Raw genomic sequence first — 56,535 nt, 5'->3', positions numbered from 1 at the left:
TGTCCAATTTCAATGGAAATTGCGGTCCAACCTGGCGGATCGGACGGATCCGGCATCCGGTGTCGTGTTCGCGGCGTGGCTGTGCGTGATGTTGTCAGGTGCGTCGGCCATCATTTGAGCTGCCACGGCCACTACCGGACGGAGCTCGTGTTGGGTACCGGCGTCCTGATCACCATCGTCGTCGTGCTGACGCTGCTGTTCGCGGCTGCGCTGATGCTGATCTGGCGACTGTACGCGGACAGCGCACGTCGCACCGACGAAGCGCTGCGCATGGTCGAGACCGAACGCTCCCGCACCGCTGAGCAGCAGGCGGCTCTGCGGCGCTACGAAGTGGCGTTCGCCTCCATCACCGGTCGCGGCGAGCTCGGCGAGCAGGTCCTCGTGGAGACCGCGCGGTCGCTGGGGCTGCGCGAAGGCATCCACTTCACGCTGCAGACCGACCTCGCCGGCGGCGGCTCCGCGCGCCCGGACATGGTGCTGGCCGTCGGCGGCGGCCGGCAGGTCCCGGTGGACGCCAAGGCGAGCCTCGCCGTGTGGGCCGAGGCGATGGAGACCGACGACCCGGACGAACGCACCGACGCGCTGCGGGTGCACGTCCGAAACATCCGCTCCCGCGCCACCGAGCTCGCGGGCAAGGGCTACCAGAAGTGGGCCGACGCGATCTACGGGTCGATCATGTTCGTGCCGTCCGACGCCGCCGTGATCGCCGCCCTGGACACCGACCCGCAGCTGCTCACCTGGCTGCTCGGCAAGCGGGTTTTCCTTTGCGGACCAACGGGATTCGCCGTTCTTGCGTCGGCGTCGATGTTCGCCGCGACGGAACGCACGATCGCCGAGGACATCGAGCAGGTGCGCTCTCAGGCGGTCCGCGCCCAGCGCGCCGCGTCCAACGCGGTGGAAGCGGTGAACCTCTCCAGCACACACCTGCAGCGCTTCGTCTCGGCCCGCCGCCGCGAACTCGACGCGCTGGAGTCCTTCCGGAGCACGGTGCAGCCGCTGGCCGAGGCCGCGGGCTCGGGCGACGTCGGCGCCATCCGGCACGACGAAGAAGGGCTGGTCAACGGCGTCCCCGAACACACTCCCAACGGGGCGTGACGGACCGCCGCTGGTGGTTCAGACGTGGGTTTCGACGAAGGCCGCGACGGTGTCGACTATCAGGGTGTTGTGCGGGCCCTTGCCGAAGCCGTGGTCCAGGCCCTCGTAGGGGTGCAGTTCCGCCGGCACCCCCAGCCTGCGCAGGTCCCGGGCCAGGTCGAGGCTCTGGTCGATCGGGACCAGCGAGTCCGCCGTGCCCTGCTGGATGAGGAACGGCGGCTCGTCACCGGAGATGTTCTTGATCGGACTCGCCGACTCGGCCTTCCCCGGGCACTCCACCGGCATGCACCCGAGCAGTTGCCGGACGACCTTGCTCGCGTACTCCTGCATCTGCGGGTGCGCCACCTGCGCCTCGGCGCTCATGTCAACCGGCCCGAACCAATCCACCACCGCCCGGATCCCGGTCAGCCCGCCGCCCGGCTTCTCCGGATCTCCGGCCTCCGCGCCCAGCTGCGACACCAGGTGACCGCCCGCCGAGGCGCCCCACAGCCCGATCCGGTCGGCGTCCAACCGCCACCGCCCGGCGCGCTGCTGCAGCCAGCGCACGGCGTCGGCGACGTCGACCACCTGCGCCGGGTACTGCGCCACACCGGTCAGCCGGTAGTCCACTGTGGCCACTGCGTAGCCGCGTTCCAAGAGGCGCTGGGCGGTCAACGATTCCGGCGCGCCGGAGTCGGCGTCCAGCGTGCGAACCCCGGCGTCCCAGCCGCCGCCGTGCACGTACACGATCAGCGGGGTCGGCGTCTCGCGCTGCTCGGGGAGGTACAGGTCGAGCTTCAGCGCGCCGGTATCGTGCTCCGCGTAGACCAGGTCACGCTGCACGCTGGCCGCGCCGAGATCGCGGGTGGCGACATCGGACGGTCGCGCTTCGTCGGCATCCGATTCGCGCGAGCACCCGGCCGCGACCACCGCCACCAGGGCGAGACAGACCGCTAAGACACGCCGAGTCACCGCCATCGGCCCCGCGCCTCCCCGATCTCGTTACGGCTCACCCGAATGCCTGAGCTTAACAAGGTCAGTGGCACTGCATTCAGTGATCAGTCGCGGTCCGCGGCGCGCTGCTCACCTGCCAGGAAGTGCGCGATCCGCACCGTGGAGTCGTAGAGGTCCCGGTAGTGCCGGAAGAACTCGTCGTAACGCTCCGTGTGCTCGGGGTTCGGCCGGACGGTCCGCGTCACCGGGTTCCAGGCCTCCGGCTCGACGGCCGTGCCGGTGCCGAGGCCCGCAAGCAGCGCGTTGCCGTACGCCGCACCGACCGTCTCGGCCGGGATCTGCTGCTCCTGACCGGTGATGTCGGAGACGATCTGGGTCCACAGCCCGCCCTGGGTGCCGCCGCCGACGGCGACCAGCCGCCGGGCCGTGCCGCCCGCTTCGGCCATCGCCGCGAGGTTGTGGCGGACCCCGAAGCCGATGCCCTCCAGCGCGGCCCGGTACAGCTCGGCCCGGCCGTGGCTGGTGGTGAGCCCGGCGAGGACGCCGCGCGCGTCCGGGTCGAAGATCGGCGTCCGCTCGCCCGCGAAGTACGGCAGCAGCAACAACCCGCGGCTGCCCGCCGGCACCTTGCTCGCCTCCTCGACGAGCTGGGCGAAATCTCCGTCGACGAGGCCCCGCAGCCACTGGGTGACCGCGCCCGACGTCGCCATCCCGGCGGCCAGCGTGTACGTGTCCGGGAACGCCCCGCAGGTGCCCCAGAGCGCCGGGTGCGGTCGCACGTCCGTCAGCACCTGGACGAAGAACATCGTGCTGCCGTACATCAACATCACGTCGCCCGGCTCCCGCACGCCGACGCTGGTCGCCTCGGCCCACGCGTCCACGGTGCCCGCGGTGACGGGGAGACCTTCCGGCAGCCCGGTTTCGGCCGCTGCCTGCGTGGTGACCCGCCCGACGACCTCGGTCGGCCAGGCCAGCTCCGGCAGCGGCAGCCCCGGCGCGACCCGCTGCGCCCAGTCCGCCGACCAGTCGCGGGCCTGCAGGTCGTAGAGCGGATCGCATTGGCTGGCCGAGTGGTGGTCGAGCACGTACCGGCCGGTCAGCCGGTGCACCAGGTAGGAGCTGCACATCAGCAGCATCTCGGTGCGCTGGTAGACCTCCGGCTCGTGCTTGGCCAGCCAGCGGATCTTCGGCCCGACGGCCTGGCTGGACAGCGCCGAGCCGCCCCGGCGCAGGATCTCGTCCGCCCCGAACTCCCCGGTGAGCTCCGCGATCTCCTCGGTCGCGCGGGTGTCCACGCCGTAGAGGATGGCCGGCCGGAGGGGTTTGCCATCGCCGTCGGCGGGCAGCAGCACGGGGCCGATGCCGCTGACACCGAGCCCGGCGATCTCCCGGCCCTCGGCGGCGGGCACCAACTCCCGGGTCAGTTCCACGAAGTCCGCCCACCATACCGATTCCGCGTCGTGCTCCACCCAGCCAGGATGCGGGTAGGAGGTCTCGTGCGGCCGGCTGGCGCGGGCGAGGATCCGCCCGTCGGTGCTGACCAGCACCCCCTTCGAACTCGCCGTGCCGATGTCGATCCCGAGCAACACCTTCTCGGCCACCTGCGCGATCCTCCTCACCAACTCGAAACCCGGAACACCAGCGATCGCCGACCGCACCACGCCCGAGGTGTCCCGACGCGGTCGGGTATGCGATTTCAATGGAAATCGAAGGTCCGATTTCCATTGAAATTGCGGAAGTTGTCCACAACCTCCGGCGTGTCGTGGTCAGACACGCCGGAGATCCGCAACTTCCATTGAAATCGCACTGGACCGGACCGGGATGCTGTCAGCCCCTGGTCCACTCGTCGAGGCGGACGTTCAGCTGGTCCGCCACGGCGCGCAGGGCGGCGCGGTGGTCTCCCGGGACCGCGTGGATGTGGTTAGCGCCGAACTTCGACAGGAACAGCTCTCCCGGCGCATCCAGCCGTGCGAAGGCGTGCGGCCACTCCGGCGTGGACTGGTCAATCAGCTTCTGGTTGGTCGCGTCGTCGTAGCTCTCGAACTCGCCGAGCATCAGCTGCAGCCGGTACTCGCCGTCCTCGCGGGTCAACCGGCCCAGCGTCATCTTCCCCGGCGCCGCGATGTGCTGCACCGACGCGCCCCCGGCCGGGAAGAAGAACACCTCCGGGTAGAAGTTGACCTTCGCCAGGTTCTCCGCCGGGTCGTCGCTGCGGGCGGCGTACCAGGTGGCGTGCTGGCCGGAGTTGCACAGGTCCCAGATGTCCCGGTCACCGTGGTAGTGCCGCACGTCGGCGAACAGCACCGGGGTGCCGGCCACCGCCTTGAACAGCTGCATGGTGAGCGCGCCGTCCATGTCCGCCTCGGTGGCGCAGACGTGCGTTTCCTTCGGCCCGTTCCAGTCGTACGGGTCGTTCAGGAACGCCTCGGTGACGTCCATCGTCGCGAAGTTCTCGGTCAGCTCCGGCTGCGCCTTGATGCCGGAGAAGTCCAGGTTGCGTTCCGCGATGATGTCCCGGATCGCCAGATAGGACCGGATCTGCCGCTCCAGCAGCTCCGGCGTCAGCTTCTTGCCGTCGTAGTGCACCCCGGCGGCGTGCTGCTCGATCCACTCGCGCGCTTTCTTGGCCTCGGCGGCGTCCGCCTTCTCGGCGCGCAGGACCAGCTCGTACTGGTCGATCTCCTCAACGTCGATGCCGAACTTGCGCATCCACTGATCGGTGTTAGCGACTGCGGTGTTCATGCCCATCGGCCGCCCGCCGAACCGGCCGAACGTCGAACCGTGCAGCGACTGCACCGCGGCGGCGGCCTTGGCGTGCACGCCGATCTTCCCGACCAGTTCGGCGTCGTCCGGGGCCCCCCAGGCCCGCGTGTGGCGGCGGCCGATCTGGTCCAGCGCACCGCCTGCGGCGAGCATGCCGACGAGCCCCGGTTCGGTCGGGTCGGTGCTGGCCACCAGTACCAGCGGGCTGCGGGTGGCGTCGGCGGCGAGCATGGTGAAGTGCGGGAACGCCCACACCGAGTAGTAGAAGACGGTGACGTCCACGTCCGCCGCGGCCACCCTTCGGGAGACCGAGGTGGCGAGCACGTTGGTGGCGACCAGGTCGTCACCGACCACCACGTCGTGCCCGGCCGCGCGCAGCGACCGGACCAGCGAGTCCTGTTTGGACTGGATGAAGTCCGCGTTCCGGGCGTGGACGTGGTCACGACCGTCGGAAATGCTGACGACACCGATGCGAGCCACAGTTCCTCCCAAGTTCACTGACAGGCGGTGTTGACTGCTGCGGAACCGGTGGTGGGGGGCGCGTCGGTGGCGCCGTCCGGTGCGCCACCGGTGAACTCCCTGCGGATCGCCTGACCGGGAAAGCTCGTCACCCAGTTGCCGATGAGACCGGTGAGCAATCGTTTACCCGGACGCTATTCTGGCGGGACGCGGACTGTCAAGGCAGGTGGACCGCCATCACTCGGGTAGAGGGCACGAGGAGGAAACCGTGGCGACGATCAGCGATGTGGCGACCCGCGCCGGGGTGTCCACTGCGACGGTTTCGCGTGCGCTCAACGGCAAGAGCACCGTCGATCCGGCGCTGGCCGCGCGGGTGCTCGCCGCCGCGGCCGCGCTCGGGTACCGGCCCAACGGCCCGGCCCGCAACCTGCGCAAACAGAAGACCGCGGTGCTGGCCTTGATCATCTCCGACGTGGAGAACCCGTTCTTCACCGCGATCGCCCGCGGCGTCGAGGACGTGGCGCACGCCGCGGGCTACTCGGTGGTTCTGTGCAACTCCGACGACGAGCCGGACAAGGAGCGCGAGTACATCGACGTCGCCCTGCAGGAACGGGTGGCCGGGGTGCTGCTGTCGCCGACCGGCCGCGGAGACAGCGCCGAACTGCTCAGCCGCAACAGCACGCCGGTGGTGGCGGTGGACCGTCCGCTGCCGAACTCCCCCGGCGACACGGTGCTGGTCGACAGCAGGCTCGCCGCCAAGGAAGCGACGCTGCACCTGGCCGCGCAGGGCTACCAGCGGATCGGCTGCCTCACCGGCCCCAGCGGCGTGCTGACCGCGGACGACCGCCTCACCGGATACCGCGACGGCCTGCGCGCGGCGAAGCTCCCGGCACCGGCGGGGCTGGCGCGGCGCTCGGAGTTCAAGGCCGCCGGGGCGAAGCAAGCCGCGCGACCGCTGCTGACCCAGGACGACCCGCCGGACGCGGTCCTGGTCGCCAACAGCATGATGGCGGTCGGCGTGCTGGAGACGTGCGCCGAGCTGGGCCTGCGGCCCGGCCGGGACATCGGCGTGGTGGCCTTCGACGACGCGCCCTGGGCGACGCTGCTCGACCCGCCGCTGACGGTCGTCGCCCAGCCCGCCTACGACATGGGCGCGGTGGCCGCCCAACTGCTGCTGGACCGGATCAGCGGGGAACACACCGATACGACCATCACCACGCTGTCGGCCCACCTCGTCATCCGAGGCAGCAGCACCCGCCCCTGACGGCGCGAAGCGGACGGCCCGTTCACCTCACTAGACGGCACGAACAGGCCGTTCGCCTCGACCAGACGGAGGGGTGAATGGTCCGTTCGCTCACGTGGTCGGGATCAGTCGTTGCGCTGGTGCTGGCGGATGACGCCGTCTACCACCTGCTGGATGTCCGACGGCTGCTCGCCGTCGTCCTGCCCGGTGGTGTCCGGGGTGCCCGCCTCCGACGTGCCGGACTCCGACGGGGCGGTCGAGGCCGGCGGGGCGCTGGGTCGGGTTTCCGGCGCCGACGGCGGGGCGCTGGGTCGGGTTTCCGGCACCGACGGCGGGGCGCTGGGTCGGGTTTCCGGTGGCTGCGTCGGCAGCGGCGAGGCGGTGGGCAGCTGACGTCCCTGGACGCGCCCGCCGTACCAGTACGTCGTCGAACTGTAGATGCCCGGCTCGTCGTTGACCGGCCCGTGTTCGATCCCCGCGCGCAAGCCGGTGCGGAACGGCACCGCGTCGTTGACCATGATCCGGTACGCACCGGTGCAGTCGTACTGGCAGCCGTCGTTGCCGATCTCGTGCGACGGGTTGCCGTTCTGCGGCATCGAGAACGTCGTGCCGTCCCGGAAGTACCACCCTGACTCGTAGAAGTCCTCGGTGCCGGTCCCGTGCCACGCCGGTTCCGCGGACCCGTCGACGTAGAACCGCTCGTCGCCCTCCAGGTAGTTGCGCTGGTTGACCGCAAGGGTCTGGAGGGAGTGCGGCTGGTTGTTGCGCGGCGCCGCGCCCGGTGGGATCAGGCCGCGCATGGTGTGCGTGACCCCGTAGAAGGTGCCCGCGCCCTGGGCGTCCAGGAACGTCCAGTCCTGGCCCGGCACGGTTTGCGCCTGGCGGTGGGTGGCGTGGAAGTACCCGGTGTTGCCGTCCACCTGCGCCGGCGCGCTGGTCACCTCGGCGATCGCCCCGGTGATCGGCACACCGCCGCTGTTGACCACCTCGACCACGGCGTTCTTCGCGAACGGCATCGGCCACCAGGACGTGTACCAGCCGTCGAGCCCGGGGTCGACCGAGCTCATCAGGGTGCGCACGTCGTACTCGCCGAGGCCGGTGCCGAAGAACTCGCCGATCGGGGCGTCCACAGTGGTCTGTCCGTCGAAGCTGATGCGGAGCCGGGCGGTGGCCAGCAGCTTGTCGGAGGCCGCGACCCGGCCGGGGTCGCTGGGGTAGCGGCCGGTGAGCTTGGACCGGGCGAAGACCTGGTTGTCGATGCGGTAGCCGTGCGCGCGCTGTTCGCCGGGGTGCGCCGGACCGAGGTCGAGCACGTCGGTGCGCACCCACTCGCCGCCCACCCGGCTGTGCACGTCGTAGCGGAACTCGTTGACGTCCAGCGAGGACGACACGAAGCGGTTGGCGATCTCCACCTGCGACTTCCCGGCGGTCACCGCGGCAGGCACCTCGATGATCTCCACGCCCCACTGGCCGGGGCGGGCCGGCCCGCTGCGCCACTGGCCGACCGGCCGGCCGTCCACGAAGACGTCGGCGACCTGGTCGGCGATCTGCGCGTCGTGCCGCCGGATCAGCCGGATGCCCTGGTTGTTCGGGTCGACCCGCATGGTGAACCGGCTGCCGCCGGCCTGCCCGTACGCGTAGCCGTCGTCGACCACCTGCGGGCTGGCCGCCACCTGGGGCAGCCGCACCCGGAGCTGGGAGATCTGCTGCGGCCCGGCGAGTTCGGCGATCGTGGTCGAGGCGCCGGGTGCGAGGTCGAACTCCCGGCGGGTCGGGGTGGCACCGGCGGCGGCGGGCTTCGGGTCGGCGACGCCGAAGCGGTGCAGCCGGTCGAGCACGTCGGTGGCGGGGTCGTTGCGCTTGAAGGTCTGCACGCCGTCCGCGTTGGGGAAGACGCGGTAGTCGACGTGGTAGAAGTACGGGTTGTGCTGCACCGTCACCCGCATCCCCTTGCGGTACGGCATCGGCACCTTGATGGAAACCCCGCCGGACGCGTCGTCGGCGTTGGCCACCAGCGGCCATGAGAACGGTGCGCCGATCCGCCCGCTGACCACGTCGATCAGCGGCGCGTCCAGCACCACCCGGCCGTCGAGTTCGACCACGATGTTGCCCGTCGCGGTCACATCGCCCCAGGGTTCGCGGGTGGACCAGATGGACGAGATCTCACCGGCACCGTCGTGTTCGGCGATCACGCAACCGCGGTCGCTGATCCGGATGCACGAGTAGGTGCCATGGAACCCGTCGTTGTTCCCGCCGGTCCGGTCGTAGCTGGAGAACTGGAACGACTGCTCGGCCCCGCGTAGTTGCGCCATCGCGCCGAGGTTGCGGTAGGTGTCCCAACCGACCGGTCCCCTGGATGCCGTCGGCGGCTGCGCGCTCGCGCGAACGGAACTGAAACCGGCGTCCGCGACGACGGCGGCGGCCGCCAGCGAAGCGATTCCGAGGTAGGCACCGAGCCGGCGGGCGCGCCAACGACCATTTCCCGGCGGCGTTGCAGAGCGGTCTCTCATCGTGCTCGCCCCTCTCCGCACACCACTGTCCGTTGTGGACTGTGGTGGCGCTGTATCCGATGGTGATGCGCGATTGGATGGTTTCGTCCGGCTCCGGGTGAAAGATCACTCGCGCAACGAGCGGAGCGTAAGAAAGAGCTCCCCGGGAAGCCAACCAATAGGAGTGGTGTCTAAGAATCCGCGACGTGAATTCACTCAATAAGATGGTTGCCGGGCCAGCGGGCTCCGACAACCACCATCCAGGTGTATTGGGTCTTTTCGGCCAAACGAGGCGACAGCAACAGAAACGGTCCGGGAACGCAACTATCCACAATAGATGCGAAAACTCATCATTATTTGCATGCATGGGACAGCGAGTGGTCGTGGCCGCTCGAAGCGACCACGACCACTCGCTAAGTGCCGGCGAATTCGGTTCAGCCCTGGTTCAACCGGGCGTAGACCTCCGCGGCGTTGTCCTTGGTGACCAGCGCGGTCTCCAGGGTCTGCGTCTTGGGCACCGGCTGGCAGTCGATCAGCAGCTTCTTGGCCGCCTCGACCGCTTCCGCACCGCCGGTCGGGTAGAGGTTGGTGGCCTGCAACCGGCCGTCTTCGACCGCCTTGATGCCGCCGGACGGGATGGGCAGCCCGTCGATGCCGACGAACTTCAGGTCGTTGCGGCCCGCCGCCTGGGCGGCCAGGTAAGCGCCCTCGGCCATCGGGTCGTTCTGCGCGTAGACCGCCTTGATGTCGGGGTTCGCCTTGAGCAGCGCGTCCATCTTCTGCTGGCCGACCGACCGCTCCCACTCGCCGTCGGCGGTGGCCGCGATCTCGATCTTCGAGCCTTGGATGCCTTCCTTGAAGCCCTGTTCCCGCTCCGCGGCCGGGGTCGAGCCGGACAGGCCCTTGATCTGCACGATCTTTCCGCCATCCGGCAGCAGCGCGTTCTTGAAGTACTCGCCCGCCTGCCGACCGATCTGCACGTTGTCCGCGCCGACGTAGGTGGTGAAGGCCTCCCCGTCGACCTTCCGGTCCAGCACCACGACCGGGATTCCCTTGTTGTAAGCCTTCTTCACCACGTCGGTCAGCGGCGCCGCCTCGTTCGGCGAGATCATCAGCAGGTCGACCTGCTTGGTCAGGAAGTTCTCCACGTCGCTGATCTGCTTGGAATTGTCCTTGGCCGCGTCCGAGAACTGGACGTCGAACTGCGGCACCTTCGCCGCGGCCTTGCGGATGTCGTCGTCCATCCGGACCCGGTACGGCTCGGCGAGGTTGGCCTGGCTCATGCCGATGGCGTACTTCTCGTTCGGGCCCTTGCAGTTCTTGGTCGGGTCCTGGTTCTGCACCTGCCCGGTGTTCTCGCTGGTCGTACCGCAACCGGCGGCTGCGAAGGCGGCCGTGGCGCACGTGACCGCGATCAAGGACTTCGTCGTCTTGCGCATCGTGCTTCCTCCTGACTGAAGGTTTCAGGACGTGGGACGCAGGCGCTGCAACGCCGCCGCGGCGACGATGACCAGGCCCTTGATCAGGAGTTGCAGGTCGGTGTTGACGCTGTTAAGGCTGAGGATGTTGTTGAGGATGCCGAGCAGCAGGGCGCCGGCGATGGTGCCGATCACCGAGCCCCGGCCCCCGGCCAGGCTGGTGCCGCCGACCACCACCGCGGCGATTCCGTCGAGCTCGTAGGCGATTCCGTCGTTCGGGCTCCCCGCGTTCAGCTGACCGGCGTGCACGATGCCCGCCAGCGCGGCGCAGAACCCGGCGATGCCGAAGGCGATGATCTTGACCCGGTTCACCGGCACGCCGGACAACCGCGCGGCCTTCTCGTTGCCTCCGATGGCGTAGAGATGCCGGGAATAGGCGCTCCCGCGCAGGAACAGGATCGCGACGATCGCGACCACGGCGAAGATCAGGGCCGGAATCGGCACCACACCACCGAAAGTCCGCTCCCCGAGCAGGGAGAACAGCATCGGCGCCTGGCCGGGCCCGTCGCCGTAGGAGATCTGCACCGTCTCGCCGCCGGACCACATGCGCGCCAGGCCGCGCGCGATCTGCAACCCCGCCAAGGTGACGATGAAGGCCTGCACGCCGAGCAGCGCGACGGCGGTGCCCTGCAGCAGGCCGAAGGCGATGCCCGCGAGCAGCACCAGCGCGACCGTGGTCCACACGCCGAAGCCGTCCTCGACCATCAGCACGGCCGACCCCACCGCGGCCAACCCGAGCACCGAGCCGACCGACAGGTCGATGCCGCCGATCAGGATCACGAAGGTCAGACCGACCGCGATGATCCCGATCTCCGACACCGCGCGCACGATGTTGAACAGGTTGTCGCTGGTGAGGAACAGGATCTGGCCGTCGTTGCGGGGCGAGAAGATCACCGCCGCCATGAACACCGTGACCAGCCCGAAGAAGCTCTGGAACCGGAACAGCGTCTCGACGACGTTCGCCCGCTTCGCCGGAGCCGCCACTCCCCCACCGGATTCCGCGGGCCGTTGCTCCGTCTGGTTGCTCACCGCGCACCTCCCCCAGTGCTCTGCCGCCCGGTACCGACCACTGGCCCGGACCCGCCGGCCGCCACGCTCTCGCCCATGGCTGCCGCCAGCAATTCCGCTTCACCGACCTCGGTGGTGTCGAATTCGGCCACGCTGCGCCCGGCGCGCAGCACCACCACGCGGTGGCACACGCCGACCAGCTCGGGCAGTTCCGAGGACGCCAGCAGCACCCCGATGCCGCGCCCGGCGATCTCGCCGAGCAGCTGGTAGATCTCGGACTTCGCGCCGATGTCCACGCCTCGGGTTGGATCGTCCAGCAGCAGCAAACGCGGCTCCGTCAACAACATCCGGCCGAAGACGACCTTCTGCTGGTTGCCGCCGGAGAGGGTGCCCACCGGGTCGAGGATCCGGCCGAGCTTGACCTTGAGCTGCTGCACGCTGCGCTCGGTGGCGGATACCTCGGCGCGGCGGCGCACCAGCCCGGCCACGCCGAGCCGGTCCAGCACCGAGAGAACCGTGTTGGCCAGCACCGAATGGTCGAGCACCAGCCCCGAACTCCTGCGGTCCTCCGGCACGAAGGCGATGCCCGCTCGCAGCGCCCGGTGCGGACCCCTCGGCCGCACCGGATGCCCGCCCAGCGACACCTCCCCCTCCCACGTGCCGGAGGACCCCGCCCCGAACAGCGATTCCAGCAGTTCGGTGCGACCTGAGCCGAGCAACCCGCACAGCCCGACGATCTCCCCGCTGCGCACGGTCAGATCGATCCCATCGGGTTCCCGGCGCCCCACCCGCGGCCGGCGCGGGCGGACAGCGAATCCGGACACGGTCAGCAGCTCGTCGCCGACGGCACCTCGCTCGGCCCGGAACATCGTCTGCACCGACCGGCCCACCATCGCCTCCGCGGCCTGCTCCGCGGTCAGCTTCCGGGCGTCGAACTCGGCAGCCTTGCGGCCATTGCGCAGCACGGTGGCGCGGTCGGCGACCTGGCCGATCTCGTCCATCCGGTGCGAGATGTAGACGATCCCGGTGCCGCCACGGCGCAACTCGGTGATCACCGCGAACAACCGCTCCACCTCGGTGCTGGACAGCGCCGACGTCGGCTCGTCCATGATCAGCACCTTCGCGTCCAACGAAAGGGCGCGGGCGATGGTCACCAGCTGCTGCTCGCCGATGCGCAGCTCGCCGACCGGCCGCAGCGGATCCAGGTCGATTCCGGTGCGCCGCAGCAGTTCCCGGGTGCGCGAGGCCATCTTCCGGCGGTCCACCACGCCGAACCGGTTGCGCAGCTCGCGACCCAGGTAGAGGTTCTCGGCGACGCTCAGCCCGGGCACGAGGTCCAGCTCCTGGTGGATCATCGCGATCCCGGCGTGCTGCGCGTCGGCCGGCTTGCCGAACTGCACCGGACGACCCTCGATCGAGATCGACCCGGAGTGATCGACGACGTCCCCGGAGAGCACCTTCATCAGCGTGCTCTTGCCCGCGCCGTTCTCCCCGAGCAACGCGTGCACCTCACCGGCGCGGATCGTCAGGTCCACGCCGTCGCACGCCAGCACACCCCCGTAACGCTTCGTGACGCCGGTCATCTCGACCAGCGGTGGCGCCGTGCTCATAGGACCCCCGTCACGCCGCTTCGAGAATCGTGAGAAAACGATTGCCCGGACGCTAAAATGGTCACGCTACTTGTGTCAAGGTTCACACCCCTGGCCAAGTGACAGGGCATCCATTCGGCTGCAGGAACGTCACACAGCGATCACGCCTTCCGGCCGCAGCGGTAACCCAACGTGCAGTAACCGGCAAGTTCCGGAAGAGGCTCTCGGCCCGGGGTACTGGACCGTTACCGTTGGGACTCGTGACCGCGATCCGCGATAGCCAGAGCGCCCCACCCCCCAGCAACGGCGCCTCCCAGTGGTCGACACGCTCCGCCTTCGGAGGCAACGGCATGCCGCTCTGGGGAGCCGTGCTGCTGGCTGCCGTCCCGACCGCGATCGGAACAGTCGTCGACATCCTGATCTGGACGCAGCCCGACATCCTGTTCAAGGCCTGCTTCTTCGTCGGGTGCGTGCTGGCCGTGCTGCTGGTGAAACGTCGGAGCGTGTTCGGGCCGATGGTCCAACCGCCGCTCGTGCTCACGATCGTCATGCCGCTGCTGGTGCTGATCACCGGCAGCGGGGTGGCCGCCGGTGGTGGGATCACCGCCAAGGCGCTCGCCATCGCCCGACCGCTGATCAGCAGCTTCCCGATTATGGCGGGTGCAACCATCGTCGCCCTGGGCATCGGCCTGGTCCGCATGTTCGTTATCCAGAAGGCCCGGCCCCGCCCCGAGATCTCCGACAGCGACGAGGCCGCCAAGAAGCGCCGCCGCCCCACCCCGCCCCGCAAGACGCCGGCGGAGGACGCCGCCAAAAAGCGGCGACCGGAGGAGCGGGATCGGGAGCGCGGTAGGAAACCCCGCGTCGAACCCGCAGGACGCCCGCAGCGAGCCCAAGCGGAGCGCGGGCGGGCCCAAGCTCCCGGGAGGGCGCGCAGCGGCGACACGCCCAACAAGGCGAGGGGCGACGCGCCCGGCAGGGCGCGCGGAGCAGCCGAGCCGCGGCCGGAGCGAGACGGCCGCGCGGTGCCGCCGCGGCGGGGCTCAGCCCCGCGGCAGGCGCCCGGGCGGCCGCGAGCGGCGGAGCCGCCGCAGGGAGAGCCGCCCCGGCGACCCCGTCGGCCGCGACGGGACGAGCGGTTCGGGTAGGCGCAGCCTGGCGCGACGGGCGGGCCGTGAGCGTTTTCAGGCGTTATCGCACCCAGAAGCACTCACGGCTTTTCCGTCAGTCGCTCAGCGGACGCCCTTGGGCTTGTCCGGGTTGTCGTCGAGGTCCTTGCGGAGCTCTCGCGGCAGCGCGAAAGAGATCTTCTCGTTGGCCGTGGTGACCTCGTCCACCTGGTTCCAGCCGCGCTCGGCGAGGTGGTCCAGCACCTGCAGCACCAGCACGTCCGGCACCGACGCGCCGCTGGTCACGCCCACGGTCGTGACTCCGTCCAGCCAGACCTCATCGATCTGGTTCGCGTAGTCCACGAGGTGCGCGTCGGACGCGCCCGCCTGCAGCGCGACCTCGACCAGCCGCTTGGAGTTCGAGGAGTTCTGCGAGCCGACGACGATCACCAGATCGCATTCCGGTGCCATCGCCTTCACCGCGTACTGCCGGTTGGAGGTCGCGTAGCAGATGTCGTCGCTCGGCGGCGCCTGCAGATCCGGGAAGCGCTCCTTGAGCTGGTCCACCCGCTCCATCGTCTCGTCCACGCTGAGCGTGGTCTGCGACAGCCACACGACCTTGCTCGGGTCGCGGACCTCGACCTTGCCGACGTCCTCCGCCTTGTCGACCAGCTGCACCCGGTCCGGGGCCTCCCCGGCCGTGCCCTCGACCTCCTCGTGGCCCTCGTGGCCGATCAGCAGGATGTCGTAGTCCTCGCGGGCGAACCGGTTGACCTCCTTGTGCACCTTGGTGACCAGGGGGCAGGTCGCGTCGATGGTGCGCAGGTTCCGCTGCGCCGCCTCCTCGTGCACCGCCGGGGACACGCCGTGCGCGGAGAACACCACGAGCGCGCCCTCCGGCACCTCGTCGGTCTCGTCCACGAAGATCACGCCGCGCTCGGACAGCGTGTCCACCACGTGCCGGTTGTGCACGATCTCCTTGCGCACGTAGATCGGCGGACCGTAGGTCTCCAGGGCCTTCTCGACGGTGATGACCGCGCGGTCGACACCTGCGCAGTACCCACGCGGCTTGGCCAGCAGGACCCGCTTGGTCGGCCCGGCGTCCTGGTCAACGAGGTCAGTGGCCTCGGGCGAGGTCGTCATGCCACCAAGGGTACGGACCCGGCCACGCACGCTCAGAACCTGTCGTCGGACTCCACCTCGCGCAGCGATGCGACTGGCGGACCTGCGCGAGTTAGAGCCTGTTGGTGAATGGTCTGGGTGGGTGGTCGCTTAGCGGAACCTGAGAGGTCTCCTGGACTGCGGGTGCCCCTCCTGATGTATGTCCAATACGCGCGGAGGGGCCGTCCTCGCCAGAAAACCCCTCAGAACCCGCCGATGGTCGTCTTGGCAAGGTGAATGCAAGCGGCTACGCCGCTTCCAAAGGCGCGGACGGCATTCGCCGACAGGCTCTTACAGACTCCGTCCGGATTTCGGCTGCTTCGGATCACAGTCGTGTGGCGGGGCGATGGCTTCGACGGCCGGAGTGCGGCAGGCTGGGGCCATGTCATCGTTTCCCCTGCCGGTGCGGGTCGCCGCCGGACTCGCGGCCACCGCCATCGAGCAGGCGCGCCAGCTCCCGGCCACCCTGCTCGGCCTGCCGGTCACCGTCGCCAGCCAGGCGTTGCAGGCGTCGATGCGGATCCAGCAGCAGATCACCGAGTTGGCGATCAAGGGCGACGAGGCCCTCGCGGGGCTGCGCACCCCGGAGGAGCAGCCCGCCTGGGCGACCTTTGACGAGGACGAGCCGACCGAGCCCGAGGTGCTGCCCGAGGTGCTGTCCGAGGACCTAACGGTGCTGTCGGACTACGATCATCTGACGCTGCCGCAGCTGCGGGGCAGGCTCCGCTCGTTCACCGAGGCCGAACTGGCCGAACTGCTCGCCCACGAGCAGCAGCACGGTCGGCGCCCGGAGTTCCTCCGGATGCTGCAGAACCGCCTGGACCGCCTGCGGCACCAGTGACCCCAGACGACATCCGCAGTTTCAATTGAGACTGCCGTCCCGAGATCCTCGGTGAGCAGTTTCAATTGAGACTGCGGACCGGACCGGGGCCGTGAAGCACCGAGGAGTGACCGCTGAGTTCTCCGACCAGCCCCGAGGAGCCCTGGCCGGTACGGACCGTCGCACGCAAGATCGCCGACTGGATCAACCGGCTGGGCACGATCTGGGTGGAAGGGCAGATCACCCAGATCTCCCTGCGCCCCGGCGCGGCCACCGCGTTCCTGACGCTGCGCGACCCGTCCGCCGACGTATCACTGACGCTCACCTGCGCGGCTGCGATGCTGCGCAAGATGGAGCCGCCGCTGACCGACGGCAGCCGGGTCGTGGTGCACGGCAAGCCGACGTTCTTCGTCGGCCGGGGCACGCTGAGCCTGCGGGTCGACGAGATCCGCGCGGTCGGCATCGGCGAGCTGCTGGCGCGCATCGAACGGCTCCGCCAGCTGCTGAAGGCCGAGGGCCTGTTCGACCCGGCGCGCAAGCGGCCGCTGCCGTTCCTGCCGAACCGGGTCGGACTGATCACCGGCCGTGCCTCGGCCGCCGAGCACGACGTGCTGACCAACGCGCAGCTGCGCTGGCCCGCGGTGCAGTTCGAGGTCCGCAACGTCGCCGTGCAGGGTTCGACCGCGGTGCCGCAGATCCTGACGGCCCTGCAGGAACTGGACCGGATGCCCGAGGTCGACGTGATCGTGCTGGCGCGCGGCGGCGGCAGCGTCGAGGACCTGCTGCCGTTCTCCGACGAGGCGTTGTGCCGCGCGGTCTCCGCCTGCCGGACACCGGTGGTCAGCGCCATCGGGCACGAGCCGGACTCACCGCTGGTCGACCACGTCGCCGACGTGCGCTGCTCGACCCCGACAGGTGCCGGCAAGCGGGTGGTTCCCGATGTGGCGGAGGAGACGCAGCGGATCCACCAGCTGCGCGACCGCGCCCGCCGCGCGCTGCACGGCTGGGTCGACCGCGAGCGCCGGCTGCTCGACGCGCTGCGCAGCCGACCGGTGCTGGCCGACCCGTTCGGGCCCCTGGAACGGCGCGCCGAGCAGGTCGGGCAACTGCGGGACCGCGCCCGCCGCGCGGTGACCGCCGCGTTGAACACCGAACGACACGCATTGACCGCCACTCGATCTCGCTTGACGACCTTGGGGCCAGCGGCCACCCTGGCTCGTGGATACGCAATCGTGCAGCGAGTCGAGGACGGCGTGGATGGCGTCCTCCGGTCGGTCGACGAGGCGCCGCCGGGAACTCGTTTGCGGGTCCGGGTCGTTGACGGTGCGATCCAGGCAGTCGTACCGGACCGAGCAGGTTGAACAGGACAAGAACGTGCACCCGAAGCAGGAACCATCGTTCCTCCCCTTGACCGTTGGCGTCGCGCAGTCGGCGGCCACCGGTTCAGCACTGCTGCGGGAACGGGTCGGCGAGGTGCGCCGCTGCGCCGAGGCGGCCGATTCCGCTGCGGCCGGATGCTGGGCCGCGCTGCTGGGCGGATGCCAATCCGCCGAGCGCAAGGACCTGCCGTCCCGGCTGCGTGCGCTCGTCGAGGCCACTTCCGGATATGTGGGGGCCGGGTGTTGGGCGGTGTCCCCGCATCGACGTAGGGTCGCGGAGGCGCAGTTGCGCATCAACGACGCGGTGCGCGAAGGCGACGGTGCCGAGTTCGCCGAGGCGTTCGTCGGCTACGACCAGGCGATCGCCACTGCGGTGGTGTCCGTGCAGAGCAACGTGGAGAGTCCGACCCCGTGACCGCGAACGAGCAGCAGGACGAGCACTTCGACCCGGTGGCAGAGCACCCCGAGGTCGCCGAGCTCGGCTACGAGCAGGCCCGCGACCAGCTGGCCGAGGTGGTCAAGCAGTTGGAGGCAGGCGGGCTTTCCCTGGAGGACTCGCTGGCGCTGTGGGAGCGCGGCGAGGCCCTGGCGGCGGTCTGCGAGCGGCACCTCGCGGGCGCCCGCGAGCGCGTCGAGCGGGCACTCGCCGCCGTCGAGCAGGACTGACCCGCCGACTGCACCCCGCGCCCTCCCGGTGCACAGTGCCGATTGAAACTTCAACCTTGGATGCACCACGGGGGAACAGTTTCAATTTGGAACGGCGACCGGTCAGGTGCCGGGTGGGGCGGCGATGGCGGCTTCGGCGAGGGTTCGGAATTCGGCCTCATCGGAGTTGCCGGTGATCAGCAGCCGGGCTCCGTCGCGTTCCGCCACCCAGGCCTGCTCGCCGCGCACGCTGTCGTAGACCACCCACTGCCGCCCCGCGGCGTCGATGGTGCCCCGGGCGTGCGGCGCCCGCCGCGTCTCGCTCTCGACCAGCTCGTCCTCGGCCGCCGTCGACTGCGCCAACCGCAGGTACCGTCCCCCGCCGGTCAACCACCCCACGCGCACGACCTGCGCGTGGGAGGCGAGCGTGGTCACGTTCGCCGCGTTGGCCCGCCAGTTCGCCGGCAGGCTCGGCTCGGTGACCGGGAAGTCCACCCTCGCTGCCGCCCGCTTCAGCTCGGCCGGAACGTCGACGGTCGGCACCGGGCCGCCCTGGATCGACGGACCACCGGGGTTGAACGAGCACTGCCCCGCCATCCCGGCGATCCCGAATGCCACCAGGACCATCGGCAGGAGGGCGAACACCATCGCCGACACGGTCCGGGGCGGACGGGACGCCGGGGGCTGCTGGTTGCGGGGTTCGGCCACGACGCCCATGCTCTCACCGCCAGGCCAGGGGCCCGCCGGGCGGTGAGAGCAGGAGTGGGCTGCCCCACGGGAGAGCTCCGGCAGACTCGCCGATCTGCGAAGATCGGGGCAACGAGCCTGAGCGCGGGCCTGGATCCCGCCGGTCTCGGGCAGTGCAACCTGAAGAACGCTCACCACCGGGAGGCGCGATGAGCACCGAACGACACCGCGAAGCACCGGACCGCAACCTGGCGATGGAACTGGTCCGCGTGACCGAGGCCGCCGCGATGGCCGCCGGCCGCTGGGTCGGCCGCGGCGACAAGAACGCCGGCGACGGAGCCGCAGTGGACGCAATGCGCAAGCTGATCGGGACCGTGTCGATGCGGGGCGTCGTGGTCATCGGCGAGGGCGAGAAGGACGAAGCCCCGATGCTCTACAACGGGGAACAGGTCGGCAACGGCGAAGGCCCGGAGTGCGACGTCGCGGTCGACCCGATCGACGGGACCACGCTGCTCAGCAAGGGCATGCCGAACGCGCTGGCGGTGCTGGCGGTGTCCGAGCGCGGCACCATGTTCGACCCGTCCGCGGTGTTCTACATGGAGAAGATGGCCGTCGGCCCGGAGGCCGCCGAGGTCGTGGACCTCGGCGCCCCGATCGCGGAGAACGTCCGCCGGGTCGCCAAGGCCAAGCACATCGACGTCTCCGACGTCACGGTGTGCATCCTGGACCGCCCGCGGCACGAGCAGATCGTCAAGGACGTCCGCGCGGCGGGCGCGCGCATCCAGTTCATCTCCGACGGCGACGTCGCCGGGGCGATCGCGGCGGCGCGGCCGGACAGCGGCGTCGACATGCTGCTGGGCATCGGCGGCACCCCGGAGGGCATCATCGCCGCGTGCGCGTTGAAGTGCCTCGGCGGCGAGATCCAGGCGCGGCTGTGGCCTCGCGACGACGCCGAGCGGGCGAAGCTGCGCGACGCCGGGCACGACGCCAACCAGGTGCTGACCACTTCGGACCTGGTGCGCGGCGACAACATGTTCTTCTGCGCCACCGGGATCACCGACGGCGCGCTGCTCAAGGGCGTGCACTACCGCGCAAACCGGTGCACCACGCAGTCGATCGTGATGCGCTCAAAGTCCGGCACGGTCCGGGTGATCGAGGCCCAGCACAAGCTGTCGAAGCTGCGCGAATACGCCGATGTGGACTTCGGCGAGAACGACACCGCGCCGCACGGCCTGCTGCCCTGACCGGAGCGGTTCGACCGGGATATTGCGAAATACGGGCCCATTGACCCGTTCGATGCCGTTTTCCGGGCGGTGACCTGCTGATTCGTAGCGGGTCACCGCCGCGCACTGCGTGCGGAGGAACCCCCGATCAAGGTCGCCGCCGACTCGGGCACCGCGACCGGATCACCGGCTGGGGCCAGACCTGCGCCACCGGCCCGTCGATCTACGCGGACTGGGGCAACCAGAACACCGGCGGCTGAACCCCTTCCGGGTGACCGGTGGGCGTCCTCCGGCAGCACTGGCAGTCACCGAGGAGGCTTCGCGGAAGCCGGTTCCGGGCGGTTCCAGTGCGGTTCCAGTGCGGTGCCGCCGACCAAACCACCCGACCCGGCGACCAGGATCCAGCCGGGCCGGCGCGATTTTCCCGAAACCGCGCCGGGCCGGCTGATTCGTCAGCTCATGTTCGAGGAGTGGCCGGGGAACAGGTGTGCGTCCGGGTTGAGCGCCACGGCGATGTTGTTGACCGCCGTCGCCGCCTCGCCGAACCCGGTGGCGATCAGCTTGACCTTGCCCGGATATGCCGCGACGTCCCCCGCCGCGTACACCCGCGGCCGGCTGGTCCGCATCGTGCTGTCCACCAGGATCGCGCGCTTCTCCAGGTCCAGGCCCCACTTCTCGATCGGCCCCAGATCGGCGGTGAACCCGAGCGCGGCCACCACCGTCTGCGCCGGCAGCACCCGCCGCTGCTCGCCGCCGAGCTCGATCTCCACCTCGCGTACCCCGGTCTCGTCGCCGCGGATCTCCACGACCTCGGCCGGGGTGATCAGCGGAACGCCCAGGTCTTCGACCTTGCTGACCAGTCCCGGGTGCGCGCGGAACCGGGTGCGGCGGTGCACCAGGGTCACGCTGCGGGCCACCGGGTGCAGCGCCAGCGCCCAGTCGAACGCGGAGTCGCCGCCGCCGACGACCACCACGTCGTGTCCACTGTGCACGGCCAGTTCCGGGATGAAGTGCACGACGCCGCGGCCGACCCAGTCGCCACCGGCGGGCAGCGGCCGCGGGGTGAACTCGCCGATCCCGGCGGTGACCAGCACCGCGCCGGCCCGGACCGCGCCGCCGCCGACCTCGACGAACAGCCCGCCATCCACATCGGACAGTTCGGTGGCGGGCCTGCCGAGCAGGTAGGCGGGATCGTACTGACCGGCCTGCTTCACCAGCGCGGCAACCAGATCGCGGCCGCGGACCTCGGGGAACCCGGCCACGTCGAAGATCATCTTCTCCGGGTACATCGCGGTCACCTGGCCGCCGGGCTCGGGCAGCGCGTCGACCACCGCCACGGACATCCCGCGGAATCCCGCGTAGTAGGCGGCGAACAAACCGGTCGGACCCGCGCCCACGATCAGCAGATCGACCTCATGCGACACCGCGGTCATGCCCACCACCTCGTCGTCGACCGTGTGGACACACCCAGGCTAGCGGGACAGGTCCGCGATGTCCGCATCATCGGCGCGCGCTGCGCCAGAACGCTGAATTCGCTGCCGCAGTTGGCGGTACCCGTCCAAGCACCCCCCGCTTACGTTCACCGGAAAGGGGATCACGTCGGGGAGGATTTCGTGAAGAGGACAGCCATGCTGGTCGGGGCCGTCGCGGCCGCAGCGCTGAGCATGGGGACGCTGCCCGCGACCGCGAACGCGGTCGACAACCCGGGCGCGCTGATTGTCGGCGGGCACGACGCCACCGAGCAGTACGACTGGATGGCATCGCTGCAGCGTTCCGGGAACCACAGCTGCGGGGCTTCCCTGATCGACCAGCAGTGGGTGCTCACCGCCGCGCACTGCGTCCAGGACGCCGCGCCGACCGACCTCGGCCTGCGGATCGGCAGCCCGGACCACACCACCGGCGGCACCGAGGCCGGCGTGTCCGAGATCGTGGTGCACCCGGACTACGCCACCAAGAACCCCAACGGCGACATCGCGCTGCTGAAGCTGGACCACGCGGTGTCGCAGACGCCCGTCGAGATCGCCGACGCCTCCGGGGAGGCCGGCACCCCGTCGCGGATCATCGGCTGGGGCCTGACCTGCCCGGTCCGCGGCTGCGGTGAACCGCCCGCGCAGCTGCAGGAGCTGGAGACCAAGGTGGTCCCCGGTGGCCAGTGCTCGCTGGGCCTGATCGACGGCGCGACCGAGATCTGCACCGGCAGCAACGAGCTGCTGGCCAACGCGTGCTTCGGCGACTCGGGCGGCCCGCAGCTGGAGGGCCGGCCGGGCGACTGGAAACTGACCGGCGTCACCAGCCGCCTCGGCAGCCTGATCCCGGTCTGCGGCACGGCTCCGTCGATCTACACCGACGCAACGGCCTACAAGGACTGGATCAACGCCAACATTGGCTGATCATTTCCACGTGCGGGGTGCCCTTTGCCAAGTTGCTTGGCTGCCAAGTTGCTTGGCAAAGGGCGCTCTCGCGCTTCACCCGCCGTTGATCGCCGGGGGTGCGAGATCGGGCATCTTCATCGGTCCAGTGCGGACTTCTCGCGTGCGCCGGGCCACAGATCCACCGCCGAGTGGGGCGGGCCACGCTGACCGCGAGCACCTTTCGGCGGGACACTTTCGACATGGCTGAATACCGGATCGAACACGACACGATGGGCGAGGTGCGGGTGCCCGCCGACGCCCTGTACCGGGCGCAGACCCAGCGGGCCGTGGAGAACTTCCCGATCTCCGGCCGGGGCTTGGAGCGCGCGCAGATCCGCGCGCTAGGTCTGCTGAAGGCGGCGGCGGCTCGGGTCAACGGCCGGCTCGGGGTGCTGGACGCCGACGTGACCGAGGCGATCGCCGCGGCGGCCGACGAGGTCGCCGAGGGCGCCCACGACGAGCACTTCCCGATCGACGTGTTCCAGACCGGCTCCGGCACGTCGTCGAACATGAACGCCAACGAGGTCATCGCGACCCTGGCATCCCGGCGCCTCGGCCGCGACGTGCACCCCAACGACCACGTCAACGCCTCGCAGTCGTCCAACGACACCTTCCCGACGACCATCCACGTCGCGGCCACCGAGGCGGTGCTCACCGACGTCATCCCGGCGCTGGAGCATCTCGCGACGACCATCGAGGGCCGCGCCGCGCAGTGGACCGAGGTGGTCAAGTCCGGCCGCACGCACCTGATGGACGCCGTGCCGATCACGCTGGCCCAGGAGGCCGGCGCGTGGGCCTCGCAGGTGCGCTACGGGGTCGAGCGGCTGCGGGGCGGCCTGCCGCGGCTCGGCGAACTGCCGATCGGCGGCACCGCGGTCGGATCGGGCCTCAACGCGCCCACCGGCTTCGGCGCGGCGGTCGCCGCGGAACTGGCGGAGGTCACCGGCCTGCCGCTGACCGAAGCCCGCGACCACTTCGAGGCGCAGGCCGCGCAGGACTCGGTGGTGGAGATCTCCGGCGACCTGCGCACCGTCGCGGTGAGCCTGACCAAGATCGCCAACGACCTGCGCTGGCTGGGCTCCGGCCCGCGCACCGGGCTGGCCGAGCTGGCGCTGCCGGACCTGCAGCCGGGCTCGTCGATCATGCCGGGCAAGGTCAACCCGGTCATCCCGGAGGCCACCCTGCAGGTGGTGGCGCAGGTGATCGGCAACGACGCGGCGGTGGCGTTCGCCGGTTCGCAGGGCAACTTCCAGCTCAACGTGATGCTGCCGGTGATCGCGCGCAACGTGCTGGAATCCGCGCGGCTGCTGGCCGCGGTGTCGCGGCTGCTGGCCGACAAGGTGTTCGCCGGCGTGCAGGTCAACGTCGAGCAGGCCCGCGCCTACGCCGAGGGTTCGCCGTCGATCGTCACGCCGCTGAACCGCTACATCGGCTACGAGGAGGCGGCCGCCGTCGCCAAGCAGGCCCTCAAGGAGCGCAAGACGATCCGCGAGGTGGTCCTGGAACGCGGCCACGTCGACTCGGGCAAGCTCACCCTTGAGCAGCTGGACGAGGCACTCGACGTGCTCCGCATGGCCAAGGGCAAGTAACCGGTGGAGGGCACCTTTGGACGCCGAAGGTGCCCTCCGCTCATGACCGGACGGTGTGGTTCGAGCCGGTCGGCCTTGATCGCGGCTAAGAAACTCGACCATGCGGCCGGGTCGACAACGAACGCAGGTCCGTCCGGGTCCTTCGAATCGCGGATTGCGTCACGCCGGGGACGTTCAGAGCGACCTCGACGCACTCACCGCCGCTGGCCGAGCGGCTGGACTTTCGCCATTGGGCACGGGACAGCTCGCGCACGTCCTAACCTCACGACTTTGGTCGTGAGTGCGTACCGGCGCTCCAGCACGGTTACGCACTCACGACCGGAGACACCCGTGTTCTAGCTGCAGGTGACCAAGTTGGCGTTGATCAACGTGATGATCCTCGGCGCGCTGTTCGCCCCGCACCCGCGCGGGCAGCACGGCGACGCGGGCGATGGCGCGTTGAACGTTTGGCAGCGGATCGACTAGGTCGAGGTCCAACGCCGACTCGAGGACATGCCCACCGGTCGACATCACCTGCGCCCACACCCCTGAACCAGATCTGGCACCCATCCCCGACACGCGAGGTGCCAGACCACCACGGTGGGCCGGGCCGCCCCTCCCCGCCCGGCCCACCACCAAGCTGACGCGCGCCGATACTCCAATGTCGGGCACTTGACGCACCATGAGCGCATGGTGCTGCTCGCGGATTTGGTGGCGACCTCGCGAGAGGTCTCGGCGACGCGTTCCCGCAAGGCGAAGACCGCGGCGATCGCCGGGCTGCTCGCGCGGCTCGACGCCGAGGAGGTCCGCCCGGCGACGGCGCTGCTGGCCGGTGAGCTGCCCGGCGGCCGGGCCGGGGTGGGCTGGTCGACGCTGGCCGCGCTGGACGTCGAACCCGCACCCGAGCCCGCGCTGACGATCATCGATGTCGACTCGGCGATCGACGCCGTGCGGCTAATCAGGGGCGCCGGTTCGGGACAGCGCCGGGCCGAGGCGTTGACCGGCCTGCTCGGCAAGGCGACCGGCGGCGAGCAGGAGTTCCTGGTGCGGCTCTTCGGCGGCGAACTCCGGCAGGGCGCGCTGGAAGGCGTCATGGTCGAGGCCATCGCCGCGGCGGGCAAGGTCCCGACCGAGGCCGTGCGGCGGGCTTTCATGCTCTCCGGCCGGCTGCCCGCGACCGCCGAGGCCGCGCTGCGCGGCGGTGAACCGGCGCTCGCCGAATTCCGCCTGGAGGTGGGGCGGCCCGTCCGTCCGATGCTGGCTTCGCCCGCCGAATCCCTGGGCACGGCGCTCGACGAACTCGGCGAAGTCAGCGTCGAGTACAAATTGGACGGTGCGCGCATCCAGGTGCACCGCGACGGCGAAGAGGTGCGCATCTACACCCGCACGCTCCGCGAGATCACCCGCAACGTGCCGGAACTCGTCGAGCTGGTGCGAGGCCTGAACTGCCGGGTGGTGGTGCTGGACGGCGAGACGCTCGCGCTCGACGCCACCGGGCGCCCGCGGCCGTTCCAGGAGACCATGGGCCGGTTCGGCGCCCAGGACTCGCGCGATCTCCTGCTGCACCCGTACTTCTTCGACTGCCTGCACGTCGACGGCGAAGACCTGCTAGACCGGCCGCTGCAGCACCGCATCGACGCGCTTGAAAAAGTCGCACCGCAGCACCGGATTCCGGCGGTCCTGTCGCCGTCGGCGGAACGCGCGGCGGAATTGTTCGACGAAGCGCTGGACGCCGGGCACGAAGGCGTCATGGTCAAGGCGCTGGACTCGGTGTACGCGGCGGGGCGGCGCGGCCGGTCCTGGCGGAAGGTCAAGCCCGAGCACACCCTCGACCTGGTCGTGCTCGCCGCCGAGTGGGGCCACGGCCGCCGTCGCGGGTACCTGTCGAACCTCCACCTGGGCGCGCGAGACCCCGACGGCGGCCCGCCGATCATGGTCGGCAAGACGTTCAAGGGCCTCACCGACGAGCTGCTGGCCTGGCAGACCGCGGAGTTCCAGCGCCGCCAGACCCACCGCGACGACTGGACCGTCCACGTCGTGCCCGAACTCGTCGTGGAGATCGAACTGGACGGCGTGCAGACCAGCACCCGCTACCCCGGCGGCGTCGCGCTGCGCTTCGCCCGCGTCCTGCGCTACCGGCCCGACAAGGACGCCGCGTCGGCCGACAGCATCGAGGCGGTTCGCGCCATGCTGCCGGGCGGGTGAGATCCTGACGCCATGAGCGGCAACGACTTCGACGCGATCGGCTCGATCAACATCGGACCGGGCACCATCGACCCGCGCGAGTACCAGGCGGACAAGAGATCGATCGAGCTGGACTACTACGTCGCGGTCCTGGTCCTGGAGGCCACTTCGGACGCGGCCGACCACAAGCCGCTCTACGAAGAATCCTTCGTGCTGCTCAAGGCGGAATCCGAAGAAGAGGCGAAGGAAAAGGCTGCCGAGCACGGCAAGCAGCAGGAAACCAGCTACCAGAACGAGAACCACGAACTGATCACCTGGAAGCTGAAGCAGATCATCGAGGTGAAACCCCTCGAAGATGCCACCTTCGACGACGGCACGGAACTCTACAGCCGATTCTTCCGCAATTACCAGGCCTACAGCTCCTCCGAACCCCTGACGGAAGAAGCCTGAAAACGCAGCGGCCGGGGTCCCACAATACAGCGGGAGGTCCCAGCGTACTTCCACGCCCCAACAGAGCGTGACCGAAAAGAACATAGCAGCGCCGAAATCGCGATCACCACCGGGTGTATCGATTTGATCTCGAACTGCAGTTCCCGCTTCACTACGCCACGTGTTCGTCCACGCCTACGTCGATGAGTCGTACGACCTGACCATCGGCGTCTACATCCTCACCGCCAGCATCGTCGACCTCACGGACGCCGAGGACATCCGTTGCATGCTGAATGGCCTTCAGCAAGGCGGCGGAAAGCTTCACTGGAGCAAGGAACCTCCGCATCGACGGGCAGAAATCGTTAAAGCCGTAAGCGCTCAAACCGTGCGCAGCGTGGCTGTCGTCGGCGCTTCGAGGCCGCTCTTCGCGGAACGCGGGCGCCGGAAGTGTCTCGAAAGGCTGCTCCCAGAAATTGAAATGCTCGGCGCGGACATCGTGACATTCGAAACGCGCCAGGAACGAAATAACAAGCTCGACACTGACATGGTTGACGCATGCCGGCAGAAACGTCTCATCACGAATCGCATTCGCGTCACATTCGCGCCAGGCGGGAGTGAACCCCTGCTGTGGATCCCCGACGTCGCCTGTGGAGCCGCCCTGGCTGCCGAACGAGGCGACCGCAGCTACTTGGAACAGCTTGGGTGCAACGCACGAATAATCCGAGTCAGCACTGCGTGAAGCACGGAATGCCCCGAAAAACGCAGAGGCCGGGGTCCCGCCTCCGGCGGGGGGTCCCGGCTTACTTCCACACCCCAACAGAGCATGGCTGCTGCCAGTATAACAACGGGGCGGCCGCTGACATCAACTCCAAACCTACAACCGATCTGGTGATCTTGAATCACGGTCCAGAAACTCAGAGGCCGGTACCCGGCCGGTACCCTGGCGGGTCCGGGGAGGCGCCTGGGGGTGTTCGACCCCGTAGGGTGGTGAGACGTGCAGTTCTTGAACGGGCAGGAGCCCTCCACCGATCTGACCTACGACGACGTCTTCCTGGCGCCTCGGCGCTCCGGCGTCGAGTCCCGCTTCGACGTGGACCTGGCCACCAGCGACGGCACCGGGGCGACCCTGCCGATCGTGGTCGCCAACATGACCGCCGTGGCCGGCCGCCGGATGGCCGAGACCGTCGCCAGGCGCGGTGGCCTGGTCGTGCTGCCGCAAGACGTCGATCCCAGCGCGGTCGCCGAGATCGCCTCCTGGGTCAAGGCGCGGCACCCCGTGTGGGACACCCCGCTGGTGTTGCACGCCGATGACGCCGTCGCCGACGCCCTCAACCTCCTGCCCAAGCGCGCCCACGGCGCCGTTGTCATCGTCGACGACGACAACCGGCCGCTCGGCGTCGTCGACGAGGCGGCTTGCACCGGGGTCGACCGGTTCGCGCGGGTCGGGGAGGTCGCCGACCGGCACCCGGTCGTGCTGCCGCTGGAGACCAAGCCCCGCGAGGTGTTCGAGCAGCTGGACCAGCACGCCCGCAACGTGGCGATCGCCATCGACGCCGACGGCCGCCTGGCCGGGATCATGACCAGCCGCGGCGCGCTGCGCGCCGAGATCTACACCCCGGCGCTGGACGACTCCGGCCGGCTGCGGGTGGCCGCGGCGGTCGGGGTCAACGGCGATGTCGCGGCCAAGGCGTCCGCGCTGCTGGAGGCCGGGGTCGACACGCTGGTCGTGGACACCGCGCACGGCCACCAGGAGAAGATGATCGCCGCGCTGGGCGCGGTCCGGTCGGCGAGCCCGAACGTTCCGGTGGTGGCCGGGAACGTGGTGACCGCCGAGGGCGTGCGCGACCTCGTCGAGGCGGGCGCCGACGTGATCAAGGTCGGTGTCGGGCCGGGCGCCATGTGCACGACGCGGATGATGACCGGTGTCGGCCGGCCGCAGTTCTCGGCGGTCGCCGAATGCGCCGCGGAGGCGCGCAAGCTCGGCAAGCACGTCTGGGCCGACGGCGGTGTCCGGCACCCGCGCGACGTGGCGCTGGCGCTGGCCGCCGGTGCGGCGTCGGTGATGGTCGGCTCGTGGTTCGCGGGCACCTACGAGTCGCCCGGTGACCTGCAGCGCGACGAGCACGGCCGGGCCTACAAGGAGTCCTTCGGCATGGCGTCCAAGCGCGCCGTGTCCGCCCGGACCCGCACCGACAGCGCGTTCGACCAGGCCCGCAAGGCGCTGTTCGAGGAGGGGATCTCCAGCTCCCGGATGCGTCTGGACCCGCAGCGGCCGAGCGTCGAGGACCTGCTGGACCAGATCACGTCCGGTCTCCGCTCGTCCTGCACCTACGCCGGCGCCCGCAGCCTGGAGGAGTTCTACGAGCGCGCCTTGGTCGGCATCCAGTCCGCGGCCGGCTTCGCCGAGGGCCGCCCGCTGCCCACCGGCTGGTGACCTCGAACCCGCTGTGGTGAGGCGTGCGGGGCACCCGTGCCCGAGTCGCTTGGTCACGGGTGTCCCGCACCTCATCTTCTACGGGGTGAAATCGCCTTCCAGGAGTTCGGTCACGAGGGCCGCGATCGGCGAGCGTTCCGAGCGGGTGAGGGTGACGTGGGCGAACAGCGGGTGGCCCTTGAGCTTCTCGATCACCGCCGCCACCCCGTCGTGACGGCCCACCCGGAGGTTGTCGCGCTGGGCGACGTCGTGGGTGAGCACCACCCTGGAGTTCGCGCCCAGCCTGGACAGCACCGTGAGCAGCACGTTGCGCTCCAGCGACTGCGCCTCGTCGACGATCACGAACGAGTCGTGCAGCGACCGGCCCCGGATGTGGGTCAGCGGCAGGACCTCCAGCATCCCGCGGTCCATCACCTCGTCCAGCACGTTCTCGCTGGCCAGCGCGCCGAGGGTGTCGAACACCGCCTGCGCCCACGGCGCCATCTTCTCGTTCTCGGTCCCCGGCAGGTAGCCGAGTTCCTGACCGCCGACGGCGTACACCGGCCGGAACACCACGACCTTGCGGTGCTGCTGCCGCTCCAGCACCGACTCCAGGCCCGCGCACAGCGCGAGCGCGGACTTGCCCGTACCGGCCCGACCGCCCAGCGAAACGATCCCGATGCCGGGGTCGAGCAAGAGCTCCAACGCGATCCGCTGCTCGGCGGAGCGGCCGTGCAGGCCGAACGCCTCCCGGTCGCCGCGCACCAACCTGACCTGTTTGTCCGCGGTCACTCGGCCCAGCGCGCTCTGCGAGCCGGACAGCAGCCGCACCCCGGTGTTCGGCGGCAGATCCCGGGCCTCGTCGAGGTCGGCGATCCCGTCCTTGAATAGGACGTCCATCGAATTCGGCGGCACCTCGACGTCGGCCATTCCGGTCCACCCCGACGGCACCACGTCCTGCGCGCGGTACTCCTCGGCGTCCAGGGCCACGGCTGCGGCCTTGACCCGCAGCGGCATGTCCTTGGTGACCAGCGTGACCCGGTGCCCTTCGGCGGCCAGGTTCAACGAGCAGGCCAGGATGCGGGCGTCGTTGGAGTCCGTGCGGAACCCCGGCGGCAGCACCCGCGGGTCGGAGTGGTTGAGCTCGACGTGCAGGCTGCCCCCGTTCTCGCCGACGGGAACCGGTTTGTCCAGCTGCCCGTGCTGGATCCGCAGGTCGTCGAGGGCGCGGAGGGCTTCTCTGGCAAACCAGCCGAGTTCGGGGTGGTGGCGTTTGCCCTCCAGCTCGCTGATGACCACCACCGGGAGCACGACGTTGTGCTCGGCGAAGCGGGACATCGCCCACGGATCGGACAGCAGCACCGAGGTGTCCAGGACGTAGGTCCGGATCTCGCTGCCGCCGGCTTGCGCGGTGCTCGCGGACTCGCCGCTACGGGCTGGGATCTCCGCTGGAGGCTGGGAACGTCGTGCGGTCACGGCTACTCCCTCGCGGGCGTGGCATGCACACCCGCTCGTCGGCGGGCCGGGCCTGGCCCCGTCGCGCCCCGGCCGGACCGGATCGTCCGCCGTGGCCGCAGGGGCCAGGTACCGGCCCTTCGCGACCAAGGTGGACGTGGTAACCGTCCGCTCCAGCCAACAGCCACGATCAGGGCCTCCCGGACGGGCCACGTACGGACTTGCGATTGGAACGGCCCGTCAACAGCGCACGCTACCTGCGAGATTGCGTCTCGGCAGGCAGCCACACAGGTGATTCGCCGAATCGTCGATTTCTCTTCATGTGCCTCGGAATCCGTGCAGGTCACGGACTTGCCGACGGCGTCGAACGGGCGCGGAACACCGTTCGGCGGCAGGTCAGACCAGCTTCGGCGGCCGCCGCGGAGCACCTCCCATTAAGGCACTCCACGTGATCAACACTCCACCGGATGGGTGATCTTCGTCGGGTGAACGGATCAGACTCTGGCCGCCAGCTCCGCCCGGACGGACTCCGGAACCAGCGGTTCGTCAAGCAGCCGGCGAAAACGATCGGTGCTCGAAGTGCCCGCCGGCCGGTTCTCCAGCCACCGGCGCAGCAGCCGGTAGCCCTCGACGTAAGTGGTGGTGTAGGCGCGCCACAGCGGATCCCGCATGAACCGCACCAGGTGCCGGGCCCGCTGGTCCGGCATCAGCAACCAGCGTTGCAGGTAGGCAGCCACCTCGGCGTCGTCCGCGCCGCCGTCATACAGCATCAGCAGGGCGTCCTGGCGGACCGTCAGCAGGCGGCTCATCGCGATCTCCATCCGCTCCGCCAGCTCGCCGTCCATCCAGATGCCCAGGTCCGCGAAGATCTCCGCCGCCCACGGCCCCCAGCCCGGTCCCACCGCGGCGTGCAGCCCGAGGTCGGCCAGGCCCTCGGCCATCAGGCACTGCGGCGTGTTGACCAGGAAGATCGTGTGCTCGTCCTGTGCGTCCCGGATCGCCAGCCCGGCCTCCTTGCGGCAGTGCTCCGTGTGGTGACCCGGGTAGGACTCGTGCGCCACGAGCTGCGGCAGGTTCGCGGCCCGGTGCCCGACGTCGGCGTTCACGGCCACCCGCGACCGGTACTCGCCGAGGTAGTGGTTGAAGCCGCTCCACGGCTTGTCGGTGACGATCTGGTACTCGACGACCTCCTGGACCGGCAGGCCGAACTCGCGCCGAACGCGGTCGCGCAGCGCGCTGGAAAGCGCTTGGACGCAGACCGTGAGCCGCGTGGCCGGCACCGCATCCCGGCTTCGGACGGCGTTCAGGCGCGCGGGCAGCGGGCCCCGGCCCGGCAGCACCTCGGCCAGCTCGCGGTGCGCCTCGCGGTACTCGTCCTGATCACCGAGCACCGGCGTGACCTGGAAATAGGCCTCGACCTCGGCCGGGAACGGCAGCTGCTCGCCGGCCAGCCCGCGCCCGGAGCACTCCAGCGCCGTCAGCTGCGCGGCGAGGAACCGGCGGCGCGGCTCGGCCAGTCCGGACTCCGGCAGCGCGGCGCGCAGCCGCTGCGCGTCGGCGGTCAGCCGCGCCGGGTCGGGACGCGACTCGTCCTGCACCCGCCGGCGCAGCGCCGGGTCCCCGGTGAAGGAATCCACGAATCCCGGGACGAGCCGATCGAATCTGAGCCCGAGGAGCACGTATTCGGTCACGAGCGCTTCGGAGTCCATATCGGGACACTACGCCGGGCACTTGCGCGCGCGGACCACTGGGCTCGTTTCCCGGGCAACCGAAACCACACACAATTTGCCGTCGCAACGAAAACTGTGCGACATGACACAAGTGATCACACGATGGTGTTAACGAGGTGTTTTTTCTTCGGTTTGCCTGGATATCTTTCACGCCGAGTGCGCCCCCTCCCGGCTGAACTTATGGGGTGCGCGGCCGGGGAAGGAGCGCACTCTTCATCCCATCCAACAAGGAGCAACAAAGTGCTTAAGAAGGCTGCGATCGTCGCCGGTGCCGCCGCCGGGCTGCTGGCCCTGGCCCCCGTCGCCAACGCCGACAGCGCCGACAACGACGGCATCAACATCGCGAACGACAACAACATCAGCGTCCTGCCGGTTCAGGCCTGCGGCAACAACATCGCCGTGGCCGGCGCGGTCGTGCCGATCGCGTCGCCGCAGCTCAGCAACTGCGTCAACGCCCCGATCGTCGACCACGCCAAGGTCAGCTGACCGAAGCCGAAACAGCTGCATCCGGTACGCGGAATCAGACGCCGAAAAGGGGCGTCGGGGCTACCCCCGACGCTCCTTTTTGCGCGCAATCGCCGGGCCGGGAGGTTCTCGCCGCGCAATTGCACGTCGCCACGTGCGAATACGAGATTCGCGTTCACACAATAGTGTTAGCGAGTTTGGGCATCCGGCACGTCGCAGGTAGCTTTTCAGCCGGAACAAGCCAGACTCCATTGCCACCTCGCGGACTTTCCCGAAGTTCGCCGGGGTGTGAACTCCGAATAGCGCGGTTAACAGAGGAGAGTGAACCAAGTGTTCAAGCAGGCAGCGATCGTCGCCGGTGCCGCCGCCGGGCTGCTGGCCCTGGCCCCCGTCGCCAACGCCGACAGCGCCGACAACGACGGCATCAACATCGCGAACGACAACAACATCAGCGTCCTGCCGGTTCAGGCCTGCGGCAACAACATCGCCGTGGCCGGCGCGGTCGTGCCGATCGCGTCGCCGCAGCTCAACAACTGCATCAACGCCCCGATCGTCGACCACCCCAAGGTCAGCTGACCGAGAGCAGCGCACGGGAAAGGCCAGGTCTCTACGACCTGGCCTTTCCGCTTGTCGGGGTCAGCCGCCGAAGCGGCGGTGCCGGACCGCGTAGTCGCGGAGCGCGCGGAGGAAGTCGACCCGGCGGAAGGCGGGCCAGTACGCCTCGGTGAACCAGAACTCGGAGTGCGCCGACTGCCACAGCATGAACCCGGACAGGCGCTGCTCCCCCGAGGTGCGGATCAGCAGGTCGGGGTCGGGTTGCCCGGAGGTGTAGAGGTGCTCGGCGATGTGGTCGACGGTGAGGACCTCCGCCAGCTCCTCGATCGTGGTGCCGACTTCGGCGTGCTTCTGCAGCAGCTTGCGCACCGCGTCGGCGATCTCCCGGCGCCCTCCGTAGCCGACCGCGACGTTGACCTGCATGCCCGTGCGGCCCTTGGTCCGCAGTGCGGCGGCGGACAGCCGCGCGGCGGTCTCGGTGGGCAGCACGTCGAGGGCGCCGACGATCCGCACCCGCCACGGCGTGGCCGGGTCGGTGAGCCGGTCCACCACCCCGGCGATGATCTCCATCAGAGCGTTCAGCTCGTCGGGGGTGCGGTTGAGGTTGTCGGTGGACAGCAGCCACAGCGTGACGACCTCGACCTCGGCCTCTTCGCACCAGCCGAGCAGTTCGGCGATCTTGCGGGCGCCGGCACGGTGGCCGTGGGCGGCGTCCAGGCCGGCCTCCTTGGCCCACCTACGGTTGCCGTCCAGGATGACGCCGACGTGCCTGGGATGTTGCAACCCGTCGAGCTTCCGGCGTAGCCGCCGCTCGTACAGGTCGTAGATGAGTTCTTTCAACCGAACCTTGAGCGCCACGCCCGATGAGCCTACGCGGATCCCGAAGCCGCGCGGCCCCCCACCTCAGTCCGAAGTGCCGCAGTCCGAAGTGCCGCGCGGATCACGCCGGGAACGCACCGCGGCCCGCTCGGCTGCGGAACCCCAGGTGGCCGACTTGCACGCACGGCGGAGCGCCGGTGCTGTTGACCACGTCGCCCGTGCGACCCCTGGCCGCGAACCTACGGTCCCGTAACCTCGATGTGTGACTAGCGCCCTCTCCGCTCGCCGCTCGACCGCATTCGTGAAACCGCGGATGCGCGGCTGGATCCACTTCTGGTCGCTGGTGGTGTCAGTTGCCGCCGGTGCCACGTTGATCGCCCTCGCAGCCTCGACCGTGTCGGCCGCCGCCGCCGTGGGCACCTCCATTTACGTCGCGACCGTGCTGGGCCTGTTCGGCGTCAGCGCTCTCTACCACCGCAAGACCTGGAAGACGATCGGGGCGCGCACCTGGATGCGGCGGCTCGACCACTCGATGATCTTCCTGTTCATCGCGGGCACCTACACGCCGTTCGCGATGGTGGCCATGCGGCCCACGACGGGTGCGGTGGTGCTCGCCGTCGTCTGGGGTGGCGCGCTGGGCGGCGTGATCCTGAAGCTCGCCTGGCCCAACGCACCGCGCTGGGTGGGCGTGCCGGTCTACATCGCGCTGGGGTGGGTCGCGGTGTTCGTGTTCCCCGACCTGCTGCACAACGCCGGGATCGCGGTGCTTGTGTTGCTGATCGCCGGCGGGCTGATGTACACGGCGGGCGCGATCTTTTACGCGACCCGGTGGCCAGACCTGTGGCCGAAGACCTTCGGCTACCACGAGTTCTTCCACGCGGCGGTGTCGCTGGCCGCGATCTGCCACCACATCGCGATCTGGCTCGCGCTCTACGCATAGGGGCTCGCGCTTTACGCATAGGAATGTCGCCGGGGTCGTTTTGCGTGGCGGTGCGGGTGGCTGGAAGTCGTGAGTGCGAAAACGGGTCAGAGCCGGTTTTCGCACTCACGAACCGGCTCCGGGCCGCGGTTGCGCAGTTCGTCGACCTTGGACAGGGCTTCGCGGAGTTCGCCCAGCCAGTCCTCGGTGTGCTGGCCGACCAGCCGCACCGCCCAGGCCAACGCCTCGGAGCGGGACCGGGCCACCCCCGCGTCCACGAGCGTGTCCAGCACCATGCGCTCGGGCTGGTGGAGCCGGGTCATCACCGGCACGGATAGCGTGGTGAACAGCTCCTCGGTGTCGCCGAGCCGGGCACCCCAGGCGACCTTGCGGCCGTAGCGGTGCTCCGCTTGACGGGCGATCTCGATCCGCTCGTCGCGGGTCTCCTCGCGGAAGCGCGCGATCCGGCCGTTCTCCGCGGCGGCGCGCTCGGCGTCGTCGGCGAATTCGCCGCCCACCGGCGGCAGTTCGCCGACCACCAGGATCTCCTCGCGGTCCACGGTGACGGCCGGGCCACCGCTGAACCACCCCTCGGGCAGCCGCCCGGTGAACCACGCCTTGGCGTCCTCGGCCGTCGGCGGCTCGCTGCGCCGCCCGCCACCCGCAGACGGCGGACCTCCCCGACCTCGACCGCGAGCCGTTCGACCAAACCTCGAATACATGACTCCCACCTCCCGATTACATAATTACACAGTTACATCGCAGGTGGGAGGGTTGCCGTTTGGCCCGCAGCGAAACCGGCCGGCGCGGCGCCGTGAGTCCTTGGGCAGCTAGAGCGACACAGAAGACTCACGGCGCCCTCAGCGGGTCAGGGAATCGATGAGGTCTTCGGCCGTGGTGACCGGGCGGTCGCAAACGTAGCCGCGGCACACGTACGCCGCGGCGGCTCCGCCGACCAGCGGCCGCCCCGCCAGCAGCGGCACCCGGCTCGCCTCCGGCTTTCCGGCCAGCGCCACGGCTCCGCCCGGGACGCTCCGCCGCGCCGCGGCGAGCAGCGCCGCCCGGTCGGCGTCGTCGGCTTCGCCGACCACCGCGACCTGGAGCGGGCCGTGGGCGCGAGCCTCGGCGACGCTGAGCCAGTGACCCGCGAAGCGGGGAGCGCGCTGCGCGAGGAGCCCGGCACGGGCGAGCGCCCGCTCCGCCGCGGCGCGGTAGCGCGCGGTGGCGTCCGGGCCGGCGAGCGCGGCAGCGGTGAGCAGGGCCGAGGCGATAGCCGAGGCCCCGGCGGGGCTGGCGTTGTCGGTGGGGTCGGAGGGGCGGCGGACGAGGGATTCGGCGTCGGCCGCGGTGTCGTGAAACATGCCCGGGTGGTCGGCGTCGGCGAACTGCTCCAGGGCCGTGTCCAGCAGCGAGCACGCCGCTTCGAGCCAGCGCGGCTCGCCGGTCGCCTGGTGCAACGCGAGTAGTCCGTCGGCGAAGCAGCCGTAGTCGTCCAGCACTCCGGCGGCCGTTCCGACCACGCCGTCTCGGGATGTGCGCCGCAACCGGTCGTCGATCAGGTGCCGCTCCAGCAACAGCTCCGCCGCCTTCGCCGCCGCGTCGAGCCAGCGCGGTTCGTCGAGCACCTCGGCCGCCTCGGCCAGCGCGGTGATCGCCATGCCGTTCCAGGCGGTGACGACCTTGTCGTCCTTGCCCGGCTGCGGGCGCTGGTCGCGGGCTTCGCGGAGGCTGTCGCGCACCCGCCGCCAGCGGGCCGGGTCGTCGGGGTCGTGCTTGAGCTGCAGCGTCGACGCGCCGTTCTCGAAGGTGCCCGCCTCGGTGACCTCGAACAGCTGCGCCGCCCATTCCCCGTCGACCGGGCCGAGGACCTCCCGCAACTGGTCCGGCGTCCACACGTAGGTCAGCCCTTCGACCCCTTCGGTGTCGGCGTCCAGCGAAGCCGCGAAGCCGCCTTCCGGCGTCCGCAGGTCGTGCAGCAGGAACTCGGCCGTCTCGCGGGCCACCCGCTCGCCGAGCGAGTCGCCGAGCCGGGCGAGGTGCACGTACGTCCGGAGCAGCAAGGCGTTGTCGTACAACATCTTCTCGAAGTGGGGCACCACCCACGCGGAGTCGACGCTGTAGCGCGCGAAGCCACCCGCCAGCTGGTCGTAGATGCCGCCGCGGGCCATCGCCGAGCAGGTGGCTTCGGCGAGCTCCAGCGCGGAGTGACCGTCCTCCGGAATGCCGACCCGCTCGTGGTGGCGCAGCAGGAACTCCAGCACCATCGACGGCGGGAACTTCGGCGCACCGCCAAATCCGCCATGGACCGCGTCGAATTCCGCGTGCAGCCGGGAAACCGCACCGGCCAGCACATCTTCGTCCAAAATGGACTCCGGGAGCGGGGCGCGCTGCGCGGCCAGCTGCGCCACCACCCGCGTGGCGGCCTTCCGGACATCCTCGCCGCGACCGCTCCATGCCTGCGCCACGGCGTGCAGCAGTTGACCGAACGACGGCATGCCGGACATCGGCTGCGCCGGGTAGTAGGTGCCGCAGTGGAAGGGTTCGCCGTCCGGGGTGAGGAAGCAGGTCATCGGCCAGCCGCCCTGCCCGGTCATCGCCTGGGTGGCCTCCATGTAGACGGAGTCGATGTCCGGCCGCTCCTCGCGGTCCACCTTGACGTTCACGAAGTTCTCGTTCATCACCCGCGCGATTTCCGCGTCCTCGAACGATTCGTGCGCCATCACGTGGCACCAGTGGCAGGCCGCGTAGCCGACGGACAGCAGCACCGGCACGTCCCGCCGCCGCGCCTCGGTGAACGCCTCGGGCGACCAGGGCCACCAGTCGACCGGGTTGTCGGCGTGCTGGAGCAGGTAGGGGCTGGTCGCGTTCGCAAGCCGGTTCGCCATGTCTCCGACAGTAGTCCGGGGTTCCCGCACCCGTCATCGGCAGCCGTGACAACACCCACGACCGAGAAGACGCCTACTCACTTGACCCGCGTTGCGAGGTCGCTCAGTTCAGCAACGCGCTCGACTCACGATCGCTATGCGACGGGCCTGCGGCCCGCCCTTGACCCCGGAGCCGCGCGTTAGGGGCCGTAGCGAGTCTCTGGCGGATGTTCCGCACGACCGAGCCTGGGTCTTTCTCACGACAACGTGTTACACAAATAACCTCATCTCGGCCAGGACTAATCGTCACCAAGAAACGCCGGGAGCAACGACGAGGGAAGAGGTTTCCACTGTGGACAACGTAGGGGCGGCGCGATGACCCTGGTCGCCGGAATCGACTCCTCCACCCAGTCCACCAAGGTCGTGATCTGCGACGCCACGACCGGAACCGTGCTGAGGGAGGGCCGCGCACCGCACCCGGACGGCACGGTCGCCGACCCGGAGAGCTGGTGGCAGGCGCTGACCAACGCCACCGAAGGCCTCCTCGACGGCGTCGCCGCCATCGGCGTCGCCGCCCAGCAGCACGGCATGGTGGCGCTGGACGAGCAGGGCACGCCGGTCCGCCCCGCCCTGTTGTGGAACGACAACCGCTCCGCGCAGGCCGCGATCGACCTGACCCGGGAGCTCGGCGGGCCGCAGGCGTGCGCCGAGGCGATCGGCACCCTACCTGTCGCCAGCCTCACCGCCAGCAAGCTGAGGTGGCTGGCCGAGCACGAGCCGCACCTGGCCGACCGGGTGACCGACGTGCTGCTGCCGCACGACTGGTTGATCTGGCGGCTGACCGGCGAATTCGTCACGGACCGCGGTGACGCGTCCGGCACCGGCTACTGGTCACCGCGAGAAGGCCGGTACCGGCAGGACGTGCTGGCCACCGCCTTCGGCGGCCGGACGCCCCGCACGCCCCGGGTGCTCGCCCCGGCCGAACCAGCCGGGCGCACCCGGGACGGCATGCTGGTTTCGGCCGGCACGGGCGACAACATGGGCGCCGCGCTGGGCTTGGACGTCCGGCCCGGCGACGTCGTGGTGTCGCTGGGCACCAGCGGGACCGTGTTCGCCTCGGTCGACAAGCCGAGCGCGGACCCGACCGGCCAGATCGCCGGATTCGCCGATGCGACGGGCAGATTCCTGCCGCTGGTGTGCACGCTCAACGCGGCCCGGGTGCTCACCGCGACGGCGGCGATGATCGGCGTCGAGATGGCCGAGTTCGACCGGCTGGCCTGCGGGGCCGAGCCCGGTGCCGGCGGGCTCGCGCTGCTGCCGTACCTCGACGGCGAGCGGACCCCGATCCTGCCGGACGCCAGCGGCACCCTCCTGGGCCTCCGGCGCGACAACATGACACCCGAGAACCTTGCGCGGGCCGCCGTCGAGGGGATGCTGTGCGGACTCGCTGCCGGTGTCGATGCGCTGCGCGCGGACGGCGTCGAGGTGGCCCGGGTGCTGCTCATCGGCGGCGCAGCCCAATCGCGGGCGGTACAGGTCGCGGCGCCGCTGATCTTCGGCGTGCCGGTGACGGTGCCCGCGCCCGCGGAGTACGTCGCCCGGGGAGCCGCCCGGCAGGCGGCGTGGGCGCTGGCGGGAACGGCGCGGCCGCCGGAATGGGCGCTGCCGGGAGCAGCGGAGCTCGAAGTCGTCGATTCGGAGGCGGGCGCCCGCATCCGCGAACTCCACCACGGGGCGTTCGCCCAGGTGCACGGCGAAACCGCCTGAGCCGGAAGGGCCGTGAGCGCTCTTGGGTGTCATGGCACCCGGGGGTTTCTGGGCTTCGTCGGGCGACTCGTCGCGAGCAGGAGTTCAGCACGTGGCTACGAGGACTGGTCACCGAACTCACCGACGTGTGGGGCCGTCCCGTCGGGCGTCGTGGGTGGCGATTTCGCGCGAAATCGCCACCCGCTCCGTCCCGTCTTCCGCCGCGATCGACTCGGGCAGGAAGTCGGATTCGACTTCCGCGTCGATCACCACCTGATCGTGCCTGACCCGGAAAGCAGTCGGGGTCATCCGGCGCTCCGGATGACCCCGATTCGGCTTCGCCCCCGCTACTAGGGGGCTTCTTCCTTGTCCGGCTTCGCCTCGCCCTGCTCCGCTTCCGGCTCTTCGCCGTGCTTCGCCTCCGCTTGCTTCACCCTCGCCGGGGCCGCTGCCGCGGCCTTCTGCTCGTCGAAGACCACCGGGAGCTTCTTCAGGTGCTTGGTCATCGAGCGGACCAGGAGCACCACCGCGATGGCGAAGACGATCAGCAGCACCAGGCCGACCGGGGAGGACTTGCCGAAGTCCTCGCCCTGGCCACCCGGGTCGTTCGGCGGAGCGGGGGCCTGCGCCAGCACGTGGGCGACAGTCTCCCAGGCAGTCATGCGCACACCTTCTCCTGCACGCCGGAGAACAGGTCGTCCTCCGGCAACGTGGTGTCGACCAGCGAGCGCACCAGCTCGTAGTCCTCAGTCGGCCACAGCTCGCGCTGAATGTCGAGCGGGACCGCGAACCAGCGGCTGTCCGGGTCGATCTGGGTCGCGTGGGCTCGCAGCGCGTCGTCGCGCTGCTCGAAGTACTCCCCGCACTCGACCCGCGTGGTGACCCGCTCGTCCGGGTCCGGTCGGGTGGAGTCCCACTTCTCCAGCCACTCGCCGTACGGCGACTCCAGGCCGTTGGCCAGCAGCGCCTCGTGGAACAGCTGCATGCGCTTGCGGGAGAAGCCGTGCGAGTAGTACAGCTTCAGCGGCTGCCACGGCTCGCCCGCGTCCTGGTGCAGGTCGGGGTCGCCGGCCGCGTCGAAGGCCGCCACCGAGATCTCGTGGCACCGGATGTGGTCCGGGTGCGGGTAGCCGCCGTTCTCGTCGTAGGTGATAACCACGTGCGGGCGGAATTCCCGCATCGCCTTCACCAGCTCGCGGGTCGAGACCTCCATCGGCACGGTGGCGAAGACGCCCTCCGGCAATGGCGGCAGCGGGTCGCCCTCCGGCAACCCGGAGTCGACGAAGCCCAGCCACCGGTGCTGCACCCCGAGGATCTCGGCCGCTGCGGCCATCTCCGCGCGGCGGACCTCCGTCAGGTTCTCGACGACCTCGGGCCGGTCCATGGCCGGGTTGAGGATGCTGCCCGCCTCACCGCCCGTGCAGGTGACCACCATCACCTCGTGACCTTCGGCCACGTAGCGCGCGGTCGTCGCGGCTCCCTTGCTGGACTCGTCGTCCGGGTGCGCGTGCACCGTCATCAGCCGCAGCTTGTCCGCCATCGCCCGGTAGCCCTCCCGCTTTGCAGCATCTCTCGTGAACGCGGCCCCGCTGACAGGCCGTGGGACACCCCAGGGATACTTAACGTGGATGTCGGGTCCCATTGTTCCCGGTGGGTCCGACGTTCCTGGCGCCAGCCCCCGCATGACCCGTCCGCGGGCGGTGGCGAAGCCCGTAGTCGAAAGGCCTCCCAGCCCGGTGACGAACCAGCAGATCCCGCAGGACCGGTACGGTTCGCGTGCCCGCTCGCGGACGCGCCCGGGCCTCCGCTGGGCGCTGATAGCGGTCGTGCTGGTCGCCCTGGTGGGCGTGGCGATCGTGGGCTACCGCAACCTCGGCAGCGCGCCGATCGAGGGCAAGCAGGTCGCGTTCGAGATCCTCGACGACCACTCGGTGCAGATCATCCTCGAAGTCCAGCGCGACGAGCCCCAGCGGCCCGCCGACTGCGTGGTGCGCGCCCGCGCCGAGTCCGGTGCGGAAGTCGGTCGCAAAGAGGTCCTGATCCAACCTGCGGACGGCATCACCAGGCAGGAGACTGTCTTGCGGACCTCCGCCCGGGCGACCATCGGGGAGGTGTACGGCTGCACTTACAACGTTCCTGAATATTTGTCCACCCACCTACGGCCGACTGGGTGAACACCGGCGTACCGCGCCGGGTGCTGGGAAAATCCCGCCCCGGGTCGTGGTGCTTCGTGCTATTGTCGACTTCAGCACGGTCCCGCGCGGGCCGTGTTTTTCCGTTACTTGGCTATCGCCAAGGAATAAAGCGCGGAAATGCAATTCGCCCGTGGGGAAACGCGGGCCGCAGTCGACGAGGAGTGGTGACCGTGAGCGAGACCCAGGTGACCTGGCTGACCCAGGATGCTTACGACCGGCTCAAGGGAGAGCTGGACGAGCTCGTGGCCAACCGCCCGGCTATCGCCGCGAAGATCAACGAGGCCCGCGAGGAAGGCGACCTGCGGGAGAACGGCGGCTACCACGCCGCACGCGAGGAGCAGGGCCAGATCGAGGCCCGCATCCGCCAGCTGCAGGAGCTGCTGCGCACCGCCAAGGTCGGCGACGTGCCCACGGAGTCGGGCGTCGCCCGCCCGGGCTCGGTGCTGACCGTCCGCTACGACGGCGAGGACGAGACCGAGAAGTTCCTGCTGGCCACCCGCGAAGAAGGCGCGCATGGCGACCTGGAGGTCTACTCGCCGAGCTCCCCGCTGGGCAAGGCGCTGCTGGACGCCAAGGAAGGCGAGATCCGGGAGTACGAGCTGCCCAACGGCGGCACGATGACGGTCACCCTGGTCAAGGCCGAGCCCTTCTCCGGCTGAGCCGACCTGATTCTTCCCGCGGGCGTCCCCGGCAGAGGGGGACGCCCGCTGTTCTTTGCGCCAGATCAGGACTCCGGGCGCGCGCCATCGGCCGCTAGGCGTTCGAGCAGCGGGCGCACCCTCGGAGCCACCGGCGTGGACAGGGCGATCGACGTCGAGGTGCGCCGAACCCCGGACACCCCGACGATCTCATCGATGACCCGTTGCAGGTCGGCGTTGGAGCGGGCGACCATCCGCACGAACAGGTCCCCTTGCCCGGTCGTCGCGTGCACCTCGCACACCTCGTCGATCGCCGCCAGCTGCTCCGCCACCAGGCCCCGGTGCCCCTGCGCGATCTCCAGCACCGCGAAGGCGGTCAGGCCGTAACCCATCGCCGCCAGGTCCAGCTCCGGCGGGAAGCCCAGCAGGACGCCGCGCTGCACCAGCCGATCCATCCGCGCCTGCACGGTGCCGCGCGCGACGCCGAGCCGACGCGAGCACTCCAGCACCCCGAGCCGGGGCTCGTCGGAGAGCAACAGCAGCAACCGGGCGTCCAACGCGTCGAGCCCCTCAACACTGGGAGCCATTTCATATCCCTTGTTCAGGTTGACCAATAAAGCCAGCGATTCGGATCAAATACTTGTCAATTTGTGCAGCGAAATCAACGGCTGTTGCTCAGGATGACCTGTCAGGCGCACGCTGGCGCCGTCACCGCTTCGGCGAAACACGGGGAGGACATCGTGACCGGCACCGTCAACCACGGCAGCCAGACCAGGCAGCTCGACGACGTCACGTTCGACCAGATGCAGCGCCTCGTCGGCCTAGTCGAACACGACGACTCGAAGGACCCGTTCCCGGTCAAGGCGCTCGACGCAGTGGTGTTCGTCGTCGGCAACGCCACCCAGAGCGCGCTGTTCTACCAGGTCGCGTTCGGCATGGAGCTGATCGCGTGCTCCGGTCCCGAGCACGGCAACCGGGACCACAAGGCCTTCGTGCTGAAGTCCGGGTCGGGCCGGTTCGTGCTGAAGGGCGCGGTGGACCCGGACAGCCCGCTCGCCGACCACCACCGCCGGCACGGCGACGGCGTCGTCGACCTCGCCCTCGAGGTGCTCGACGTCGACAAGTGCGTCGAGCACGCCCGCGCGCAGGGCGCCACGGTGCTCGAAGAACCGCACGACGTCTCCGACGAGCACGGCACGATCCGGACGGCGGCGATCGCCACCTACGGCGAGACCCGGCACACGCTGCTGGACCGCAGCCGCTACACCGGTCCCTACCTGCCCGGATACGTCGCACAGCAGGGCAGTTACGTCAAGCCGGCCGACGCCCCCAAGCGGCTGTTCCAGGCCGTGGACCACTGCGTGGGCAACGTCGAGCTCGGTCAGATGGACCGCTGGGTCGAGTTCTACAACCGCGTCATGGGCTTCGTGAACATGGCCGAGTTCGTCGGCGACGACATCGCCACCGACTACTCGGCGCTGATGAGCAAGGTGGTGGCCAACGGCAACCACCGGGTCAAGTTCCCGCTCAACGAGCCGGCCGTCGGCAAGCGGAAGTCGCAGATCGACGAGTACCTGGAGTTCTACCGGGGCTCGGGCTGCCAGCACATCGCGCTGGCCACCGGCGACATCATCAAGACCGTCACCGCGATGCGGGCCGCCGGCGTGGAGTTCCTGAACACGCCGGACGCCTACTACGCCGACCCGGCGCTGCGGGCCCGGATCGGCGAGGTGCGAGTGCCGATCGAGACGCTGAAGGAGCACGGCATCCTGGTCGACCGCGACGAGGACGGCTACCTGCTGCAGATCTTCACCAAGCCGATCGGCGACCGGCCGACCGTGTTCTACGAGCTGATCGAGCGGCACGGTTCGCTGGGCTTCGGCAAGGGCAACTTCAAGGCCCTTTTCGAGGCGATCGAACGCGAGCAGGAGCGCCGCGGAAATCTTTGAACATCCACGGTCCGATGGGATCAGCCTTCGGACACGAGGGTGAAGCCCGCGGCTTCTAGTTCGTCGACGACGTCCTGGCGATGCTCGGGGCCGCGGGTTTCCAACGAGATCTCGACGTCGACCTCGCCAAGCGCGAGCGCACCGGAGATCCGGGAGTGCTCGATGTCGAGGACGTTCGCGGAGAGCTCGCCCAGCTTCGCCAGCAGGCCCGCCAGCGAGCCGGGCCGGTCCGGCAGCCGCACCCGCAGCGAGAGGTAGCGGCCTGCCGAGCTCATGCCGTGCCGGATCAGCTGGAGCAGCAGCAACGGGTCGATGTTGCCGCCGGAGAGCACCGCAACGGTCGGCGATGTGACCTGCTCGGGGTGTTCCAGCAGCGCCGCGACGGCGGCTCCCCCGGCCGGTTCGACCACGAGCTTCGCCCGCTCCAAGCACAGCAGCAGGGCCCGCGACAGGGCCTCCTCGCTGACCGTCAGCACGCCGTCGACCAGCGCCGCCACGTGCGCGAACGGGACCGGACCCGGCTCGCCGACAGCGATCCCGTCGGCCATCGTCTGGGTATCGGCCAGCCGCACCGGCTTGCCCGCGGCCAGCGAAACCGGCCACGCCGCGGCCTGCTCGGCCTGCACCGCGAGCACCTTGACGTGCGGGTGTTCGGCCTTGACCGCCGCGGCGATACCCGCGACCAACCCACCGCCGCCGGTGGGCACCACGATGCTGCGGACTTCGGGGAGCTGGGCCAGGATCTCCAGCCCGACAGTGCCCTGACCTGCGACGATGTCGGGATGGTCGTAAGGGTGGATGAACTCCGCCCCGGTCTGTCGCGCGTACTCCCGCGCCGCCGCGAGCGTTTCCCCCAGCGCAACGCCGTGCAACCTGACGTCGGCGCCGTAGGACTTGGTGGCCGCTAGCTTCGGCAGCGGCACCAGCTCCGGCATGAACACCGTGGCGTGGATGCCGAGCAGCGACGCGGCCAGCGCCACACCCTGCGCGTGGTTCCCGGCGCTTGCGGCGACCACCCCGGCGGCACGGTGTGCCTCGTCCAGCGCGAGCAGCCGCGTGTAGGCGCCGCGGAGCTTGAACGAGCCGGTGCGCTGGAGGTTCTCGCACTTGAAGAAGACTTCGCCGCCGCAGTACTCGCCGAGCACCCGGGAATGCTCGACGGGGGTGCGCCGCGCGATCCCGGCGAGCTGCTCGTCGGCGGCCCGGATTCGGTCCAGATCGACCAGCGGCATGGGCCAATCGTGCCACCGCGCAACGCGGGCCACCTGCGGCACTTTCGGTACCCTCGAACGAGCGGCCGGTCGCCCGGACCGCACCGTGAGGAACGCTTGGCAGCCGACGAGGGCTGTGGCGGGGCAAGCTGTCGCGGAGGGGGCATTGCGCAGTCATCGAGCACCCGTGAACACCGGCCCCGGTGTCGCGCATGCCGCTCGTCCGACGTTGGTGCCGGGGCCGAACATAGGAGGAAGCATGACGCGGCTGACCCCTATGAACAGCGCGTTCCCGCTGGTCACCGGCCTTGCCACGGCGGCGGCCCTGTCCGGCGTAGCGGTGTTCGCGGTGCTGCAATCCGGATGCGACGAGCCGGGCTCCTACCGTTCGCAAGACGGCGTGGTGGAGCTGATCGGCGGCTGCCTGAAGCCCGACGACCTCCCGGTCAATCCCCGGTACCCGACCGGCACCCGCCCGCTCGGCAGCAGCGACCCGTCCCTTGAACGCTGATCCCCGAGCCGCCATCCCAGAATCGGGGGCGCAATTTCGCGAGAAATTGGCGTTCACCCGGGTGATGGTCAATTTCTCGCGAAATTGGCGCCTGCACACGGCGCTGGGCCGTGACGGTCACGGTACGTTGCTGGCTCCGTCACCCGGGGGTGGCGCAATTTCGCGAGAAATTGCGCCGCCCCTGGGTGAAGGGGGTCAGCCGAGGGCGGTGAGGAGGTCCTCGACCAGGTCGTCGGCTTCTTCGATGCCGACCGACAGCCGCACCAGGTCGGACGGGACCTGCAGCATCGAGCCCGCGGTGCTGGCGTGCGTCATACGACCCGGATGCTCGATCAGCGACTCCACCCCGCCCAGCGATTCGGCCAGCGTGAACAGCCGGGTGCGCGAGCAGGCCTCCAGCGCCGCTTCCTCGCCGTCGGCGTGGAGGAAGGAGACCATCCCGCCGAAATGGCGCATCTGCTTCGCCGCCACCTCGTGGCCGGGGTGCTCCGGCAGGCCCGGGTAGAGCACCTTCGCGACCTTCGGGTGGCCGACCAGCGCGGCGACGATGCGCTCGGCGTTGGCGCTGTGCCGCTCCATCCGCACGGCGAGGGTCTTGATGCCACGCAGCGTCAGGAACGCGTCGAACGGCCCAGGCACCGCGCCCGCCCCGTTCTGCAAGAACGCGACCTGCTCGGCGAGCTCGTCGTCGGAGGTGACCACCGCGCCACCCACCACGTCGGAATGCCCGCCCAGGTACTTGGTGGTCGAGTGCACCACGACGTTCGCGCCGAGCTCCAGCGGCTGTTGCAGGTACGGCGAGGCGAAGGTGTTGTCCACGACCAGCTTCGTGCCCGCATCGCGGGAGACCTGCGCCAGGGCGGCGATGTCGCCGACGTTGAGCAGCGGGTTGGTGGGCGTCTCGACCCAGATCACCTTGGTGTTCGGGCGGATTGCCGCCCGAACTGCGTCCACATCGGACACCGGGGCGGGGGTGTACTCGATGCCCCAGCCGCTGAGCACCTTGTCCACCAGCCGGAACGTGCCGCCGTAGGCGTCGTCCGGGATGACCAGGTGGTCTCCGGGCCGCAGGGTGGCGCGCAGCACCGCGTCGGTTGCCGCCATGCCCGAGGCGAACGCGCGCCCGTGCCGGCCGCCTTCCAGCTCGGCCAGGCATTCCTCCAGCGCGGTGCGGGTGGGGTTGCCGGTGCGGGAGTACTCGTAGCCGCCGCGCATGCCGCCCACCCCGTCCTGGGCGTAGGTCGACGTGGCGTGGATCGGCACGATCACCGAACCGGTCGTCGGGTCTGCCTCCTGGCCCGCGTGAATGGCGCGGGTGGCGAAGCCGTAGCCGTCACTCATGTGGAGCAGCGTACGACCCGGCCATCGCAGCGGCGCACCGGGCAGAGGAACGCCCGGCCGCAACGGCCTGCTTGGGCGAGCGCGCCTCAACAACAGGATTAGCCCCGCCGCATCAACAGCCAGCTTCCGTGCCGCCGAATAGAGCAATTTACATTCATCTGCACGACCTGGAGGGAACTGGTTCCTCCAGGAGTAAATTTGCGCAATTGTCGCAAAAAGTCGCCATTTTGGACCCCCCCATTAGCATCAGCGCCGCAATCAGACGTAAGTGTGGGGTGGGGAGTCAATCTGAGATGAAACAGAAGAAAGCGATAACTTCTGCCCTGAAGCGTTTTTCACTCGCAACGCTCGCAACGTTCGCAAGTATGACACTGATCACGCTTTGCAAATGCCGCAGCGGAACTATCGGACTCAACCGCACCGACCTCGTCACCCACCGCGGTAATCAATGAGGCCAGGCCAACCGCATCATGCGGCTCGACGCCGGCCAATTCATGCGGGAACCCGGGAATCCTCCGTTCGACTGGTCGACGGATGGATGCTCCGCTCCCATCCCCGGGAGCGAGAGCTGGAACATACGTTTCTACACCGCATGTGCGCAGCACGACTTTGGCTACCGCAACTACGGGGACCAAGTAATTGAAGAAGCGTGGCCCCGGACTTCAAGTCCGGGGCCACGCTCTTTGACTCATCATCAGCAATTTACCACTGCGGGGGCTGCGGCGGCTGTTGCCCGCCAGCAGGCGGGAAACCACCGGGCTGCTGGCCCGGCTGGCCGAACTGCTGCGGCGGCGCCTGCTGACCGAACTGCTGCGGCTGACCGAACTGCTGCGGCTGACCGAACTGCTGCGCTTGGCCGAACTGCTGCGGCTGGGCTGGCTGGCCGAAGCCGCCCTGCGGCGGCTGGCCGTAACCACCCGCGGCCGGCGCTGGCGCACCGGCCTTCACCTTCATCCCTTGCGTGGTGGACGGCAGCCACCACAACACCAGAATCGCGGCACCGATCAACAATGTGATGATCCCGGAGAGGACGGCCCCCTGCACGATGTTGACGATGGCGCCGACGACTGCCAGGCCGGACATCACCGTGACCAGGATCCGTCCCCACTGCTTGCCCTTGCCGCCGAACAAGGAACCCGTGATCCACAGGCCACCCATGACCAGAACCAACAGGATAATGATGATCCCGTATACCGGAATGAACGCCAGTGCGGCAATGCCGCCGATAAAACCGAAGATCACGGAAAGCGCAGCGAGACCGATGGTGACCCACTGCGCCACCGGCAGCGTGCCAAGACTTCCCTGGCCCGACGGGGCGGGCTGGCCGTAGGCGGCCTGGGGCGCCGGGGCGCCGAAGCCGGCCTGTGCCTGCGGGGCCGGGAAGCCGCCGCTCGGCGGGCCCGACTGCTGCGGCTGCGCCGGGAAACCGCCGGGCTGGCTCTGGGTGCCCGGCTGCTGGTACATGGGCTGCGGCGGCTGCATCGACGGCGGCACCATCGCGGTCGCCTCCGCACCGCCGCCCTGACCGGCCAGGCCTGGCTGCTGGTACATGGGCTGCGGCGGCTGCATCGACGGCGGCACAACCTGCGTCGAGTCGGACGGCGGCTGCTGGCCCTGCGCCTGCACAGGTCGGACGACCTGGGTCGCGTCGCTGCCAGCCTGGTTGGGGTCCTGCGGGTCCATCCGGTTCGAAATGGGGTCCGAACCCTGCTGACCGCCGTCCGGCGGCTGCGGAGAGCTCATCGGGTGTCCTACTCCTCGAGGCTTAAAGCAAAAATCCTGGGCATGCGATCACACACGCTAGCTGATCGACCAGCAGCGTAGTGCCGTTCCGCAACAAGTCGTCATCGGCCAGCGATGAAACCGAGCACATCCTGTCGGGTCACCACGCCCGCGGGCTTCCCGTCGATCAGCACCATGGCCCCATCGGCCCCGGCCAGCGCGGCCATCGCGGCGCTGATCTCCTCGCCCGCGCCGATGGTCGGCAGCGGCGGCGACATGTGCAGCTCGACCCGGTCCGCGAGGTTCGCGCGGCCGGCGAACAGCGCGTCGAGCAGGTCCCGCTCGTTGACCGCGCCGACTACCTCGGCGGCCATGATCGGCGGCTCCGCGCTGACCACCGGCATCTGCGAGACACCGAACTCGCGCAGGATCGCGACCGCCTCGGCGACGGTCTCGTTCGGGTGAACGTGCACCAGGTCTGGGATGGTGCCGTCCTTGCGGCGCAGCACGTCGCCGACCGACCCGCCGCCGTGGTCCGGGGACAGGAAGCCGTAGGAGGCCATCCACGAGTCGTTGAAGACCTTCGTCAGGTAGCCGCGGCCGCCGTCGGGCAGCAGCACGACGATCACGTCGTCCGGGCCGGTCCTCTCGGCGATCTTCAGGGCCGCCGCGACCGCCATCCCGCAGGAGCCGCCGACCAGGAGCGCCTCCTCGCGGGCCAGGCGGCGGGTCATCTCGAAGGAGTCGGCGTCGGAGACCGCCACGATCTCGTCGCAGATGTCCCGGTCGTAGGTGGTCGGCCAGAAGTCCTCGCCGACGCCTTCCACCAGGTAGGGCCGCCCGTTGCCGCCGGAGTAGACCGAGCCCTCCGGGTCGGCGCCGATGACCTGCACCCGGCCGTCGGAGACCTTCTTGAGGTAGTCGCCGGTGCCGGAGATGGTGCCACCGGTGCCGATGCCGGCCACGAAGTGCGTCACCTTGCCGCCGGTCTGTTCCCAGATCTCCGGGCCGGTGGAGTGCACGTGCGATTCCGGGTTGGCCGGGTTCGCGTACTGGTTCGGCTTCCAGGCGCCCTCGATCTCCTGGACCAGGCGGTCGGAGACGTTGTAGTAGGAGTCCGGGTGCTCCGGCGGCACGGCCGTCGGGCACACCACGACCTCCGCGCCGTAGGCCTTGAGGACGTTGCGCTTGTCCTCGCTGACCTTGTCCGGGCAGACGAACACGCAGCGATAGCCCTTGCGCTGGGCGACCATCGCCAGCCCCACCCCGGTGTTGCCGGAGGTCGGCTCCACGATGGTGCCGCCCGGGCGCAGTTCGCCGGACGCCTCCGCGGCCTCGATCATGCGCAGCGCGATGCGGTCCTTCACGCTGCCGCCGGGGTTCAGGTACTCAACCTTGGCAAGCACCGGGGTTTGCCCGGTGGCCACCGCGTTAAGCCGCACCAGCGGTGTGTTGCCCACCAGTTCGGTGACGTGCTCGACGTAGTCCACGTCCGGTCCTCGATCCTTCGTAACTGCTGCTCGCCGGGTGTGTGACGTCGAGCCTAATCGGCTGGTCACCGGCTAACTCAAGGGACCTGGAACGCGACATATGGTCAAGGGAACGATTTCGGTCCGCGCCGCGTCTTGCCTAGTGACGGGGGTGAACGCCCGCACGGACCCCGGGTGGTGTGAATATTTCCCGTCCCCGTGGTGCGGCCGCCGACCCGGCCGCAGGACTGGTGAGGGAGGGCCGAATGATCGCGGCGAAGGCGTTCCGGCTCGCACTGCTGGCGGCGGGCACCGCCGGCGGACTTTCCGGCGCGGCGTACGGGCTGCTCAACGGGCAGTCCCGATACGCACGGCGGGTGATCGGCCCACCGGCCAACGATCCCGTGCGCGCCGACGGCATTCACCTGCCCAGCGGCGTCGGCCCGGTGCCGCGCCGAGAGCTGTCCGACGACGTCGAACCGCTGGAGCTCGCCGTGCTGGGCGACTCCGCCGCGGCCGGGCTCGGCGTCGACTTCCCGGCCGACTTGCCCGGGGTGCGCCTGGCCCGTGGCCTCGCCGAGGAGCTCGGCAGGCCGGTCGCGCTGACCACGCGCGCGATCGTCGGCACCACCTCGCAGGAACTGGCAGCGCAGGTGGACGCCGCGCTGATCCGCCCGCCGGAGCTGGTGATGATCATCATCGGGGCCAACGATGTTACCTCGCGGCTGCCGGTGTCGGCCTGCGCGGAACTGCTCGGCGACGCGGTGCGGCGGCTGGTCGACGCGGGTGTCGCGGTGGTCGTCGGCACCTGCCCGGATCTGGGCGCCATCCGGCCGATCCCGCAGCCGCTGCGCTCCGTCGCGCGACACTGGAGCCTCGCGCTCGGTCGCGCGCAGCGGCGCGTGGTGGAGGCGTCCGGCGGGCGCGCGGTGCCGCTGGCGGACCTGCTGTCGCCGGAGTTCCTGGCACGGCCGGGCGAGTTCTTCAGCCCGGACCGGTTCCACCCGTCGGCGGCGGGCTACGAGGCGGCGGCGACGATCCTGCTCCCGGCGATGTGCGCAGCCCTCGGCGAGTGGGAGGGCGGCCCGCTGCCACCCGCCCCGACCAGGTCGAAGGCGGCCGAGGCACGCCGTCCGACCAGCCGGATCGTGGCCCGGCTCAACCAGCGGCTGCACCGCCGCGCGGACTCCTGACCTCACCCGAAGCGACGTACTGACCGGTCGGTTTGCCTCTTGTCCGGTGACCGCCCGCACCGCCAGGATGGGGGCACCGGCCTTAAAGTGACCGATCGGTAGGTCATGTCGCCCTGAGGCGGTCGCGAGCGCGGCGTCCCGCCCGCCCGCGACCGCGGACAAAGGAGTTCCCATGCCCGAAGCAGTCATCGTCGCCACCGCGCGATCCCCCATCGGCCGAGCCGGCAAGGGGTCGCTGAAGGACCTCCGGCCCGACGACCTCACCGCGCAGATCATCCGCGCCGCGCTGGACAAGGTGCCCGAGCTGGACCCGGCCGACATCGACGACCTGATGCTGGGCTGCGGGCTGCCCGGCGGCGAGCAGGGCTACAACATGGCACGCGTGGTCGCCGTGCTGCTCGGCTACGACCAGCTGCCCGGCACCACCGTCACCCGCTACTGCTCGTCGAGCCTGCAGACCACGCGGATGGCCCTGCACGCGATCAAGGCCGGCGAGGGCGACGTGTTCATCAGCGCCGGGGTCGAGATGGTGTCCCGGTTCGCCAAGGGCAGCTCCGACTCGCTCGAGGACACGAAGAACCCGCTGTTCGCCGACGCGCAGGCGCGCACCCAGCAGACCGCCGAGCAGGGCGCGGACTCCTGGACCGACCCGCGCACCTTCGACGAGATCCCGGACGTCTACATCCCGATGGGGCAGACTGCCGAGAACCTCGCCCGGCTCAAGGGCGTCAGCCGCGACGAGATGGACGACTTCGGCGTCCGCTCGCAGAACCTGGCCGAGAAGGCGATCGCCAACGGCTTCTGGAGCCGCGAGATCACCCCGGTCGCCACCCCCGGCGGCAAGGTCGTCGACGCCGACGACGGGCCGCGCGCGGGCGTGACCAAGGAGGGCGTCTCCGGACTCAAGCCGGTGTTCCGCCCCGACGGCCGGATCACCGCGGGCAACTGCTGCCCGCTCAACGACGGCGCCGCCGCCCTGGTGATCATGAGCGACACCAAGGCCAACCAGCTCGGCCTGACCCCGCTGGCGCGGGTCGTGTCGACCGGCGTTTCCGGCCTGTCGCCGGAGATCATGGGTCTCGGCCCGGTGGAGGCGTCCAAGCAGGCCCTGAAGCGGGCCGGACTGGGCATTGACGACATCGACCTGGTGGAGATCAACGAGGCGTTCGCCGCCCAGGTGATCCCGTCCTACCAGGACCTGGGCATCCCGCTGGAGAAGCTGAACGTCAACGGCGGCGCGATCGCGGTGGGGCACCCGTTCGGCATGACCGGCGCCCGGATCACGACGACGCTGATCAACTCGCTGCAGTGGCACGACAAGCAGTTCGGCCTGGAGACCATGTGCGTCGGCGGAGGGCAAGGCATGGCAATGGTCCTGGAACGCCTCAGCTGATCTCGTTTCAGTTCCAGACTCGTTCTTTGGGCGGCTAAGCAGCTGCGCCGCTTGCGACGGCTTGGGCACGTCTCTGGCGACTCGTCGCGGTGGCGGCTTACCGCCGGAAGCGGCTTCGCCGCGTGCCTTGACGCCATCCGGTCCGCCTGCCGGGTCACCGCCAATCTGCACCACGAAGACCGGGAAGCCAGGCACGAAACGGGGCACCACCGTCCGCCGTGGACGATGGTGCCCCGTTCTCAGGTCAGGAGCCTGGGATCAGTCGCTGCTCTGGAAGTAGGAGATCAGGCGGAGGATCTCCAGGTAGAGCCAGACCAGGGTGGTCATCAGACCGAAGGCGATGTACCAGGCGAACTTGGCGTCCACGCCGCCCTTGATCGCCTTGTCTGCGGCGTCGAAGTCGAGCAGGAAGCTGAACGCCGCGATCCCGATGCACAGCAGGCTGAACGCGATGGCGAGCCCGCCGCCGTCGCGCAGCCCCAGACCGCCGGGGGTGAAGAAGCTGGCGATCAGGTTGACCACCATCAGCACCGCGGCACCGGCCACCGCACCGATGATCCACTTGGTCAGCTTCGGGGTGACGCGGATCGCACCCGTCTTGTAGACCACCAGCATGGCCGCGAAGACACCGATGGTGCCCGCGATGGCCTGGATGATGATCCCCGGCGAGAACCACGCGCCGAACACGTAGCTGATCCCGCCGAGGAACACGCCCTCGACGGCCGAATAGGCGATGACCAGCGCCGGGCTCACCTTCTTCTTGAAGATGATGACCAGCGAGATCACCAGGCCGACGATCGCAGCCGGCAGCGCCAGCGCGACGGCCGGCGGCCCGACCAGGTAGGTCAGCGTGCCGGTGATCACCGCCAGGCCGAGGGTGATCGCGGTCTTGGTGACCACGTCGTCGATCGTCATCGGTCGCACGGTCTGCGGCGGCACGACCGGCGCTTGGCCGAAGGGCGCGGTTTGCCCCTGACCGTAGTTGAAGTTCGCGTAACCGCCGGTCGTCGGCAGGTTGCGGAACGCTGGGTTGCTCGTTGTGCGCAACTCATCCTCCTGGGGCGTGCTTGCGCCGTCACTCGGAACAACGATCGGGGGCGTTGACCGGTTCCCGTTTCGGTAAAGCTGACTTTACCGTTCTATCTCGCCGGCCCCCACCGCGGTGGAGCACTACTCGATATCGATTTCGCGAACAGTCACGATCACCTGGCCTTACCAGCCGCTCACCGGCAGGCTCAACGGGTGATCGAAGCGAACGATGCGTGCGCGATCTTAGGCGTTGCGTAACCGTAACCGAGAAGGTCCATCTAATGGCCTCGTGAGATCTGCCGGCCCGGGCCCGCGAGCCGTTCGGCCAGGGCGGTGCGCACCGGCTGGTGCAGGTGACCTGCGGCGGTCGCCACATGGGCGGCGACCTCGGCTACGACGAGAAACCGCACGTCGTCGCCACCCCGCCGTAAGCCGCAGCCGAACACGCGAAAGGGCCGGTGGGAGTTTCCCTCCCGCCGACCCTCCGCCACTTCTTCCGAATCACGGAACCCGAGTTCCGTTGACGCAATTTCAATGGAAATCAGACCTTCGATTTCCATTGAAATTGCGGACTCAGCGGCGCTTCTTGCCCTTCTTCGACGCCGCCTGCTTGCCCGGCCGGTTCTTCGGCTGGTTCTTCTTGCCGGCCGGACGCTGGCCGTTGCTGCTGCTCTTGGTCGCCTGCTGGCCGCCCGCTGTCGCGGCGGCAGGTTCCGCCTCCGACTCCCCGTCGGCCGCCTTGGCCTCCGGGCGCACCGGCTTCTGGCCCGGCTTCGGCCGCGGCGCGGACTTCTTGGCCTCGATCTCCTTTGCCTTCTCCCGCTCCTGCTCGCGGTCGATCTTCTTGGTGAGGAAGTGCTGCTGGCCCAGCGTCCAGACGTTGTTGGCCAGCCAGTACAGCAGCACCGCGATCGGCAGGAACCAGCCGGAGATGATCGCGCCGACCGGCGCGATGTACATCATGAACTTGGCCATCATGGCCGACTGCGGGTTGGCCATCGCGGCGTCGGTCTGCTTCTTGACCGAGAGCCGCATGGTGAAGAAGGTGGCCACCGAGGCGATGAGCATCAGCGGGATGCCGACGATCATCATGGACGTCCGGTCGGTGCCGAACAGCGCGAGCTGGTCCGCGGGCTGGGTGATCCAGTTCGACAGCTTGGCGCCGAAGATGTTGGCGTTGACGAACGACTCGACGCCGGCCCGGTCGAAGACGAAGTTGCTCTGCGCGGTCGGCGTGAAGTTCCGCAGGACGTGGAACAGGCTCAGGAACACCGGGATCTGCAGCAGCGCGGGCAGGCAGCCGCCGAGCGGGTTCACCCCGTGCTCGGACTGCAACTTCTGCATCTCCTGCGCCATGCGCTGGCGATCGCCCTTGTATTTCTCGCGCAGCTTCTGGATCTGCGGCGCGAACTTCGCCATCTTGCGCCCCGCGCGCAGCTGGCTGATCGCCGGTTTCAGCAGCACCACGCGCAGCGAGAACACCAGGAAGAACACCGAAAGCGCCCAGGCGAAGCCGTTGTCCGGCCCGAGCACGGCACCGAAGACCTTGTGCCAGAACCACAAGATCGCCGACACCGGGTAGAGAATGAAGGAGAAGAAACTTTCCACTCAAGCCACTCCTGGTCATCGCCCGGCTATCCGGCGCAACCGGGGCGTACATGCGAAGCCGTACCCGTCGCGAAATGCAGGAACAGCCATACCAAGGGTGCCATGCCCAGCCATCGCCCGGCCGTCGCCCCTGGAAATGTGGCGCGGCTCAAGCCGCCCGCGCGCCGGGCTCGACCCCCGTTTCACCTGCTCACCCGGTCAGGCGTGGCCAGCGACCAACCGAGGCTGCCGTCCGGGTCGAACCGCCGCTTCGCGCCGCCGACAGCCCCCTGCTCCGGTCGTCCGGCATCGTGTTGGCGGCGACCATGCCGCCGGCCGACGGGCTCGAACCGACCTCGGCCGGCGGTTGCAGCGGATGCTCCGCCAACCGCTCGTTCACCTCGTCCAGCTGCCACCCGGCCGTGTTGCCCGAAGGTGCCCTTCACCGCCTTTACCGCTTCAAGGCGCGGGCAATGATCCGGCCCGCGAACAGGTAGATCAGCGCCGCGAGGCCGTAGTTCAGGATCACGCCTATCGTGGCGTCGCCCGGGGTGAACACGTCGCCGAGCCCGAGCACGAAGAACTTCGCGGTCCCGTAGGTGAATGCGACGAAGTCGTTTGCCTGGTTGGCCCCGGTCACCACGAATACGATGTGCAG

At 69.6% G+C, this 56,535-nt stretch carries 53 protein-coding genes and 2 pseudogenes (1 of these 55 only partly in view); 25 read left to right on the top strand and 30 right to left on the bottom strand.

All coding sequences use genetic code 11. The annotated features are described in order from the left end of the window. Positions 1-213 precede the first annotated feature (213 nt). Positions 214-1,095 (top strand): DNA recombination protein RmuC, encoded by an 882-nt coding sequence (locus FDZ84_RS16600; RefSeq protein WP_371812896.1) that lies wholly within the window; start codon positions 214-216, stop codon positions 1,093-1,095. A gap of 18 nt (positions 1,096-1,113) precedes the next feature. Here the strand turns inward: FDZ84_RS16600 and FDZ84_RS16595 are convergent, their stop codons facing one another. The 4 genes from FDZ84_RS16595 to FDZ84_RS16580 form a co-directional block, all read right to left on the bottom strand. Next, entirely contained in the window at positions 1,114-2,052 is a 939-nt protein-coding gene (locus FDZ84_RS16595; RefSeq protein WP_168586658.1) for an alpha/beta hydrolase, read from the bottom strand. 80 nt (positions 2,053-2,132) lie between these two features. Further along, positions 2,133-3,629: an FGGY-family carbohydrate kinase gene (locus FDZ84_RS16590; RefSeq protein WP_168586657.1), complete on the bottom strand. Its 1,497-nt coding sequence runs from the start codon at positions 3,627-3,629 to the stop codon at positions 2,133-2,135. A 226-nt stretch (positions 3,630-3,855) separates the two neighbouring features. Continuing rightward, positions 3,856-5,271 (bottom strand): L-fucose/L-arabinose isomerase family protein, encoded by a 1,416-nt coding sequence (locus tag FDZ84_RS16585; RefSeq protein WP_168586656.1) that lies wholly within the window; start codon positions 5,269-5,271, stop codon positions 3,856-3,858. Positions 5,272-5,285: 14 nt separating this feature from the next. Then, positions 5,286-5,429 carry a hypothetical protein gene (locus tag FDZ84_RS16580; RefSeq protein ID WP_168586655.1) on the bottom strand — a complete coding sequence of 48 codons (144 nt, stop codon included), beginning with the start codon at positions 5,427-5,429 and terminating at the stop codon, positions 5,286-5,288. 89 nt (positions 5,430-5,518) lie between these two features. Between FDZ84_RS16580 and FDZ84_RS16575 the strand changes: the two genes are divergently transcribed. Then, the gene (locus FDZ84_RS16575; RefSeq protein WP_168586654.1) at positions 5,519-6,514 is read left to right on the top strand and encodes a LacI family DNA-binding transcriptional regulator; all 996 of its coding nucleotides are present in this window, start codon (positions 5,519-5,521) and stop codon (positions 6,512-6,514) included. Positions 6,515-6,618: 104 nt separating this feature from the next. On the opposite strand, the gene FDZ84_RS40365 is transcribed toward FDZ84_RS16575, so the two are convergent. The 4 genes from FDZ84_RS40365 to FDZ84_RS16555 all read right to left on the bottom strand — a co-directional run bounded on the left by FDZ84_RS40365 (position 6,619) and on the right by FDZ84_RS16555 (position 13,078). Then, positions 6,619-9,003: a DUF2961 domain-containing protein gene (locus tag FDZ84_RS40365; RefSeq protein ID WP_168586653.1), complete on the bottom strand. Its 2,385-nt coding sequence runs from the start codon at positions 9,001-9,003 to the stop codon at positions 6,619-6,621. A 413-nt stretch (positions 9,004-9,416) separates the two neighbouring features. Then, entirely contained in the window at positions 9,417-10,421 is a 1,005-nt protein-coding gene (locus tag FDZ84_RS16565) for a substrate-binding domain-containing protein (protein ID WP_168586652.1), read from the bottom strand. A gap of 24 nt (positions 10,422-10,445) precedes the next feature. Further along, positions 10,446-11,489: an ABC transporter permease gene (locus FDZ84_RS16560; RefSeq protein ID WP_168586651.1), complete on the bottom strand. Its 1,044-nt coding sequence runs from the start codon at positions 11,487-11,489 to the stop codon at positions 10,446-10,448. Then, positions 11,486-13,078, bottom strand: a complete 1,593-nt coding sequence (locus FDZ84_RS16555) for a sugar ABC transporter ATP-binding protein (protein WP_168586650.1) — start codon at positions 13,076-13,078, stop codon at positions 11,486-11,488. The genes FDZ84_RS16560 and FDZ84_RS16555 overlap by 4 nt, the downstream gene beginning before the upstream one ends. Positions 13,079-13,407: 329 nt before the next feature. On the opposite strand from FDZ84_RS16555, the gene FDZ84_RS16550 reads away from it, so the two are divergent. Further along, positions 13,408-14,205, top strand: coding sequence for a DUF6542 domain-containing protein (locus tag FDZ84_RS16550; RefSeq protein ID WP_168586649.1), 798 nt, complete (start codon positions 13,408-13,410; stop codon positions 14,203-14,205). Between the two features lie 84 nt (positions 14,206-14,289). Here FDZ84_RS16550 and FDZ84_RS16545 read toward each other — a convergent pair whose 3' ends face one another. After that, positions 14,290-15,309: a 4-hydroxy-3-methylbut-2-enyl diphosphate reductase gene (locus FDZ84_RS16545; protein WP_168586648.1), complete on the bottom strand. Its 1,020-nt coding sequence runs from the start codon at positions 15,307-15,309 to the stop codon at positions 14,290-14,292. Positions 15,310-15,709: 400 nt separating this feature from the next. On the opposite strand from FDZ84_RS16545, the gene FDZ84_RS16540 reads away from it, so the two are divergent. The 4 genes from FDZ84_RS16540 to FDZ84_RS16525 all read left to right on the top strand — a co-directional run bounded on the left by FDZ84_RS16540 (position 15,710) and on the right by FDZ84_RS16525 (position 18,192). Beyond that, on the top strand, positions 15,710-16,168 hold the full coding sequence (locus tag FDZ84_RS16540) for a lipid droplet-associated protein (protein ID WP_168586647.1): 459 nt from the start codon (positions 15,710-15,712) through the stop codon (positions 16,166-16,168). Between the two features lie 113 nt (positions 16,169-16,281). Beyond that, the gene (xseA, locus tag FDZ84_RS16535; RefSeq protein WP_168590109.1) at positions 16,282-17,508 is read left to right on the top strand and encodes an exodeoxyribonuclease VII large subunit; all 1,227 of its coding nucleotides are present in this window, start codon (positions 16,282-16,284) and stop codon (positions 17,506-17,508) included. A gap of 13 nt (positions 17,509-17,521) precedes the next feature. Continuing rightward, the gene (locus FDZ84_RS16530) at positions 17,522-17,941 is read left to right on the top strand and encodes a hypothetical protein (RefSeq protein WP_246869047.1); all 420 of its coding nucleotides are present in this window, start codon (positions 17,522-17,524) and stop codon (positions 17,939-17,941) included. A 35-nt stretch (positions 17,942-17,976) separates the two neighbouring features. Continuing rightward, complete coding sequence (locus tag FDZ84_RS16525) at positions 17,977-18,192, top strand: exodeoxyribonuclease VII small subunit (RefSeq protein ID WP_029535186.1); 216 nt, start codon at positions 17,977-17,979, stop codon at positions 18,190-18,192. 102 nt (positions 18,193-18,294) lie between these two features. Here the strand turns inward: FDZ84_RS16525 and FDZ84_RS16520 are convergent, their stop codons facing one another. Next, positions 18,295-18,888: a DUF4245 domain-containing protein gene (locus FDZ84_RS16520; protein WP_168586645.1), complete on the bottom strand. Its 594-nt coding sequence runs from the start codon at positions 18,886-18,888 to the stop codon at positions 18,295-18,297. Positions 18,889-19,067: 179 nt separating this feature from the next. Here FDZ84_RS16520 and glpX point away from each other — a divergent pair, with 179 nt between their 5' ends. Then, entirely contained in the window at positions 19,068-20,102 is a 1,035-nt protein-coding gene (gene glpX, locus FDZ84_RS16515; RefSeq protein ID WP_168586644.1) for a class II fructose-bisphosphatase, read from the top strand. A 431-nt stretch (positions 20,103-20,533) separates the two neighbouring features. Here glpX and FDZ84_RS16510 read toward each other — a convergent pair whose 3' ends face one another. Next, positions 20,534-21,514, bottom strand: coding sequence for an NAD(P)/FAD-dependent oxidoreductase (locus tag FDZ84_RS16510; protein ID WP_168586643.1), 981 nt, complete (start codon positions 21,512-21,514; stop codon positions 20,534-20,536). 195 nt (positions 21,515-21,709) lie between these two features. On the opposite strand from FDZ84_RS16510, the gene FDZ84_RS16505 reads away from it, so the two are divergent. Further along, positions 21,710-22,471, top strand: coding sequence for a trypsin-like serine protease (locus FDZ84_RS16505; protein ID WP_210435710.1), 762 nt, complete (start codon positions 21,710-21,712; stop codon positions 22,469-22,471). A gap of 221 nt (positions 22,472-22,692) precedes the next feature. Then, positions 22,693-24,081 carry a class II fumarate hydratase gene (locus FDZ84_RS16500; RefSeq protein ID WP_168586642.1) on the top strand — a complete coding sequence of 463 codons (1,389 nt, stop codon included), beginning with the start codon at positions 22,693-22,695 and terminating at the stop codon, positions 24,079-24,081. An 86-nt stretch (positions 24,082-24,167) separates the two neighbouring features. Here the strand turns inward: FDZ84_RS16500 and FDZ84_RS16495 are convergent. Beyond that, positions 24,168-24,334 (bottom strand): annotated as a pseudogene (locus FDZ84_RS16495) (DUF397 domain-containing protein); the annotation flags it as partial. 416 nt (positions 24,335-24,750) lie between these two features. Between FDZ84_RS16495 and FDZ84_RS16490 the strand changes: the two are divergent. The 4 genes from FDZ84_RS16490 to FDZ84_RS16475 all read left to right on the top strand — a co-directional run bounded on the left by FDZ84_RS16490 (position 24,751) and on the right by FDZ84_RS16475 (position 29,107). Next, positions 24,751-26,265 carry an ATP-dependent DNA ligase gene (locus FDZ84_RS16490; protein WP_168590107.1) on the top strand — a complete coding sequence of 505 codons (1,515 nt, stop codon included), beginning with the start codon at positions 24,751-24,753 and terminating at the stop codon, positions 26,263-26,265. 12 nt (positions 26,266-26,277) lie between these two features. Beyond that, complete coding sequence (locus FDZ84_RS16485) at positions 26,278-26,694, top strand: DUF4288 domain-containing protein (RefSeq protein ID WP_168586641.1); 417 nt, start codon at positions 26,278-26,280, stop codon at positions 26,692-26,694. A 160-nt stretch (positions 26,695-26,854) separates the two neighbouring features. Beyond that, entirely contained in the window at positions 26,855-27,412 is a 558-nt protein-coding gene (locus FDZ84_RS16480; RefSeq protein ID WP_168586640.1) for a hypothetical protein, read from the top strand. Positions 27,413-27,667: 255 nt separating this feature from the next. Continuing rightward, positions 27,668-29,107: a GuaB1 family IMP dehydrogenase-related protein gene (locus tag FDZ84_RS16475; protein WP_168586639.1), complete on the top strand. Its 1,440-nt coding sequence runs from the start codon at positions 27,668-27,670 to the stop codon at positions 29,105-29,107. 78 nt (positions 29,108-29,185) lie between these two features. Here FDZ84_RS16475 and FDZ84_RS16470 read toward each other — a convergent pair whose 3' ends face one another. Next, the gene (locus FDZ84_RS16470) at positions 29,186-30,562 is read right to left on the bottom strand and encodes a PhoH family protein (protein WP_168586638.1); all 1,377 of its coding nucleotides are present in this window, start codon (positions 30,560-30,562) and stop codon (positions 29,186-29,188) included. A 473-nt stretch (positions 30,563-31,035) separates the two neighbouring features. Further along, positions 31,036-32,232, bottom strand: a complete 1,197-nt coding sequence (locus tag FDZ84_RS16465; protein WP_246869046.1) for a DUF885 domain-containing protein — start codon at positions 32,230-32,232, stop codon at positions 31,036-31,038. Positions 32,233-32,511: 279 nt separating this feature from the next. Here FDZ84_RS16465 and FDZ84_RS16460 point away from each other — a divergent pair, with 279 nt between their 5' ends. Together FDZ84_RS16460 and FDZ84_RS16455 are read left to right on the top strand one after the other, a co-directional pair. Further along, positions 32,512-32,757, top strand: coding sequence for a hypothetical protein (locus FDZ84_RS16460; protein WP_168586636.1), 246 nt, complete (start codon positions 32,512-32,514; stop codon positions 32,755-32,757). Positions 32,758-33,066: 309 nt separating this feature from the next. Then, positions 33,067-33,312, top strand: coding sequence for a hypothetical protein (locus FDZ84_RS16455; RefSeq protein ID WP_168586635.1), 246 nt, complete (start codon positions 33,067-33,069; stop codon positions 33,310-33,312). Between the two features lie 60 nt (positions 33,313-33,372). Here the strand turns inward: FDZ84_RS16455 and FDZ84_RS16450 are convergent, their stop codons facing one another. Then, positions 33,373-34,149, bottom strand: coding sequence for an isoprenyl transferase (locus tag FDZ84_RS16450; RefSeq protein ID WP_168586634.1), 777 nt, complete (start codon positions 34,147-34,149; stop codon positions 33,373-33,375). Between the two features lie 223 nt (positions 34,150-34,372). On the opposite strand from FDZ84_RS16450, the gene FDZ84_RS16445 reads away from it, so the two are divergent. Further along, on the top strand, positions 34,373-35,050 hold the full coding sequence (locus FDZ84_RS16445; RefSeq protein WP_168586633.1) for a hemolysin III family protein: 678 nt from the start codon (positions 34,373-34,375) through the stop codon (positions 35,048-35,050). A gap of 86 nt (positions 35,051-35,136) precedes the next feature. Here the strand turns inward: FDZ84_RS16445 and FDZ84_RS16440 are convergent, their stop codons facing one another. Both FDZ84_RS16440 and FDZ84_RS16435 read right to left on the bottom strand, forming a co-directional pair. Further along, the gene (locus FDZ84_RS16440) at positions 35,137-35,751 is read right to left on the bottom strand and encodes a hypothetical protein (RefSeq protein ID WP_168586632.1); all 615 of its coding nucleotides are present in this window, start codon (positions 35,749-35,751) and stop codon (positions 35,137-35,139) included. Between the two features lie 138 nt (positions 35,752-35,889). Continuing rightward, positions 35,890-37,914 (bottom strand): thioredoxin domain-containing protein, encoded by a 2,025-nt coding sequence (locus FDZ84_RS16435; protein ID WP_168586631.1) that lies wholly within the window; start codon positions 37,912-37,914, stop codon positions 35,890-35,892. Positions 37,915-38,268: 354 nt separating this feature from the next. Here FDZ84_RS16435 and xylB point away from each other — a divergent pair, with 354 nt between their 5' ends. Continuing rightward, positions 38,269-39,660 carry a xylulokinase gene (gene xylB / locus FDZ84_RS16430; protein ID WP_168586630.1) on the top strand — a complete coding sequence of 464 codons (1,392 nt, stop codon included), beginning with the start codon at positions 38,269-38,271 and terminating at the stop codon, positions 39,658-39,660. A 117-nt stretch (positions 39,661-39,777) separates the two neighbouring features. On the opposite strand, the gene FDZ84_RS16425 is transcribed toward xylB, so the two are convergent. The 3 genes from FDZ84_RS16425 to mca are packed head-to-tail and all read right to left on the bottom strand — an operon-like array spanning position 39,778 to position 41,179. After that, complete coding sequence (locus FDZ84_RS16425; protein WP_168586629.1) at positions 39,778-39,948, bottom strand: hypothetical protein; 171 nt, start codon at positions 39,946-39,948, stop codon at positions 39,778-39,780. A gap of 41 nt (positions 39,949-39,989) precedes the next feature. Next, the gene (locus tag FDZ84_RS16420; protein WP_168586628.1) at positions 39,990-40,301 is read right to left on the bottom strand and encodes a hypothetical protein; all 312 of its coding nucleotides are present in this window, start codon (positions 40,299-40,301) and stop codon (positions 39,990-39,992) included. Next, positions 40,298-41,179, bottom strand: a complete 882-nt coding sequence (mca, locus tag FDZ84_RS16415; protein WP_168586627.1) for a mycothiol conjugate amidase Mca — start codon at positions 41,177-41,179, stop codon at positions 40,298-40,300. The genes FDZ84_RS16420 and mca overlap by 4 nt, the downstream gene beginning before the upstream one ends. A gap of 196 nt (positions 41,180-41,375) precedes the next feature. Here mca and FDZ84_RS16410 point away from each other — a divergent pair, with 196 nt between their 5' ends. Together FDZ84_RS16410 and greA are read left to right on the top strand one after the other, a co-directional pair. After that, on the top strand, positions 41,376-41,813 hold the full coding sequence (locus FDZ84_RS16410; RefSeq protein ID WP_246869045.1) for a DUF4307 domain-containing protein: 438 nt from the start codon (positions 41,376-41,378) through the stop codon (positions 41,811-41,813). 191 nt (positions 41,814-42,004) lie between these two features. Further along, on the top strand, positions 42,005-42,493 hold the full coding sequence (gene greA / locus FDZ84_RS16405; protein WP_190818614.1) for a transcription elongation factor GreA: 489 nt from the start codon (positions 42,005-42,007) through the stop codon (positions 42,491-42,493). A gap of 65 nt (positions 42,494-42,558) precedes the next feature. Here the strand turns inward: greA and FDZ84_RS16400 are convergent, their stop codons facing one another. Further along, positions 42,559-43,059: an Lrp/AsnC family transcriptional regulator gene (locus FDZ84_RS16400; RefSeq protein ID WP_168586625.1), complete on the bottom strand. Its 501-nt coding sequence runs from the start codon at positions 43,057-43,059 to the stop codon at positions 42,559-42,561. 216 nt (positions 43,060-43,275) lie between these two features. Here FDZ84_RS16400 and hppD point away from each other — a divergent pair, with 216 nt between their 5' ends. Continuing rightward, positions 43,276-44,421, top strand: a complete 1,146-nt coding sequence (hppD, locus tag FDZ84_RS16395; protein WP_168590105.1) for a 4-hydroxyphenylpyruvate dioxygenase — start codon at positions 43,276-43,278, stop codon at positions 44,419-44,421. Positions 44,422-44,441: 20 nt separating this feature from the next. Here hppD and ilvA read toward each other — a convergent pair whose 3' ends face one another. Then, positions 44,442-45,653 carry a threonine ammonia-lyase gene (gene ilvA, locus FDZ84_RS16390; RefSeq protein ID WP_168586624.1) on the bottom strand — a complete coding sequence of 404 codons (1,212 nt, stop codon included), beginning with the start codon at positions 45,651-45,653 and terminating at the stop codon, positions 44,442-44,444. Between the two features lie 238 nt (positions 45,654-45,891). Here ilvA and FDZ84_RS16385 point away from each other — a divergent pair, with 238 nt between their 5' ends. After that, positions 45,892-46,143 (top strand): hypothetical protein, encoded by a 252-nt coding sequence (locus tag FDZ84_RS16385; protein WP_246869044.1) that lies wholly within the window; start codon positions 45,892-45,894, stop codon positions 46,141-46,143. A 195-nt stretch (positions 46,144-46,338) separates the two neighbouring features. On the opposite strand, the gene FDZ84_RS16380 is transcribed toward FDZ84_RS16385, so the two are convergent. Continuing rightward, positions 46,339-47,484, bottom strand: coding sequence for a cystathionine gamma-synthase (locus FDZ84_RS16380; protein ID WP_168586623.1), 1,146 nt, complete (start codon positions 47,482-47,484; stop codon positions 46,339-46,341). A gap of 470 nt (positions 47,485-47,954) precedes the next feature. Between FDZ84_RS16380 and FDZ84_RS40685 the strand changes: the two are divergent. Next, positions 47,955-48,107 (top strand): annotated as a pseudogene (locus FDZ84_RS40685) (phospholipase A2); the annotation flags it as partial. Positions 48,108-48,186: 79 nt separating this feature from the next. Here FDZ84_RS40685 and FDZ84_RS16370 read toward each other — a convergent pair. After that, positions 48,187-49,227 (bottom strand): hypothetical protein, encoded by a 1,041-nt coding sequence (locus tag FDZ84_RS16370; RefSeq protein WP_168586622.1) that lies wholly within the window; start codon positions 49,225-49,227, stop codon positions 48,187-48,189. A gap of 101 nt (positions 49,228-49,328) precedes the next feature. Further along, positions 49,329-50,696: a cystathionine beta-synthase gene (locus tag FDZ84_RS16365; protein WP_168586621.1), complete on the bottom strand. Its 1,368-nt coding sequence runs from the start codon at positions 50,694-50,696 to the stop codon at positions 49,329-49,331. Between the two features lie 245 nt (positions 50,697-50,941). Here FDZ84_RS16365 and FDZ84_RS16360 point away from each other — a divergent pair, with 245 nt between their 5' ends. Together FDZ84_RS16360 and FDZ84_RS16355 are read left to right on the top strand one after the other, a co-directional pair. Continuing rightward, complete coding sequence (locus tag FDZ84_RS16360) at positions 50,942-51,868, top strand: SGNH/GDSL hydrolase family protein (RefSeq protein ID WP_168586620.1); 927 nt, start codon at positions 50,942-50,944, stop codon at positions 51,866-51,868. A 172-nt stretch (positions 51,869-52,040) separates the two neighbouring features. Further along, the gene (locus FDZ84_RS16355; protein ID WP_168586619.1) at positions 52,041-53,261 is read left to right on the top strand and encodes an acetyl-CoA C-acetyltransferase; all 1,221 of its coding nucleotides are present in this window, start codon (positions 52,041-52,043) and stop codon (positions 53,259-53,261) included. 258 nt (positions 53,262-53,519) lie between these two features. Here the strand turns inward: FDZ84_RS16355 and FDZ84_RS16350 are convergent, their stop codons facing one another. The 5 genes from FDZ84_RS16350 to FDZ84_RS38930 form a co-directional block, all read right to left on the bottom strand. Beyond that, entirely contained in the window at positions 53,520-54,308 is a 789-nt protein-coding gene (locus FDZ84_RS16350; protein ID WP_168586618.1) for a Bax inhibitor-1/YccA family protein, read from the bottom strand. A 260-nt stretch (positions 54,309-54,568) separates the two neighbouring features. Further along, positions 54,569-54,850, bottom strand: coding sequence for a hypothetical protein (locus tag FDZ84_RS40680; RefSeq protein WP_210435590.1), 282 nt, complete (start codon positions 54,848-54,850; stop codon positions 54,569-54,571). Between the two features lie 13 nt (positions 54,851-54,863). Continuing rightward, positions 54,864-55,898, bottom strand: a complete 1,035-nt coding sequence (yidC, locus tag FDZ84_RS16340) for a membrane protein insertase YidC (protein ID WP_168586617.1) — start codon at positions 55,896-55,898, stop codon at positions 54,864-54,866. Between the two features lie 190 nt (positions 55,899-56,088). Next, positions 56,089-56,277 (bottom strand): hypothetical protein, encoded by a 189-nt coding sequence (locus FDZ84_RS16335; protein WP_168586616.1) that lies wholly within the window; start codon positions 56,275-56,277, stop codon positions 56,089-56,091. 51 nt (positions 56,278-56,328) lie between these two features. After that, positions 56,329-56,535, bottom strand: partial view of a hypothetical protein gene (locus FDZ84_RS38930; RefSeq protein ID WP_246869043.1) — the end only. Its footprint extends 528 nt past the window's final position; the window shows 207 of its 735 coding nt (coding positions 529-735); its start codon lies beyond the right edge, outside the window — the gene reads right to left on this strand; its stop codon occupies positions 56,329-56,331.

The sequence above is a fragment of the Saccharopolyspora sp. ASAGF58 genome, assembly GCF_012277335.1.
Taxonomy (GTDB): domain Bacteria; phylum Actinomycetota; class Actinomycetes; order Mycobacteriales; family Pseudonocardiaceae; genus Saccharopolyspora; species Saccharopolyspora hattusasensis.
The sequence above is the reverse complement of the archived record's forward strand: the minus strand, read 5'-3'. Positions and strand labels throughout refer to the sequence as shown.

Bases quoted from the DNA above. Each gene is read 5' to 3' on its own strand.
- FDZ84_RS16600 (WP_371812896.1), top strand. From the start codon at position 214: ATGCTGATCTGGCGACTGTACGCGGACAGCGCACGTCGCACCGACGAA.
- FDZ84_RS16595 (WP_168586658.1), bottom strand. From the start codon at position 2,052: ATGGCGGTGACTCGGCGTGTCTTAGCGGTCTGTCTCGCCCTGGTGGCG.
- FDZ84_RS40365 (WP_168586653.1), bottom strand. From the start codon at position 9,003: ATGAGAGACCGCTCTGCAACGCCGCCGGGAAATGGTCGTTGGCGCGCC.
- FDZ84_RS16565 (WP_168586652.1), bottom strand. From the start codon at position 10,421: ATGCGCAAGACGACGAAGTCCTTGATCGCGGTCACGTGCGCCACGGCC.
- FDZ84_RS16555 (WP_168586650.1), bottom strand. From the start codon at position 13,078: ATGAGCACGGCGCCACCGCTGGTCGAGATGACCGGCGTCACGAAGCGT.
- FDZ84_RS16550 (WP_168586649.1), top strand. From the start codon at position 13,408: ATGCCGCTCTGGGGAGCCGTGCTGCTGGCTGCCGTCCCGACCGCGATC.
- FDZ84_RS16545 (WP_168586648.1), bottom strand. From the start codon at position 15,309: ATGACGACCTCGCCCGAGGCCACTGACCTCGTTGACCAGGACGCCGGG.
- FDZ84_RS16540 (WP_168586647.1), top strand. From the start codon at position 15,710: ATGTCATCGTTTCCCCTGCCGGTGCGGGTCGCCGCCGGACTCGCGGCC.
- FDZ84_RS16520 (WP_168586645.1), bottom strand. From the start codon at position 18,888: ATGGGCGTCGTGGCCGAACCCCGCAACCAGCAGCCCCCGGCGTCCCGT.
- glpX (WP_168586644.1), top strand. From the start codon at position 19,068: ATGAGCACCGAACGACACCGCGAAGCACCGGACCGCAACCTGGCGATG.
- FDZ84_RS16510 (WP_168586643.1), bottom strand. From the start codon at position 21,514: ATGACCGCGGTGTCGCATGAGGTCGATCTGCTGATCGTGGGCGCGGGT.
- FDZ84_RS16505 (WP_210435710.1), top strand. From the start codon at position 21,710: ATGCTGGTCGGGGCCGTCGCGGCCGCAGCGCTGAGCATGGGGACGCTG.
- FDZ84_RS16500 (WP_168586642.1), top strand. From the start codon at position 22,693: ATGGCTGAATACCGGATCGAACACGACACGATGGGCGAGGTGCGGGTG.
- FDZ84_RS16490 (WP_168590107.1), top strand. From the start codon at position 24,751: ATGGTGCTGCTCGCGGATTTGGTGGCGACCTCGCGAGAGGTCTCGGCG.
- FDZ84_RS16485 (WP_168586641.1), top strand. From the start codon at position 26,278: ATGAGCGGCAACGACTTCGACGCGATCGGCTCGATCAACATCGGACCG.
- FDZ84_RS16440 (WP_168586632.1), bottom strand. From the start codon at position 35,751: ATGTATTCGAGGTTTGGTCGAACGGCTCGCGGTCGAGGTCGGGGAGGT.
- FDZ84_RS16435 (WP_168586631.1), bottom strand. From the start codon at position 37,914: ATGGCGAACCGGCTTGCGAACGCGACCAGCCCCTACCTGCTCCAGCAC.
- xylB (WP_168586630.1), top strand. From the start codon at position 38,269: ATGACCCTGGTCGCCGGAATCGACTCCTCCACCCAGTCCACCAAGGTC.
- FDZ84_RS16425 (WP_168586629.1), bottom strand. From the start codon at position 39,948: ATGACCCCGACTGCTTTCCGGGTCAGGCACGATCAGGTGGTGATCGAC.
- FDZ84_RS16420 (WP_168586628.1), bottom strand. From the start codon at position 40,301: ATGACTGCCTGGGAGACTGTCGCCCACGTGCTGGCGCAGGCCCCCGCT.
- mca (WP_168586627.1), bottom strand. From the start codon at position 41,179: ATGGCGGACAAGCTGCGGCTGATGACGGTGCACGCGCACCCGGACGAC.
- FDZ84_RS16400 (WP_168586625.1), bottom strand. From the start codon at position 43,059: ATGGCTCCCAGTGTTGAGGGGCTCGACGCGTTGGACGCCCGGTTGCTG.
- hppD (WP_168590105.1), top strand. From the start codon at position 43,276: ATGCAGCGCCTCGTCGGCCTAGTCGAACACGACGACTCGAAGGACCCG.
- ilvA (WP_168586624.1), bottom strand. From the start codon at position 45,653: ATGCCGCTGGTCGATCTGGACCGAATCCGGGCCGCCGACGAGCAGCTC.
- FDZ84_RS16385 (WP_246869044.1), top strand. From the start codon at position 45,892: ATGACGCGGCTGACCCCTATGAACAGCGCGTTCCCGCTGGTCACCGGC.
- FDZ84_RS16380 (WP_168586623.1), bottom strand. From the start codon at position 47,484: ATGAGTGACGGCTACGGCTTCGCCACCCGCGCCATTCACGCGGGCCAG.
- FDZ84_RS16370 (WP_168586622.1), bottom strand. From the start codon at position 49,227: ATGAGCTCTCCGCAGCCGCCGGACGGCGGTCAGCAGGGTTCGGACCCC.
- FDZ84_RS16360 (WP_168586620.1), top strand. From the start codon at position 50,942: ATGATCGCGGCGAAGGCGTTCCGGCTCGCACTGCTGGCGGCGGGCACC.
- FDZ84_RS16355 (WP_168586619.1), top strand. From the start codon at position 52,041: ATGCCCGAAGCAGTCATCGTCGCCACCGCGCGATCCCCCATCGGCCGA.
- FDZ84_RS40680 (WP_210435590.1), bottom strand. From the start codon at position 54,850: ATGGAAATCGAAGGTCTGATTTCCATTGAAATTGCGTCAACGGAACTC.